Genomic DNA, 57,671 nt, shown 5'->3' on the forward strand with positions numbered 1-57,671 from the left:
TGAAACAGACTATCAAACATTAGTCTCAGAAGGAACTGTCGAATATTTAATTGAATTTCAGCTGAAAGACTCAGCCGCTGTTAATGCTTTTGAAACTGCGTATGTTGACGCTGGTTTAGAAGCAAATGGTCCCACCTTAACCAAGGCGTTATTTAAATTAATCAATGGGTTATCTGATGGGATTATGATTGCCATCATTCTTTTAGTGGGGGTGCTAATCGTATTGATTGCATTCATGTGCATTCGTTTCACGTTGTTGACCAAGATTGAAGAAGATTATCGAGAAATTGGTACGATGAAAGCAATTGGTTTACGAATAGCTGATATCAAAAAAATATATCTTGCAAAATATGCAATCCTCTCTGTGATAGGTTGTTTAATTGGACTAGCTTTAGCTTTTATATTTAGTCAACCGCTTTTGGAAAATATTCGTCTTTATCTTGGAGAAAGTAGTTACGCAAGTTGGAGTGTACCATCAGCAAGTGTCAGTAGTTTATTTGTGTTTTTTATGGTAATCGGTTACATTCAGTTTTTATTAAGGCGGTTTCGCAAATTATCTGCTGCTTCAGCAATACGAACAGGTAGTCCTGAAGAAAAGGCAGTCACCTCTCGCTACTTGTCATTAAGTAAAAATAAGTTTTTATCAACCAATCTTTTTTTAGGAATAAAAGATGTATTGTCTCGAAAGAAACTTTATGCAACCATGTTGATTGTTCTTTTTTTAGCTAGCTTTGCGATGATTCTTCCTTGGAATACCTATCAGACAATTGCGGATTCTTCTTTTTCTAAATATTTAGGATTTGGCGAAATGGACTTGATGGTTAGTATGTATCAATCAGACACACTGATTGAAAGAGAGCAACAGATTAACCATGCTCTCAAAAAGAATAACCAAATTAAGAAATTCGTACAAGTAACTTCAAAATCCTTTAAGGTAAAGCAAGCAGATGGTTCAGAGGAGAAATTGGTTATTGAGCTTGGCGACCATGATACTTTCCCCATTGAATACAACTTTGGTGAAGCTCCTCAAAACGAAAATGAAATTGCTTTATCCTCATTAAACGCTGCTGAATTTGATAAAACGATTGGCGATTCTATCGAAATTGTTACCAATCAAGGAACACGTCAAATGATCGTTTCAGGAATCTATTCCAACATTTTTAATGGTGGAAAAACAGCAAAGGCAAGCTTTGAAGATTCGACATCGCCTACTCTATGGTTAAATTATTATATTCAATTGTATCAACAACAGGAAATACAAGACGTTATGACACAACTAACGAAAGAATTCTCTTTTGCAAAAGTTACTGATGCGCAAAATCATAAACAACAAGTATTTGGCTCCATAATTTCATCTATTCAAACTGCTGCAATGCTAGCTTTTTTAGTAGCCTTAATTATTACTGGTTTAGTTAGTCTGTTGTTTATGAGACTACTTATTGCCAAAGATCGAGCAGAAATTGCTATGCTAAAGGCTCTTGGCTTTACAAATCAGGATATTTCTAGACAATACATCACACGTAGTACGTTTGTTTTGATTATTAGTGTCGTTAGTGGAAGTATTTTAGCAAACACCCTCGGAGAAATGATTGTAGGTATGGCTATCTCTTCTTTCGGTGTTGATTCGTTTACATTTATTCATCATCCAATTGTTTATGGAGTTTTTCCATTGTTGCTGTTTATTAGTACATTTGTAGCAACAAAATTAGGAAGTCATCAGGCTAGTAATGTATCAATTTCAGAAAATTTGAAGGAGTAGACGATGAAAATAATTAATGGCCAACATATTTATAAATCATTCTATACTGATAATGAAAAAAATACTGTATTGCACGATGTTTCCGTTGCTATTTCACAAGGTGAATTTGTTTCGATTATGGGGCCTTCTGGATCTGGGAAATCTACCTTACTTTATGCGTTGAGCGGGATGGACACCATTGATAGTGGCGACGTTTTTTTCCGTGAACAATCATTGACTGCTTGTAGTGAAAATACGCGTGCAGACTTACGTCGTCAGAAAATGGGATTTGTTTTTCAACAACCGATATTTTTGAAAAATTTAACCATTATTGATAATGTTCTACTACCTGCCAGAAGAGATAATTCCAAAAACAAAGAGTTGGTAAGAAAAGCAGAAAAACTTTTAGATAAAGCACGAATTGGTCTGCTGGCAAAACGCATGATTCATCAAGTGTCTGGAGGTCAATTACAAAGAGCTGGTATTTGTCGGGCGTTAATCAATGATCCTATAATTATTTATGGGGATGAACCTACAGGCGCATTAAATTCTAAAGCTGCGGAAGAGATTATGGAGATATTTCTTCAAATCAATCAAGAAGGCACCACTATTTTACTGGTAACCCATGATGCAAAAATCGCTGCTCAAAGTGAACGTATTCTATTTATGCGTGATGGACAATTAATTGAACAGCTCCATTTAGGCAAATTTACCCACAACCAACTTGAAAAAAGAACAGAACAAGTAACCAAAAAACTGCTACAAATTGACATATGAAAAAATTTGGAAATTTAAATCAGATAGACTTCAAAGAGAAATCAATTTTTGAAGTCTATTTTTTTATGATATTCATTGAAAATTTGAACACTTTTAACTGAAATAATTAACTAATGGAAGGTGGATTTTTGTGTTTTATGACATAAATAGGTGATTTTTTTCATCGCTTTACGACGTTCAGGACAAAAAAAGCAACGTTTAAGCTATAAATAGTTTAATGACCAATTAATATGATAAACTGCCAATAACTAATCATTAAAATAGGGAAAGAAGAGAAGATAGATGGTAGAAATTAAAATTGGAAAATTTATCGAAGCAAAAGATCCAAATGAAGTCGACGTAAATGGGAAAATAGAAAAAATTTTACAAAATACCGTTATTATTGTAGATCAAGAATTTAATCGGTTTCTCGTTCGAAAAAAAGATTTGGAGCAGTCACAAGAAGTTTGAACAAACACTCATTAAAAAAATAAGCAAAAACTGGCACTGCATTCAATTAAAAAGCAACTTATCTACATTGTTCCCCATTCGTGACAGTCATTTTGCGAGTAATGGCTTAGATAACTTTGTTAGCTGAACAAGCATTTGATTTCAGCAATCCTGGAGCGTTAACTTTAAAAGTAGCCACTGTTGTTAATACCATAAGGAAATACGCTAAAAATACAAAATTAATCTCAGCAGTTCAATAAACTAGCTTAAAGGCTTTGTATCATAAGAAAAAAAGACGGAAATATCCGAACAAAATAGCATGAGTTACGCCAAATCAAGGTGAAATTGCGACGAGGACCAACTGGACCGCAAGAGCAATCTTCTACTGCTAGGATATGCTACTGTCAATCTTCTTATGTCACAGGCCTTTTTTGCGTAAGTTGCTTGCAGCAATGATTGTTTTAGCTTGCTAAGATTAAATGATTCAACTGCTGCTTATTGGAACAACTTACTTTTCAAATTAACTGATCTATATTTTAATAGTAACTATAAGGAGGGAAAAGAATGAAAACACTCGTTATCATTTCACATCCAGACATTTCAGATTCTAGTAGTCAAAAATATTTGAAAGACTCTTTTCCTCAATCTGAAGAACTGACATATCATCATTTAGAAGCAATTTATCCAGATGGAAAAATTGATATAAAACAAGAGCAACGTTTATTAAAGGAACATGATCGCATTATTCTCCAATTTCCGTTTTACTGGTATTCATCACCAGCTACATTAAAACAATGGTTGGATGATGTATTGACAGAAGGCTTTGCTTATGGACCTCGAGGTATTGCACTTAAAGGCAAAGAATTGGGTTTAGTTTTAATTATCGGTGCTGCAGAAAAGGAATATCAAGTGGGTGGCAGAGAAGGATTCACTATCAGTGCCTTAACGACCCCTTATCAAGCAATGGCAAAAAAGCTACAAATGACTTTTTTAAAACCATTTTTGATCTATCAATTCCAATATATGGATGAACAAGAGAAGATGCGTTTACTTATCGACTATCAACAATATCTAACCATCCATGATTTTGATTCTTTACGTGCCAAAGAACGTTGGTACTTAGAGCAAATATCTCAATTAAATGAGACGTACTTACCTGAAAATAGTAGGTTTGTTCTCGAACAAATAGAAGAATTTATCACAGACACACGGATGGAACTCGATGAAATACAAATGTATTTTGAGGGCACCATTTAGAGAGGAGTAACTATGGAACTGCAATGGATTAATGAACAATTAGAGCATTTATTTTCAGAGAGTCGTGATTATAAGCAAAAAGCCTTTCTGTTGGGATTAAAAGAATTGATTATAGAACAACAAAAAAGAAAAGAGCAGCTACAAAGCAGATTAGATGGTGAATTATGGTCACCTAAAGGATGGCAAGAGTAACTTTTCGTCCTTATTGGCTTAAAAAGTTACTCTAAGTTTGGCATCCGTTTGTTTCTATCAAACGGGTGCCATTAATTATTTTATAAATGTTTTTAAAATATCAAAACGACTACATACTCAAATGTTTATTTCAATTGTTTTACTGCATCTAAGAACGAGTAACTGTTGATCCATCTTTTAAAAAGAACGATACAGTTCCAGATGCTAGCACAATAAATACACCACCAACGATGAAAAGAAGAGGAACATCTAATTTTTCCACAATCCCTCCTGCCAGCATCACAACAAAAGGTTGTAAAACCGATGGCAGAAGAAACAGGCTCATGATTCTTCCCATATTTTCAATTAAAGCAACACGTTGCAATTTTGTGAGGAGTAGAATATTCAAAATACCAAACAAAACACCAGCTATCAATAAAATCCCTCCAAGTAGCCATATATTACTGATTAAGCCAAGCCAAGCAAAGGTAATTCCTAAACACAGTGCGACAGTTAACAATTCTTTTTTTACAGCTTTAAATTTAACGAAAAAAGTAGTAATTACTCCAACTACTACACCAATTCCGAATAAAGACAATATTAAATTAAATGTTTCAGTAGAGAGATTCCCTATGTTTTGCTGTGAGATGAGCGGTAATACAAATTGCTGTAAGCCAGTGACTGGTAGATTGACAATCGCACCTATTAGTAACAATAAAATCACTTGGATAGCGTTATCAGTTGGTTCGCCTGGACTTGAATGTACCTGACTGACAAGCAAATTATCTAGAATAGCCTTTCTTTCGATAAGAAGTTGAACAATTCCCAATAATAAAACAATTATTAATACAATACTTAGGTAAATAAACAAGGGTTGATTAAGGAATACGGACAGTGCTAAACTTGGAATAATTAGTAGAACAAGTTGATTAACCAAGTGAACCAAACTGTTCGCTCGAATTAAATTTTCTTGCGCTACCAATTTTGGGATGACAGAATATAATCCTGGAATGATTAGCGACCAAACAATTGCAAAGCCAATACTAATTAAATAAATGATCACCGGGCTATTCATTTCACGGCTAAAAAGGATTAAATTAAGAATAGCAAAAAGGCAAGCAAAGAGCGTTCCCCATTTTATTATCCGAATATTTCCCAGCCAATCAGTCAAAAAACCACTCAACAAAAGCATAACAAATTGAGTAGTAGCTAGATAAACCATAGCTCGCCCATAGATTAAAACCCATCCAGCTGCTGGAGCATTAGCATTGTTCTGCATCCCATTAATGAAATATGTGAAGAAAATTTGCATAAGTTGACTAAAAGTAAAAAATAAGAAAAACATCAATAGATAGAAATAAAATAGTTTGCGTTGTTTTGTCATAACAATCCCTCCTCTGATTAATTTTCCATAATTTAATTATAATGTATCTTTAATAATATAGTAATAAATAACTTTCTTTAATGACAGGATGTATGAGAAGAAGAGGGGGGCTGAAAAACGGCATACAGTTGCTTTTATCTATGACGTGAGCGTGGATTGTTAGCAGACTTGGTTTATCCCCCTCAATCAAGAAGTATGATTATGAAAACTTGAATATTAGATAGTACCTATCCACGGAGGGAAAATGGATATTCATCGAAAAAAACGATCCTCAAATTCAACTAGACTATATTATTGGAGCGAAGACAAAATAAGCGCAAGCTTTTTTAGTAAAAGAGTTGCGCTCATTTTCTATTAATTTTTTATAACTGGTAAAAAAATCTAAGTTGCTTTTTTACTAAAATCAATGCTTCGATATTTACGGTTGAGCGGTCTATCAACTAAGGTTCCATCAGTATCTTTAATTCCTCACCGTTCATAGCTAAATGAAAAGCCAGTTCCCAATCTTTAAGTGGCAAGATGGCAGTGACAATGGGAGACAAATCCATCGTTGTATCTAAAAGCCAGTGAATTGCTGATTTCCAGGAACTTGGCTTCTGTGTGCGTGAACCAACATAGCAGATTTCTTTATGAATGAGATCATCCATATTAATCTCATTCATTACTGTAGCAAAAAGACCCTCTTGAATAATAGTCCCTTTCTTTTTAACAATTTGCATCGCTTGATGAACAGCGTGAATACTGCCAGAACATTCAAAAATTTGATCTGCTCCGATTCCCTCAGTCCAGGACTGGACAAATGCTTCGATATCATCATCTTGAACAATCAATGTGTGGGCAACGCCTAATTCTTTAGCCAAAGCTAATCGTTTTTTATCTTGTGATGTTCCTACCAATAATACTTCGACATCTAGTGAAACTAAAATGGCAGAAAGCAGGGCACCTATCGGACCAGGACCAAAAACGACAATTTTTTCGTTGGGAGCAACGGTTGTTTTTTCTTTGACCGCATGAATACAGCAGGCAAGCGGTTCTAACATCGCAGCAATCTTATAGTCAATTTTTTCGGGAATCAGATGACACCGATTTTCTTTAACAAGAACAAATTCTGCAAAACTACCATCTACCTGTGTCCCTAGTCCTCTTCGATCCGAGCAGAGATTGTATTCTTGTTCTCTGCAATAGATGCAGTTTTCACAAGTTTCAAAAGTTGTTTCGCTAACAACAATGTCTCCTACTTTATATAATGAAGAGTCATGGCCTATCTCAACAACTTCCCCGATAAATTCATGACCTAACGTTAAAGGTACTTTTTTGTTATATTCTCCTTTAAATCCATGGATATCAGAACCACAGATTCCTGTGTAGATTACTCTGATTTTTAATTCACCATCTAAAGGAAATACTTCATTTACATCAACTAAAGCCATTTGGTTGTAGCCTTCCTCTAATTTACGTAAAGCTTTCATCGTTAAATTCCTTTCTGTTTTCTTGTTATCTATAGTTATTTTTTTCTTGTATTAGAGGTGGTATTGAATTATAGTAGTTAGTTTAGCATGACAGTTATTTTTCCACTATCACAATTTTTTTGAAAGCGATATCAAAGTGATTGGTCTTGTGAAAAGTCTGAATATAGCGATAATTAGAAATGTAGAGGTGGTTACATTGAATAGAAGAATCAATAAAATTTTATTAGATATACTTAGAGCAAAAAGTGAGACCTTACAAAGATATGCGGAGTTATTCAACGTTTCGGAACAAACGATTCGAAACGATATCAAAGAAATCAATTTTTATTTAGAGAAAAAGCATGCAACTAAATTAATTATTGATGAAACTGGATTCTTAAGAATGTTAGAAGAAGTAGATTTAAAAGCAGTTTTGAAAACGTATTCTAATTTCCAGAATTATCGTTTATCTCAAAATGAATGACGTACCATTCTAGCCTTAATTTTAGTGACTAGTAGCGACTATATCACTACCTATTATTTATCAGAATATGTTTTAGTTAGCCGTAATACATTAGTTAGTGACATCGAGGAGTTGAAAAAATGGTTTGAACAAAATCAATTGGCATTAAGTTCATTTACTGGAAAAGGCTACAAAGTAATTGGAGATGAAAAGGGTATTAGAGAGGCCATGATGAAACTGATTATATCTAATGGCCTGTTTGATCAAGAGTACGATTATGCATTAGGATTTGAAGATAACATTTTTCAAAATTTATTATTAGACATCATTGATAAAAAAGCACGCTATCAAGAGATTGGTAAGCTACTACTGGAAATTGAAAAGCAACACTATGTTCAGTTGTCAGACTTTGCATATCAGGAAGTTGTTTGTTACCTACTGATTATGATTGAAAGGCTGCAATTAGGTTTTTCCATCCAAACACCAGAGACTGATTTTGATGTGAAAGCAAGTTCCAAATATGATTTTGCTTTGAGTCTTGCCAAAGAATTAGAACAAAAATATAATCAGCAAATTTCAGAAAAAGAAATTGCATCGCTCGTTGCAATTTTGCGAAGTAAAAGCTACATCAAAAATAATGGTCGGAAAATTGATTCGATTGAAATTCAAATTTTACTTACCGAATTTATTTTTAATATTTCTAAAGAATTGAATATCAAGTATTACCTGAACAGTGAATTGTTTGATTTACTTGAAAACCATCTTAAATTACTAATTTACCGAGTTAAATCAAATATCAATGTTCATAATGTTCTATTCAAGGAAGTTTATCAATCCTATTCAGCTATTTTCCCATTAGTGAAAAAATACTTGAAGAAAATTGAAGAATATTTGCAGACATCCTTAACACTCGATGAAATTTCTTTTGTCGTTATGTACGTAATGGCTATTTTTGAAACAAATGATGTTGCTACCAAGAACAAATCTTTGAAAGTTCGAGTCGTTTGTAATTCAGGTCGGGGAACAGCGCAATTAATTAAAGCTAAACTAGCAGCAACTTTTCCGAACATTGATATTATTTCAATCGATTCAACGCATATGTTAAGAAAAAATAATCCAACGAATCAAGATTTAATCATTACAACGGTACCGCTTCAATTTCCTTATTCACCAGTGGTATTAATTAATCCAATTTTAACGGAGAAAGATATTATTAAAATTCAAAAAACGATTTACCAAATCAAACCAAGAGAAATTATTGACCAAGAAATCAGCAATCAAAACAGGGATATGTTTCAAACCTTGCTTTCTCTCATGGATAAATACGTAGAAAAAGAGGAGCAAGGTGAATTTTTGAAAGATATTGAATCATTGTATTCTCCAACAATCACTCAATTAGCGCTAGATGAAACCGAGGTAGATCGATTGTCTGACTTGCTTACGATGAAAAGAATTGCTTTCGATGTTGAAGTTAGTGACTGGCGTGAAGCCATTAATGAAGTAGGTAAACTACTAATGAAAAGTGATTTGATTGAAGAAAGATATATTGAAGGAATGATAAAAGTCATTGAAGAGAATGGTTCTTACATTGTTATTTCACCAGGAGTAGCAATTCCTCATGCGGATGCTGCCAATGGTGCAATCAAATTAGGTGCCAGTCTTATACGGTTAAAAGAACCTGTTCATTTTGGACATCCGGAAAATGATCCAGTGCGATATGTCATTGCATTTAGTATTCCGGAAGAAGTGTCAATTGGTAAGTGTTTGTATTATTTTACAGAAATCCTAGCCAATGAGGATTTTCTTTCCAAAATGGACCAGCAAGAGACTGCAAGTGGCGTACTGTTAGCAATGAAAAAAATGGAAAATAAAGTGATGGGGTTGACTTATGAAAAAAATATTGAACGATGAAACAAAAAAATATTTATACTATACATTTGATGAAACAGATCAAGAACAGTTATTGAAGCAGATGAGTGAAGTCTTGATTCAAAAGAACTTTGTCAAAGACAGCTATCAAGAGGCAGTAATCGAACGTGAAAAAGAATTTCCTACAGGCTTACCAACTAGCGGCATCCATATTGCTATTCCGCATACGGATTGTATTCATGTAGAAACAGAAGGATTTTTGGTAGGAGTATTAGAGAACCCTGTAGAATTTGAAATTATGGCTACTAATGGTGAATATGTGAATGTTGAGCTTGTTTTTATGCTTGCAATTAAAAAACCTGAAAATCAAGTCTTTATGTTACAAAAACTGATTGCTCTTTGCCAAGATGAAGAAAAGTTAGTTTTATTAAAAAATGGGGAAAAAATAGAAGAAATAGAAAAACTGTTAAGCACAATCATCTAAAAGGAGGAAAAATGTATGTTAGAAATAATTAAAGGTGCTGTCAATTATGTGTTGGACTTGGGTGCAGCAGCAATGTTGCCGTTGATCTTAACGATTTTTGGCTTGATTTTAGGTCAATCGATTAGTAAATCATTTCGGGCAGGTTTGACAGTTGGTATTGGGTTTACTGGGTTAAATTTGGTTATTGGGTTACTCTCTGATTCTATCGGAACTGCATCACAAGCAATGATTGAACGTTTAGGTCTATCCTTAGATATCTTAGATGTTGGTTGGCCGATTGCAGCAGCAATTACCTTTGCAACACCAATTGCTGTAATTTTAATTCCAATTATATTTATTTTTAATATTATATTATTGAGTTTGAATCAAACAAAAACAATGGATGTGGATTTATGGAATTACTGGCATTTGATTTTTCCGGGTGCAATGGTTTATTATGCGACAGATTCGATTGTCATTGCCATTGTTGCAACACTAGTCAATGCGTATATTGTTTTCAAACTTGCTGACTGGACAGCACCAGCTGTTGAAAAATTCTTTGGCTTACCAGGGATTTCACTACCACATGGTGAAACCGTCAATTTTGCACCAATCACATATGCATTAAATAAAGTTTGGGATAAAATTCCAGGTATCAATAAAATTAATATCAATGCAGGAACATTGAAAGATAAGTTAGGACTTTTTGGTGAACCAATGATGATTGGTTTGGTCTTAGGTATTGGAATGGGCTTTCTCGCTGGTTACGACTCTAAGGAAATTATCCAATTAGGAATTCAAATGTCAGCAGTTATGATCTTGATGCCAAGAATGGTAGCGCTTTTAATGGAAGGACTATCACCGATTGCAGACGCAGCAAAATCATTCATTCAAAAACGTTTCCCAGGAAAAAAAGTTTATATTGGTTTAGATGCAGCCGTAGTAACTGCTCATCCAGCAATTATTACAGTAGCTTTGCTTATGGTACCAATCACTATTTTATTAGCCGCTATCTTACCATTTAATCGCTTGTTACCATTTGCAGATTTGGCTGTTTTGCCATTTACAGTTATTTGGTCAGTAGCAGCTTCAAAAGGGAATATTTTCCGCGGATTACTTAATGCAATTGTTTCTCTTTGCCTCGTGTTATTTATTGCAACAAACTTAGGGGCATTAACAACAACATTGGCACATGCGGTAGGGTTTGCTTTCCCAGAAGGCGCAACAATGATTTCGGGTATTGATATGAGTTCACATATTACACTATGGATTATGTTGAAATTGATTGATCCAAGTAATGTTCCTGCATTTGCAGCAGGTGTAATTGCTTTACTACTTTATGGAGGTCTATGGTTCTGGACTCGCAATGATATCAAAAAACAATTTGAAACAAAAGAATAAAAACAATACATGACAGGAGACGGTTTATATGAATAAAAAACACATTTTAATTGCTTGCGGTACAGGGGTAGCAACATCAACAGTAGTCAGTATGAGAGTACAAGAAGAATTGGCAAAAAATAATATTCCAGCAACTGTAGAACAATGTAAAGTTTCAGAATTACCATCCAAAGTTGCTAATGCTGATTTAGTGGTAACAACAACTTCTTATGAAAGTGACAGTATTCCTGTTATTCGAGCATTGTCTTTCTTAACCGGAATTGGCATTGAAGAAGATGTTCAAAAAATTGTTGAAATTTTAAAATAAGGATGTGACAGGTGTGAAAGATGATGAAAATCAAGTAGTAGTGGTCACTGGTTCGGCTAAAGGAATTGGAAAATCAATTGCAATCGCCTTTGCTAAACAGGGATATCATCCAGTAATTGTAGACTTCGATGAGCAAACGGGAGAAGAAACTGCAGAGGAAATTAGCAAAAAATATCATGTTCCATCACTTTTTGTCAAAGCAGATGTATCGAAAGCGGAAGAGTTAATAAACGTAAGGAATCAAGTAATTGAGCGTTTTTCACGAATTGATGTGTTAGTCATTAATGCAGGGATTAGTTATCTTCGTACGATTGATAAAATTAGTACAGATGAATGGGAACGCGTAATCAACATCAACCTGCATGGTTCTTTTTATACAGTAAAAGCATTCTATGAAGACTTTTTAACAAACAAAGGAAAAATCATCTTTGTCACATCTGGATCAGCCATTACAGGGACTGGGGGAGGCGCTCATTACGCTTCTTCCAAAGCTGGTCAACATGGATTAATGCGAACTGTCTCTAAAGAATTAGGACCAAAAGGAGTTAATGTCAATGCGATTGCTCCTCGTGTAATTCAAACTGAAATATTAGACCATTTATATCCAGATGAAGAAAGTAGACAAGAATTACTCAAGAAGATTCCAATTAACCGTATCGGCCAACCAGAAGATATTGCTAATCTTGCAGTCTTTTTAGCGAGTCCAGAAAGTAGTTATATTCACGGACAAATTATTTTAGCCGATGGTGGAAGAACTTATTAAAAGGAGAGATATAATGAAAACGGTTTTAGTAGCGTCAGGAACATCAGACAATAAAAGAAAAGCCGCCGTTGAGTTCATTCAGAATTATTTAGCGGAAAAAGGCATAGAAGTAACTGTGATTGGGAAAAGCATATACGAGGTTACAACTGTTGAACCAGAAGTAGATGCAGTGGTAGCGATTGGACAATTGAGTATTCAACCGAATATTCCTGTAATTGATGGGACACCATTTATTACAAGTTTTGGCAGAGAAAACTGTTGTGACAGTTTGATAGCAGCTCTTTAAAATTGATTGATCTATAAAGGAGAGAAGGAAAACAAATGACAATTTCAATACCAAATAGTGCGGGTTTGACAGATGAACAATTGAAAAATATTTATCGAGTGATGTGGGAAATTCGTTTTTTTGATGAAAAAGTCGATCAACTATTTGCACAGGGCTTAATTCACGGTACAACGCATTTAGCAGTTGGACAAGAAGCTACTGCTGCAGGTAGCGGGGCAGTTCTGCGAAAAACGGATTGGATTACCGCAACGCACCGGGGACATGGACAAACGATAGCTAAAGGAACCGACGTTAATGCAATGATGGCTGAACTATTCGGACGCACAACTGGAACTAACAAAGGTAAAGGCGGTTCAATGCATATTGCCGACCTTGATACTGGTAATTTAGGTGCCAACGGAATTGTGGGAGGTGGCTTCCCAATTGCTGTTGGAGCTGGACTAACCGCTAAAATGAAAGGTTGGGATCGAGTTGCTTTGGCTTACGCTGGCGATGGCTCAACGAACGAGGGAAGTTTCCATGAAGCTGTTAATTTGGCAGCTATCTGGGATTTACCAGTGATTTTCTTTATTGAAAATAATCAGTATGGCATGAGCGGTTCTGTGAAAAAAATGACTCGTGTCAAGCAGTTATCAGATCGTGCACAAGCTTACGGAATAGAAGGGGTGACAATTGATGGTAATGACTTGATGACCGTTATCGAGACGACCTATCAAGCTGTGGAAAAAGCTCGCAAAGGTGGCGGCCCTACATTGATTGAAGCTCTGACTTATCGTTGGAAAGGGCATTCAAAATCAGATGCCAAAAAATATCGTACAAAAGAAGAAGAAGAAAATTGGCGCAAAGAGAAAGATCCGATTCGTCGAGCAAAAGATACATTTATTGCAGCAGGAGTATTTACTGAAGAAGAAGCGGATGAAATTCGTAAAAATGCAAAACAAACCATTGAAGATGCAGTAAAATTCGGCGAAGAAAGTCCTGTAGTAGCCGTTGAAACAATGTACGAAGATGTTTACGCAGCAGAGTAGGAGGAACAGCGACATGAGAGAAATTACGTATGCAGAAGCAGTCAGAGAAGCTCTTTCTGAAGCAATGCGCGAAAGTGAAGAAGTATTTATGTTAGGTGAAGACATCGGGGTTTATGGGGGCGCGTTTGGTGTTAGTCGTGGTATGGTTGAAGAGTTTGGTGAAGAACGTATACGCTCAACGCCAATCTCTGAATCAGCAATCGCTGGTACAGCAGTGGGGGCTGCTATGACTGGTATGCGGCCAATCTTTGAACTTCAATTCTCGGATTTCATTACAATTGCTTTGGATCAAATTGTTAATCAAGCGGCTAAAATTCGTTATATGTATGGCGGCAAAGCTAAAATTCCTTTAGTAATGAGGACTCCTGGTGGTTCTGGTACGGGTGCTGCTGCGCAACATTCTCAAAGTTTAGAAAACTGGACTGCCCACATTCCTGGCCTGAAAGTCATTCAACCAGCAACTGCCTATGATGCAAAAGGACTTTTACATGCGGCTATTGAAGATGATAATCCTGTCATGTTTTATGAGCATAAATTATGTTATCGAACAACTAGTGATGTTCCAGAAGGCAAATACGTCATTCCAATTGGAGTGGCTGACATCAAAAAAGTTGGTACTGACATTACAGTTGTGGCAACTGGAATTATGGTACATAAAGCTTTGGAAGCAGCTGAGATTTTATCTCAAGAGGATATCCATATTGAAGTTGTGGATCCACGAACATTGGTACCACTAGATAAAGACACAATTATCCAGTCAGTAGTTAAAACTGGTAAAGCTGTTATTGTAACTGAGGCAGTTAAGCGGAGTGGTTTCAGTGCTGAACTAGCCAGCGTAATTGTTGAAAATGAATCATTTGACTTTTTAGATGCACCAATTATACGTTTAGCTGGCGCCGAAATTCCAATGCCTTATCATCCTGAGTTAGAGAAAAAAGCCGTACCTCAAGTTGAAAACATTGTAGAGACCTGTCGTAGCTTAATGTCGCATAATTAGGAGGAGAAAGAATGGCACATGAAGTCTTAATGCCGAAGCTAAGTTCAACCATGTCGGAAGGAACGATTACTGTCTGGTTGAAAAATGAGGGGGATTCTGTTGAGATTGGCGAAGCAATTTTCGAAGTGATGACTGATAAAATTGCCATCGAAGTCGAAGCTTATGAAGAAGGCATTTTATTGAAACGCTATATCGGAGATGGTGAAAGTGCTCCTGTGAATGCGGTTATTGCCTATATTGGTGAGGCTGGTGAAGAGGTACCTGGAGAAATGCCAGAACCACAAGCGACAGATGAAGAAAGAATAGAACAATCGGAACAAACAATTTCAGAATCAGTTACAGAATCTGGATTAGAAAAATATAACAATGTAAGAGCAACTCCAGCTGCTAGACGGATTGCTCGTGAAAAAGGACTGGACTTATCAGTAATTCAAGGAACAGGTCCAAAAGGGCGAATTCAAGCTCTAGATGTTAAAAATTATCAAGTACCTGATAGCTTATCAATAACAGCAGATGTGGAAGTCAAAGCTACCGAAGGAGAATTAATTCCTTGGAGTAGTATGCGCCAAGCAATCGCTAATCAGATGGTTGCTAGCAAAACGACAATTCCTCATGTAACCATGACGGCTGAAGTAGATATGACTAAAGTCATTGAAATACGAAAACAACTATTACCGATGGTGGAAGAACAAGTTAATGAACGGTTATCGTATTTAGAAATTATTGCTAAAGCAACTATGGTTACTTTAAAAACGTATCCGATTTTCAATGCTCATGGTTTAGAAGAAGGAATTCAACTCCATAAACATATTAATTTAGGAATCGCAGTTGCAATTGAAGAGGGGCTAGTTGTTCCTGTAATTCGACAAGCTGAACAAATGGGATTGAGTGAACTGACAAAAGCGATTAAAGAGAAAACAGCTAAGGCTCGTAATCGGCAACTGTCTCCAGCGGAAATGAGCGATGGAACGTTCACAATCAGTTCGCTAGGACGCAGTAAAGTTAAAACTTTTAATCCAATCATTAATGCACCAGAAGTTGCGATTTTAGGAGTCGGTGGCATGTACGATTATTTAGTTCGAGATTCAGAAAGTGGAGAAATTAGCAATCAATCCAGAGTCAACCTGAGTCTATCTTTTGATCATCGAGTTGTAGATGGAGCACCCGCTGCTGCTTTCCTAAGTCAAATTGTTACACTCCTTGAAAATCCATTAGGCTTATTGTTATAGGAAAGTGAGGACAAAAAATGGGGAAGAAAACAGAAACATTGGTCATTGGTTCTGGACCTGGGGGATACGTAGCTGCAATTCGAGCAGCACAATTGGGAAAACAAGTTACGATTGTGGAAGGGAAACACATCGGTGGCGTTTGCCTAAATGTTGGTTGTATCCCGTCTAAAGCGTTGATTCATGCCGGTCATATTTACCAAGAATCCTTACATTCTAACTATCTGGGGATTAAAAATACTCAGACTGAAATAGACTTTACTGCAACACAAAAATGGAAAGACGAGAAAGTTGTTCGTACCTTGACTTCAGGAATCCGCATGTTATTGAAAAAAAATAATGTGAAAATTATTGAAGGAATGGCACATTTTATTTCGTCAAACCAAGTTGCTGTAGTAACGGATGTAGGAAAAGAAACAATCGATTTTCAACAAGCAATCATTGCGACTGGTAGTCAACCAATCGAGATACCTGGCTTTGCTTTCGGCGGACGAATAATCGACTCTACCGGGGGACTGTCTTTAGAAAAGGTGCCTAAAAAGTTGGTGATTATCGGTGGTGGAGTGATTGGTTCAGAATTAGGCGGAGCCTATGCTAACTTAGGAACAGATGTAACGATTCTAGAAGGTTCATCACAGTTATTGCCAACCTATGAAAAGGATTTGGTTCAAGTTGTAGAGGCATCTTTCAAGAAAAAAGGAATTAACGTGGTGACTAATGCAATCGCCCAATCAGCTGTTGAAGATGGAGAACAAGTGAAAGTCCAGTATACGGTTAACAATCAGAAAAGCTTTGTATCTGCAGATTATGTGATGGTCACAGTTGGTCGTAAAGCAAATACAGCCAATCTTGAATTAGATAAGGCAGGTCTTTTAGCAGATAAACGTGGTCTGATACCAGTGAATAATCAGTATCAAACTAAACAACCACACATTTATGCAATTGGGGATATAGTTGAAGGACCCGCACTTGCTCATAAAGCTAGTTATGAAGCTAAAGTTGCTGCGGAGGCGATTTGTGGCAAAAATGTCGTTAAAGATTATCGTGTCATACCAACAATTTGTTTTACAGATCCAGAAGTTGCCACTGTTGGTTGGACTTTAAAAGAAGCAAAAGAAGCAGGAAAGCAAGCTGATATGGCCGTTTTTCCCATGCAAGCGAACGGACGGGCATTGTCACTAAATGCAACGGAGGGATTCGTACGTTTAGTTTTTGAGAAAGAAACAGAATTAATTATGGGTGGGCAAATAGTGGGAGTGGGTGCTAGCGATTTGATTGCAGAACTTACTTTGGCAATCGAATCCTGCTTGACTTTGGAAGATGTTGCACTAACTATCCATGGTCACCCAACACTTTCAGAAACGATTATGGATGCAACTGAGATTGGATTAGGTTTACCAATCCATATGTAAATGAGTGGTGTAAAGGTTTAATAAAATCTAACCTGTAAAAAAGTACTAGGAATGAACGACTTTTCGTCATTTCTGGTGCTTTTTAGTAAGCGCCGTATACCAGAGTACCTAAAAACAAAGTCCACCTTCGATTATACTTTGAGTACAAAGAAAAATCGGAGGTGGTTTCTTTATGAAGGAAAATCGAGAAGTGGTTCAAATCGCTTTAGAAAAACAAACGTCCAACAAACGAATGACACCTGCAAAAGTTGCGGTAAGAATTAAGACTGACTCACAAGATGTTTTTGTGTACAATGGTGCGAGTCAATATCTCGTACAAACTGTCTTGAAAGAATTGATGCCTCATGTTTCTTGATTACAAACAAGTCAGCCATCTGTTCATCGTTTGTGGAAAGACAGATTTACGTAAAGGAATTGATGGACTCGCGTCCATTGTTCAACACGAATATCAGTTAGATGTGTACGACAATGCCCTTTTTCTTTTTTGCGGGGGGCGACAAGATCGTTTCAAAATGTTGTATTACGACAAAGATGGTTTTATTCTTTTGTATAAGCGATTGGATCAAGGGAAATTACGATGGCCAAGAACAAAAAAAGAAGTTCGTCGGCTCACACACCAACAGATTCGCTGGCTATTAGAGGGATTGAGTGTTGATCAGCCACGAGCGATTCGTGCAGGAAAACAAGGTGTATTCTAGTCGAAAGAAAGAAGATGGAAAGTGCAAGAAACGTTGATTTCATGCGATTTACATCTTCTTTTTTTAGTATGTTCATGGTATAATAATAACATCAAAAACAAACAGAAAGTGGTGTTTATCGTTGTCAAATCAATCAAATGAAACTGATAAAAATAACGAAACAACCACGCAATTAGTCACCATGCTTCAAGAACAAATGACCATCAATCAAAAGCAACTTCAAGTAAACGAAGCACTCACACAAGAAGTGAAATTACTTCGAGAACAAATTGCTTACTTAACCAATAAACTGTATGGAAAATCCAAAGAATCGTTGCCGGAATCCTTGTCAGGGCAGTTAAGCTTGGATTTATTTGGCGAGCCTGTGGCTCCACCTTCCATTCAAGAAGAGGAAATTTCTGTCCAACCACATAAACGGAGAAAAGGGACAAAGGCAAAAAAGTTGAATGACTTCCCGACAAGGGAAGTCCATTGCGAACTAACTGAAGAAGAACGACACTGTCAACAGTGCGGAACAACCATGAGTGACATGGGTATAAAAAAAGCCCGCGAAGAAATTGCTTTTCATCAAGCCCGCATTGAGAAATTACAATATGTGCAACATAGTTATTGTTGTAAAGCATGTGAACGTGTCGGAGACACTTCCTTGAAAAAAGCACCTGTTCCTAAACCGCTTCTTTCCAATAGTCTAGCCTCTCCGAGTCTTGTCGCAGAAACCATGTTTTTGAAATTTAGTCAAAAAGTACCTGCTTATCGCCAAGAAAAGTATTGGCAACAATTACATCTAGATATTTCTCGAGACAATATCACTAACTGGCATATACGCGTAGGACAAGATTTTCTTTTGATACTAGTGGAACGTTTGCATCAAGAACTGGTGAAGCGAACCATTGCTTATGCCGATGAAACGACCTACCGAGTGCTAGAGAGTCAAAAACAGAACAATTATTACTGGGTGTTCAGCACCTCTAAACAAGATGAAGATCCGATTGTCCTGTATCATCATAGTGAATCACGAGGGAAGGATGTCCCAAAAGATTTTTTGAAGAACTTTCAAGGATATCTCCACTGTGATGGCTATTCTGTTTACGATGGTTTAGAAAACGTCACCCCTGTTCGCTGCTTGGCACATGTCCGTAGGAAATTCCACGAAGCATTACCAAAAGAACTGGGAGAAACGCTCCATCCAGCTGCCTACGTTTTGGATGCATTCAAAGAATGCTTTAAAAAAGAGAAAGCTTGGAAGGATCTTTTACCGGACGAGCGATTGGAAAAATGCTGGAAAGAATTACGGCCGTTACTCAATCAACTTTACGCCTATGTGGAGACGATTCCTGCCGTTCCTAAATCGAAGTTGGAACAAGCGATTGAATACATGTGTAAACATCGAGAATCAGTGGAACACGTCTTTGAGGATGGTCGCTTAGAATTAACGAACAACCAAAGTGAACGTTTCATCAAAGAACTGGTCATCGGTCGAAAAAATTACCTCTTTTCGTCAAGTTTAGCCGGTGCTCAAACTTCAGGTTATATTCTAAGTGTGATGAAAACAGCAGAATGGAACAAGTTAAATCCAACCCGATACCTTCAATACTTATTTGAAGAATTGCCCAATCTGCCGGTATTAACAGCGGATCACTTAGAAGACTATCTCCCTTGGTCGAAAACGGTCCAAGAAAAATGTAAATAATTGAAAAAGACGACTTTGCCTGATTGTATGATAACAATCGGGCTAAAAGTCGTCCAGGTACTCCACTATTCGGCGCTTACGCTTTTTAAGGTAAAATAAAAGAAAGTACAGCGCTATCCTGATACTTCCGAATTTCATCCTCGCAAGGCCCAAAAAATATACATAGACCCTAACATAAATCAACAAACTTTAGTAAAAGGAAACATGAGCCTTAACTTGTATTCAATATTAATGATGCTGAACGGATAATTAGCTCTGATTAAAGAGAGGAGTGCTATATTATGAGTGATAGAGATAAACAAAGGAAATTTGACCAGCAGTCGAATATAAAAAACAGCGATTTTGATCGTCATAATACCAATATGACTCGGCAAACCAATCCTATTGGTAAAGGTCAAAATTTGCTACCAACGGATAATAACTATCAAAAAGTAGAGACGAAAGATTTAATTTCTCGAGTTGTGAGTGTAATTATTGCAATCGGTGTTTATCTTTTAATAATGTTTTTGGGAAAAGTATTCCTACCAAAAGATATTTATATGAGTATGGCTTTTTTCATATTTGATTTAGCCTTTTCTATAATTGCAGCATATTTATTTTTTAAATTTAGAACAAAAGAATAAATGAAGCCTTTTTTGCCCATCAATTCTAAACAATTGTAAAATTAAATTAGGTAACTAAAAAAGAAAAAGCGGACAAAAATCACCGAATATCAGAGGGTGATTTTTGTCCGCTATACAGCTTTTTGTATCATTTTTTATAGTTAGTCAAGCTTAGTTTTCTTTGTCACTCTTGTTTTTGTAAGACAATCACTAGCACAATCTTCACAATGCCCATTGCCCTTAAGTTGTTTATAAATAATCCAAGCGGCAAGTCCAAAAATAAGTATCGATAAAAGTAGAGTAGCCATTATTTCCCTTCTTTCAAAATAGGTGTTAAGAGTGGTTGTGTATACTTCTTAGGTTTACGTACCAAACTATAAATCATGCTCATTAAAACCAAAAATGCAATAGCTGTACTAAACGAAATCGGTGCATGCTCTAAAATGACATGACCAAATTGGTAGAGAACAAAGCTGACAAAATAAGCTAATCCACATTGGTAGCCAATAGCAATCCATGTCCATTTACTATTAGCCATTTCACGGTGAATGGCACCAATTGCCGCAAAACAAGGGGCACACAAGAGGTTAAATAGTAAGAAAGAATAGGCGGAAAGTGCCGTAAAGTCATTGTGTAAGAGCGACCAAATTTCATTTCCGTTTTCTGAAATTGCGTTTAAATTACCGTATAGAATACCAAAAGTACCAATAACATTTTCTTTTGCAACTAATCCAGTGATTGTTGCGACTGCTCCTTGCCAATTTCCCCATCCTAATGGCGCAAACAGGGGCGCAATGAGTCGACCGAATGCTATCAACATGCTTTGGCTCTCTTGAACAGGCTGCAAAGCGAAACTATAGTGGGACGTAAACCAAATAAAAATACAAGAAACAAAAATGATTGTTCCAGCTTTTTTAACAAATGAACTACCACGAGCAAATGTTTGCTGGAAAACATTTTTGAACTGTGGAAAATGGTAAGTGGGTAATTCCATGATAAAGGGAGCAGGATCTCCAGCAAATAAAAAAGTTTTCTTTAAAGCAATTCCTGATAAAACAATGGCAGTTACTCCAATAAAGTAAGCAGAAGGTGCAACCCAACTACTATGAGGAAAAAAAGCACCTGCAATCAAAGCAATAATAGGCAACTTAGCTGAGCAAGGCATAAATGTGGTAATCATAATTGTTAAACGACGATCTTTTTCGTTTTCAATGGTTCGACTTGCCATGACTCCAGGGACACCACACCCCGTGGCAATTAACATTGGGATAAAAGATTTTCCTGATAACCCAAATTTTCGAAAAATTCGATCCATTACAAAAGCAATACGTGACATATACCCACAATCTTCTAGGATAGATAAGCAGAAAAATAAAACTAAAATTTGTGGAAGAAAACCTAATACAGCTCCAACACCAGCTAAAATGCCATCTAATATTAATGCTTGAAGCCATGGTGCAACAGCCCAAGAAACTAAAAGATTTTGAGTGTATTGAGGGAGGATATTACCAAATAATTCTTCGTTGACCCAGTCTGTACCGATAGTTCCGAGCGTTTGAATCGAAAGATAATAGATACTCCATAAAACAATAGCAAAAATCGGCAAGGCTAAAATACGATTGGTTACAACTCGATCAATTTTGTCACTAATATTTTCTTTGAATCCTTGTTCTTCAATCAGACATAAAGAAATTAGACGAGAGATAAATTCGTAGCGCTCATTAATTAAAATAGCGTCACTCGTATCATCAAAAATCATTTCAACAATATGGATGATTTCTGCGATTTCTTTTTTTTGGAAGGCATTTAATGATAGTTTTTCTTCAATAATTGGATCTTTTTCAAAGAGTTTGATGGCATACCATCGTGCCTGTTCTTTTGGAAGTCCGTCTAAGATATTTGTGATTTCATATAAGGCACTTTCAACTCGATCATCATAGGCAGGTGATAAACTGGCTTGTTCATGAGTGACAGATAAGCCTTTTTCAATTAAAGTATCCATTCCATTTTTTTTCAAAGCACTCATGCCGATTACAGGAACTCCTAAACTATAAGATAGTTTTTCTAAGTTCAAATTTCGTCCACTTCTTTTGACAATATCCATCATATTGATTCCGATAATAACTGGAAGTCCTAGTTCTAAAAGTTGCGTAGTCAAATATAAGTTACGTTCTAAATTACTGCCATCAACAATGTTTAGAATGACATTTGGTCGTTGTTCAGATAAATAATCTCTAGTAATAATTTCTTCTGGTGTATAAGGAGAAAGGGAATAGGTACCCGGTAGATCTTCTAAGATAATCTGTTTGTTTTTGCGATAGTAACCGGATTTTCGTTCGATGGTCACACCTGGCCAATTTCCTACTCGTTGTGAGGAACCAGTTAAATAGTTAAAGACAGATGTTTTTCCGCTATTCGGATTTCCAGCAAGAGCAAAATGATAAGTATTCATAACTCAATCCCCCTTTGATACTAAAATCATAGCAGCTTCATCTTTTCTTAATGTCAGTTCATAATTTCGAAGTGTCACTTCTATGGGATCGCCAAGAGGTGCCACTTTTTTTATTACAATCGGGATATTCTTTGTAACACCCATGTCCATTAAGCGGCGGCGGATAGCACCTATACCATATATACTGACAACTGTACCAGATTCTCCAACCTCTAATTGATCTAAAGCTGTCCAGTTCTGATTTGAACTGATTGTATCTACCCAAATATTTTCTAATAATTCTCTAGAAACAGCTAGTCGCGTATTCCTCAATAAAATAATTCCTGCTTGTTTATCTAATTTAATGAGAGCAATTTTATTTGATGTGCTAATTCCTAATTGCTGCAAATAATTTTTTGTTTTTGAGTCACCTGTGATTTTTTGAACTTGAAAAATCATATTCAAAGGCTGATTTATTAGTTGATTCACAGAAATTTCCTCCTTTTTAAGTCATATTATATGAAAATGAGAATCATTATCATAAGATTACGACTATTTTATGAGAGATGTCAAGAGCTAAAGTGAAAAAACTCACAAAATGTTTTTTATTTTATCAATAATGTATCTGCTTTTATGAAATTCAAAAAAGTCAGTTTAAAGATTGAATCTTTTTGTTAATGCTGTTGAAATTATTACAAAATATGGAACTAAGGGTTGATTATTAGTCAAAAAATGGTAATATGGATTCATATTAGTTTTTGCTAATATGAAAGAGGTGATTTTATGAACGACTACACATTACAATTGAAATTACTTCATGGTTTTTCCAACAAAACGAGGTATCAAATTTTACAAGTGTTGAAGAATGGGGAAGTAAATGTCACGGAATTGATTGAACAAGTAGATGGTTCCCAATCAAGTGTTTCTCAACATCTCGCCTGTTTACGCGATTGCGGTTTGATTCAAAAACGAACGGAAGGAAAGTATTATTTTTATTCCATTACGACGCCAAAAATTATTCAACTTATGGATTTTCTTGATGAAACGGTTCAAGATTTTCATTGGGATGGCGAAGTGATTGAATGTAAACACCATATGGCATAGAAGGAAGGAATGGTTATGAGTAAGGAAATGAAGACAAACTGTTGTGTAAAACAAGCACATCGAGAAAAAGAAGTGTGTTATCAAAATCAGATAAAAGTAGCGGCCGATTCCTGTTGTGAAGCCATTTCTTCATCCTCTGAATCAAATTGTTGTCATGAGAAAGAACAGCCTTCTTGTTGTAGTGAAAAACAAGTAGAAGTGGACGGCTGTTGCCATCATGATAAAGAATCAAAAGAAAACATAAAGCTTATCAAAAAAAACTACCAAGTTTCTGGAATGGATTGTGGCAGTTGCGCTTTAACAATTGAAAAAAGATTGAGGCAACTGCCCGGTATTGAAGAGGTACAAGTCAATTTTAGTACAGGAAAAATGAATATTGTTGTAAGTGATAATGAGATTCTGTACACCATTCCAAAACAAGTCGAAAAATTAGGCTATCAACTGGTTCAGACACCTTCAAAAAATGAACATACCTTAAAAGTGACTGGGATGGATTGTGGTGGTTGCGCGCAAACGATTGAGAAACATTTTTCTAAAATGAATGAAGTAGATAATGTTTCTGTAAGCTTTGCCAATGGTTCTATGGTGGTCGCACACACCAATTCTTTAGCAGAGATTCAAAAAGAACTAAAAAAGTTAGGGTATCAAGGGATTGTTGAGAAAGAACAAACAGCTATTGTTAAAAAAGGAAAGATTAATTCGGCCACTAAAAATTTGATTTTGTCAGGAATTCTTTTAATTTTGGGCTATGGTAGCTCAGTCTTTTCAATTAATCTTCCTGTTGCGCCATTCTTCTTTGCAGCATCTATGATGATTAGTGGTTGGCGACCGGCTAGAAGTGCTTTTTATGCAGTGAAAAGTAAGTCGTTGGATATGAATGTATTGATGGTTTCGGCAGCGATTGGCGCAGGGATTATTGGTGAATGGGGAGAAGGAGCGCTAGTTGTCTTCTTATTTGCGATTGGAAACTATTTACAAAATAAAGCTGTGGAACGTACACGCGGATCGATTCAAGGATTAATGGATTTAACACCTCAAACAGCTTTTGTAAAGAGTGGGACAACGTTTATTGAAATGGCGGTTGAGAATATTCTATTTGGTGATACTTTACTGGTAAAGGCTGGCGAAAGAATTCCATTGGATGGCTTGGTAACCAAAGGGAGTTCAATGGTGGATCAATCACCAATTACTGGAGAATCAATTCCTGTTTATAAAGAAGAACAAGCTGAAGTATTTGCGGGAACCATTAATCAAGAAGGCTCTCTAGAAATAAAAGTGACTCATTTGTCAGAAGATTCAACGATCGCTCGCATTATTCAAATGGTGGAAGACGCACAAGCTAATAAAGCTCCTTCTGAAGCGTTTGTTGATAAGTTTGCTAAAATTTATACACCGATTGTTTTTATTTTAGCTTTAGGGGTGATGATTTTACCAACCGTTGTTTTTCAAGCGGATTTTGCGACTTGGTTTTATCGAGGTTTAGAATTATTGGTGGTTGCCTGTCCTTGTGCCTTAATTATCTCTACACCTGTTTCGATTGTATCTGCCATTGGCAATGCCGCCAAAAATGGTGTCTTAATCAAAGGGGGCACTTTTTTAGAAAAAGCTGGCGAATTAACAGCGATTGCTTTTGATAAAACCGGCACGATTACAGAAGGCAAACCACAAGTGACAGAAGTATCTGTTTATGAAGGGACAAAAGAAACCTTCTTACAGATTTTAGCTTCTTTGGAAGGCCACACGACCCATCCAATCGGAAAAGCGATTGTTTCATATGTTGAAGAACAAGATCTGTCCATGATTGAATCCACTGACTTTCAAACAATTACAGGAAAAGGAATTGAGGCAACAATCAATGGGCAAAAATATTATGCGGGTTCCGCCAATCTTTTTGCCAAAAAGATGTTTAGCTCAACACATAAACAAGCAGCAGAAAATTTACAAAAAACTGGGCATACGATTGTTTTTCTGGGAACTGAATCACGCATTCTAGGTTTGGTTGGGGTGGCAGATAAGATTCGTCAAACATCAAAAGACGCTATCCGCCAATTATCTTCTGTCGGTATTCGAAAAACAGTCATGCTAACTGGTGATAATCAAGGCGCAGCACAAAAAATTGCTAACGAAGCTGGTGTTTCAGGTATCAAAGCGAATTTGTTGCCAGAAGATAAAGTCTCTGCGATTGAAGAATTAAAGCAACAAGAGGTTGTTGCCATGATTGGTGACGGAATCAATGATGCGCCTGCTTTAGCAGTAGCTGATTTGGGTATCGCAATGGGTGGTGCAGGGACCGATACTGCAATCGAAACAGCTGATATTGTGTTAATGGCTGACAATTTAGAAAAACTACCTTATACGATTGATTTGAGTAAACGTGCATTGAAAATTATTAAACAGAATATTATTTTTTCATTACTCATTAAATTGATTGCGCTAGTATTTATTTTTCCTGGATGGTTATCCCTATGGATTGCAGTATTAAGTGATTCTGGTGCAGCAGTTTTGGTCACATTCAATGCATTACGTTTAACAAGAAATAAAAAGTAATCTATTAAAGATACTTGTTTGAACTTTCGTATTTGCTAAATAGATAGATTAGAATATTGAATTTAAATGAATAGTATACTTAAAGCATTCGAAATATTGAATGCTTTTTAGTCTGTAAAAATTAAAGACGCACAAACTTTCAGTATGAACTGACATCTCGGTTGATCGACCAAAACCGTTCTTCTGATATTACGGAATATTGTGTTCAATGAGTGGATTGAACACATCCGCTTTTTGAACAATATTTTATAAAGCAGTGGACGATAGTCATCCGTTCTTTGATTATTCTGTAATACCTGAAGTTTTCTTGTGTGAATCGCGATGAAGTCAGTATAGAGTTTATTCATCGATTCAAAAAGTATCTCGATGAAAAGGCTCTTCCAATAATAGGTAAAACATTCAAGAAGAAACAATTCTTTTACTTGATTATTTAAACAATTAAATTTAAGCACAGGATTAAATTGTTAATAAATTAAAGACATTTCGAACCTTTGTGTAACGTAGCAATATTGTACCAGGCTTAGCTAGAAAATATTTTCATTGAGTTAGGATATGAAAAATGTATTAAACATTTAAAACGGAGCTTGATACAACGATTTTCTTTGGAAATTAAAGGATCAAAGAAACTTATATCAAAACATGATAAAATGAACAAGGGTGATAATATGAAACTAAATGAAGCAGATAAGCAAGTAGTCCAATATTTCTTAATAGTCTTAGTTAGTTCTGTTCCTTTTTATGCGCTCAACTTTCTTAACATTAAATTAGTTTTTGATCTTCCTATTAGCGCCTTAATGGTCTTGGTACCAACCATAAGTGCTTGTTATCTTACAAGATTTAAAGATAAGGAACTCTTCAATTTTCTAGATTTAAATAAAATAAAAAAGAAACAAAGCAAGTACTTAATCTTGTCCTTTCTCATCGTGCCTTTTTACTTAATAACAAGTCTTTTTATTATGCAAAAACCTAACGAATTGCCAAGTGCTAATTTAATTATGATTTTCTTTGGATTTGTTTTCTTTTTTATTGGAGCTATCTTTGAAGAAATTGGGTGGGTTAATTATGCAAGTAAAAAAATGATTAACAATAAGCACTCTGTTCTATTTACGGGGCTTTCGATTGGTTTAGTGTGGCAATTGTGGCACCTTGTCCCTTTCTTAATGCTGGGAACAAGTCTAGGTTGGATTTTCTTCCACTTTCTATCTGGGATAGGCTATCGACTTATCATCACTTATATATTTGTCAATACAAACCAAGCAATTTTTCCTGCAGTAATCCTTCATACGATGCTTAATTTTGTACCCGAACTTTTACCTGGAACTTATCAATCGTATAATCCACTAATTGTTAGTATCCTCGTTTGGGGGAGTATTATTTTGTTTTTCAAATGCCGTAATTTCAAACATTGATGTAGCAAAGCACTGAAATACTTCTTAATTCCATCTTAATAATCAATTCAATTAAAACCATAATAGGTAGATATTTCAAAAAAGAAGTATCTATTTTTTTATTTGAAAAAGGTGATACCACGATAACAGAAAATAAGGTCATTTAGAAATATTAGTAGTGCTTCAGAACATCTACAAATTTTTTACCAATAGATGGAATATTGATATTTTTACGTAATTAATAGGTGAGTTTGTTAAATTGGTGTTCTTTGAAAATTTCATAATACTACAGTAGGGGGAGAAACTTTATGAAGGACTGAATATTCATGCCCTAAACAAGTATTTGACTGAGATAAGAGACTGTAGACATTTTAATAGCTATGTATTGAGTCCGAGACAAGAGCTAAGGTGAGTTTTTATAATTTTTAAAATGAAAGACACAAAAATAGTTTTTTTAGATAGATATTTTGGTCTAGAATTTATACAAAAAAGAGAGTGAATGTGGTAACATTTGGCTATTGAATAATTTTTAACTAGCACAAGTTTACGAATGAGTGAATTAGTGGCTTTAAAAGAAACTGACGTCGATTTTATGACTGGGAAGCTATAATGAACAAAACTCTCGTATCTCACGATCTAAGGGGTGAGGAGTACGAAATAAATGCACCTAGAAATACCAGTTATAGAATCATTACTTTAGATAATTGAAGTGTAGAAGATCTTAGAAGAATGTAATATAACCTTAACAGGGATGAAGATTTACATAAAAGAGACTAGGGTGAACTTTATCTGGAATATACGATGAAAAGTGGTCGAAATATTGGTAAATCTCTTTATTGGAAGAATCATACTTCACAACCTACTAGATACACGCATAGTTCTTATCTTGTAGAACAAAGTGTACCGATACGAGCAACTATGCGGAGAGTGGGACACAAAATTAACAACTCTAGCGATGTCTAATCAAATAACAGAACAGATGCATCGTTTGCATCGTTTTTTAATTGATACGTTGAATAGTGTCCAAATCAAAAATAAGGGAGAATTTGAATGGAAGAGAATATTAGAAAAAACTATGATATCAACGGTTCAAGCGGTTTTGTAAAGGCGGAACACGAACGTATCCCCTGGAACCAATATTTTATGGCTCAATCGGTCTTATTAGCGCTACGTAGTACGTGTACACGTTTAGAGGTGGGAGCTACGCTAGTTAAAGACCGACGAATTATCGCTGGCGGCTATAATGGTTCGGTTAGCGGAGACCATCATTGTATTGATGAGGGTTGTTATATAGTAGATGGCCATTGTATTCGTACCATCCATGCCGAAATGAATGCACTGTTGCAGTGTGCTAAATTAGGGATTTCGACAGAAGGTGCTGAAATTTATGTTACGCATTTTCCATGTTTGCCGTGTACAAAAGCAATTTTGCAAGCTGGGGTAAAAAAAATCTATTATTTAAACGATTATCGCAATAACGAATACGCAATGGAATTGATTAAACATGTTGGTGTAGAAGTTGAACAAGTACAACTAGAACCCAAATATTTTGAGAAACTTTCATTTGGTGGATTACATGGTCACTAGCCAAAAGTATGCTTGGAAAAACCAATTAATATTTCCGTTATTATGCGTCATTAGCTTTCTATATGCATGGATATTAAATCAACCTTTCTTTTTAGTAGCGGGTTGTTATTTCCTAGGAATTATTTGCTGTAAAAAACAAGTAACATTAGTGTTACTCGCTGTTTTTTGCAGCTTTTTTGTATTATTGAGAGAGCAACAAACAAAATTACCTCCAGTTCCTTTTGAAAAAGAGTTAGTGAAAGACATTCAAGTCTTTCCGGATACGATTCAGTTAAATGGCGATTTGGTAAACTTTGAAGGAGTTGTTGTTCAAGGAAAAATTAAAGGCCAATATAAGGTCTCTAGCAAACAAGAAAAAGAACGTTGGCAAACTCGGAAAAATTGGTCAAAAATTATTAAAGTTCGCGGCTCTTTTCAAGCAATAGAACAACAACGAAATCAACATGGATTTGATGCACAATGGTTTTATTTCTCAACTAATCAATTAGGAACCTTTAAAATTGAAGAGATTCTTTCTGAAAAAGAAGCCTCTGGTCTTTCAGGATTACGTAAGATTCGAGCGGAGTGTATTGATTGGCTAGAAAAAAAATTTCCTGAAAAAATTTCTACTTATTTTCTAGCTTTATTGGTGGGATATAAAAGTCGTGATTTCCAAGAAATTCAAGATATTTATAGTAGCAGTGGAATTCTACATTTTTTTACTATTTCTGGCACACATGTGTATTTATTTTACGGTTGGTTTTTACGGCTCTTACGTCGAAGTCGATTAACATTTAGTGAATTTAGTTTGATTAGTTATTTGGGTGTTTTTTTCGCTATTTTTTTATTTGGACAAGAGGTAAGTGTTTTGCGTGCCTCTTTGTTATATTTAATAAATTTATTTTTCAAAGAAAAGCAAATTTATTTATCTAGTATGGATCGCTATAGTATCGTATTATTTTTATTGTTACTACTGGAGCCTAAAATATTATTACAATTTTCAGGTATCCTATCATTAGGAATGTCATGGTTTATTTTGATTCAAAATTACGAAGATAATCGTTTTATTTCTCAACTATGGCGTTCTCAAGTAGTTTCTATATTAGCTGCGCCAATTTTTATGTATTTTTTCTTTGAGCTACCTTTATTGGGGGGCTTACTAACTACAATCTGTGCGCCTTTTTTTAACGTATTTTTACCATTGGCTTTATTGCTTTGTGGTCTGACTTTTCTTGGAGTACAAGCTGATGGATTGATAGATATGTTGCTTTTAGTCATTCAAGGCTTCGAAAGTTTATTGAGCTTAACAAAATCTATGGTTTGGGTAACTGGTCAACCAAGTCTGATTAAAGTTGCTGTAAGTTTAATTGCTAGTCTATTACTTTATTACCATCACAAGAAATGGTTGTTTGGTCTTCCTGTATTATTGTTAATACTGGCTCAACTTATATCGTTTGAGACTTCTGTTTCATTTGTGGATGTTAGTCAAGGGGATAGTACAGTTATTCAAAGCCCGTTTAAACAAGAAGTATACGTTATTGATACAGGAGGAAGACTGTCCTTTGAACAAGAAGAATGGCAACAACGAACATATCGTGCAGGAGCAGAGTATACCTTATTACCTTTCTTAAAAGGAGAAGGTGTGCGTCAAATTGATGGGTTATTTCTTACACATGGCGATGCAGATCATCTTGGAGACGCTGCAAAGGTTTTCGAGAAGATTTCAGTAAAATGGGTGTATGTCGGTAAAGGAAGTCTTCAGCATCCCAGCATTCAGCGTTTAGCCAAGCAACTACCCAAGAGGACTAAAATTCGAGAAGTAGAGATGAATGAAGTCATCGGAAAGCGTTTGCCGTTACAAGTATTAGCTCCTAAATACGGCAAAGGTGAAAACGAGGATTCACTCGTATTAACTACTACGATTCGAGGTATGCGTTTTTTAATGACAGGAGATTTAGGCAAAGATGGGGAACGAAAGCTCTTGAAAGACTATCCAAATTTAACTGTTGATGTAATGAAATTAGGTCATCATGGCAGTAAAACATCAACAGATAATCAATTTATTAAAAAAATTCAGTTGAAGCAAGGAATTATTTCGAGCGGTAAAAATAATCGTTTCAATCATCCACATCCAGAAGTACTGGAGACATTGGCTGAAAATCAGGTTCGTGTTTTTAGAACAGATCAATCGGGAATGATTCGCTATTTATGGGGAATAAAAGAACCAAAACCATATGTGTGGTTAGCGAAAGATTACTAGCATTTAAACGTGCTTCGTGGTAGGATATCCAATGAAAGATTGGAGAGAGAAATAGATGAATATGCAACAAGCCCTACAAGAAATTCGTTCGCAAAAATTCCAATCACTTTATGTTGTTTTAGGAACAGAAGATTTTTTGCAACAACAAATTCGAGAGGCATTTTTAGAGAGTTTGAATGTTGATCAAGACGACTTGAACTTTGCGCAATTTGACTTAGAACAAGATTCCTTAGACATAGTATTGGATGAGGTACAATCGACGCCTTTTTTTGGAGATTATCGTTTAGTTTTTGTGGATAATCCTTTTTTTCTAACTGCGGAGAAAAAGAGCAATGCGCCTGAACATAATATTGAAGGCTTATTGGACTATCTTAAAAATCCTAATGATACATCAATTACTGTTTTTTTTGCTACCTATGAAAAATTAGATGAAAGGAAAAAAATCACTAAACAACTAAAAAAAGTAGCAACTATAATTGATGTTCAGCCAATGAAAGAAGCTGATGTTCGTCGTTACTTACAACAGACATTGGATAATGATGGACTAGTAATGGAACGAGACGCATTTGAACTGTTTATTCGTTTAACCGATATGCGCTTATCAAAAGCAATGCAAGAACTAGAAAAACTGCGCTTATATGCAGGAGAACAAAAAAGAATCTCTAAGCTAGCCGTAGAACAACTGGTTCCTAAGTCGTTGGAGGATAATGTTTTTGACTTAACAAACTATGTGTTACAAGGAAAAACAGAAGCTGCCTTGCGACTGTACGATGATTTACACATTCAAGGAGAAGAGACGATTAAAATCAATGCGATTTTAATTAGTCAAATTCGTTTGTTGTTACAAACAGCAATTCTTATGAAAGTAGGATACCAACAAGGAAATATTGCCGAAACGTTAAAAGTCCATCCGTATCGCGTGAAATTAGCGATGCAGCAGGCTAGAAAGTTAAATCAAAAAGAATTGGCACACTTATATGACGAATTGATTGAAAATGACTATTTGATAAAAAGTGGACGCATGGATAAAGAGTTTTTATTCCAATTATTTGTTCTAAAAACGGCTCATCAACTACATGGCAAATAAAAAAAAGAGGAGAAGCGTTATGCTTGTCCTCTTTTTTTTAACTATTTAGCGATTTTTTTGCTTAGACGAGATTTGTCACGACCAGCTTTGTTTTTATGGATTAATCCTTTTGACTCAGCCATATCGATTGCTTTAACAGCATCTTTAAATAACGCATCTACGTTATCAGCACCAGCTTCAACAGCTTGATCAAATTTTTTGATTGCTGTACGCATTGTGCTCAATTGAGATGAATTTTTAGCGTTAGCAACTTCGCTTGTACGCACACGTTTGATTGCAGATTCAATGTTTGGCATTTGTTTCACCTCCGAATAAAAAGTTATTATACGAAAAACGTATAAATCAACACTAGTCATTATACATAAACAAAGAGGGCAATGCAATAATAAGTTGTAAAGAAATTTTACTTAACACAAAAAATAGTGAATTTTACATAGAATTTACGAAAATAATGGCTTTTTCTTTCAAAATTTACTTTTTTTATACAAAAGAAACCTTTCTTTAAAAAATTACTTCCATCCAATGTTAGTTTTATGCTATGATGACAACGAAAAACGAAATGGTGGTGTAAATTTTGAGCATTGCATTAATTATTACCGTTACACTTGTAATGGGTGTAATCTTTGTAAACGGATGGACAGATGCCCCGAATGCAATTGCAACTGCAGTTTCGACACGGGTTTTAAGACCGAATGTGGCGATTGGTATTGCAGTAGTAATGAACTTTTTAGGTGCATTAGTAATGACATTCTTTAATGCACAAGTAGCAGAAACAATTAGTAATATTGTTTCATTTGACTCTCAAGGAATTCAAGCAGCCCAAGTAGCGCTTGCAGCTTCGCTATTTTCTATAGTCGTTTGGGCAGTTGCTGCGTGGTATTTTGGTATTCCAACTAGTGAATCACATGCCCTAATTGCTGGGTTAACGGGTTCAGCAATGGCGTTAGGCGGTTTAAACGCTGTCAACGGACAAGAATGGATGAAAGTTCTAATTGGATTAGTCGTTTCAACTATTTTAGGTTTTGGAGGCGGTTATCTAATTACGAAATTACTTGTATTGATTTTCCGTGATGTACCAAGAAGAAAAGCAAATAAATTTTTCACATGGGGCCAAGCAAGTGCAGCAGCGGCAAATGCTTTTTTACACGGAGCACAAGATGGACAAAAATTTATGGGTGTATTTATGTTAGGATTATTTTATAATAATCTAGCTGAAAAAACAGGGAATGGATTTGTCATCCCTATTTGGGTGATGGCCTTATGTTCAATCACAATGGGAATTGGAACATCGGTAGGTGGTATGCGTATTATTAAATCAGTCGGAATGGACATGGTTAAATTAGAAACATACCAAGGCTTTTCTGCGGACTTAAGTGCCGCAATTTGTTTGTTCTTAGCTTCTATTTTTGGCATCCCTGTTTCAACAACACATACAAAAACAACTGCAATTATGGGTGTCGGTGCTTCTCGACGTTTATCAAGTGTCGATTGGCGAATCGTCAGAGAAATGGTTTTTGCGTGGGTAATGACTTTCCCAGGATGTGGAGTTATTGCGTATGTGATGGCGAAACTGTTTGTTGCAATTTTTTAAGGAGAGAAAAGCATGGCAAGAAAAAAACAATACAACTATTTTAATACGATGGAACTTTTAGCAGAAAATTCACATAAAGCGGCAGAAATTTTAGAAGCAATTGTGGACAATTATTCTGTTAGTACATTTGAAACAAAAGCAGAAGAAATTCATCGCTTAGAAAAAGAAAACGATCGTATGATTGATGAGTTGACCAATGAATTGTACGATGCATTTATCACACCAATTGACCGCGAAGATATTTTGATTATTTCTGAATGTTTAGATGACATTCTTGATGGTATCAATGGCATGACTTATTTATTTGAAAACCTAGTTATTACAGAAATGCGTCCTGAAACAGAACATTTTGCTAGTTTAGTAAAAAAAGCAGCTCGTGGTGTGCATACAGCAATGTTAGAATTTCCTAAATTTAAAAATTCTAAAACACTAAAGAATATGATTATCGAAGTAAATGATGTTGAGTCAGAAGGTGATCGCTTATTTAGTAACCTGAAGAAACAATTATTTAGCGAAGAAACAAATATCTTAGAAATCATAAAATGGAAAGAAATTTATGATCGTTTTGAATCTATCTTAAATGCAAGTGAAGAAGCTGTTGATATTATTGATGGCTTGATTATTAAAAACACATAAAAAAGAGATGCTATTAAAAAAGTCCTGATTTTCAAAAAAACTGTAGCGACCCCAAAAAGTTAGACCAAAAAATCTAACTTTTGGAGGTCGCTATTTCTATGGCAAAATATAGTTTTGAATTTAAATATAAACTCGTTCAAGAATACCTTGATGGAAAAGGGCTCTTTAACAACTGGTGTTGGTAAAAGTTTAGACAATCTTTAACAGTTCGAATAGCGTCTTTGGGTCAAGCAGCGAAAAACGCTGCTTGACCTTTTTCTTTGGTTTTGATTGGCAACGTGCGATAGTATTTCCCACGTTGGATAAAGATTCGAATCTTAAAATTGATGAAATTTCGAAAACCATAAGCCACTCGTTTGATGACTTTAATATGATTATTCGTTGCTTCCACCGGTCCATTTGAATAAGACAAAGTCAAAGCAAGGATGATTTCTTTTCGATATTTTTTATACGTACGAATCGTTTTTTGATAGCCTTCAGACAGGTGTTTGTAGCTTTGTGTCAGTAATTCTTCAAAACCTTCAATGGCTTCTTTTTGTTTTTCTTTTTCCTCAGAATAACGTAACACACGTAAGAATGCTTGATAGGTCTCATATCCTCGATTTAACTCTGGATCGTAAGTAAGGAGACGATCCACAATCTCTGTCTGCGTTAAATAATCCTTAAAAGAAGGACGCCAATACCGATGGCTCCAGTCTAACTCACTCTGTCTTTTCTGAAGTAGTTTCCAATATTTTTTTAACTGTCGGTAGCGTTTATCAGTATCGGGAAAGGACTTCATAACAGTGATTCGCTGGTTTTGAAACGTTCTTCCAATCAACTGAACAATATGAAAACGATCAATTAACACCTGTGCATTTGGAAAGAGTTCTTTTGTCAAAGTGATATAGGGTGAATAAAAATCGGTCACAACAATGTTTACTGCCTGTCTTTCTTCTAAGGAATAGCGGTAGAAATAGGTTTCTAGCCGAACTTTCCGTCGATCCTCTAACACATCAAGTAGTCGCCGGTTTTCTCCATCCACGAGAATACAACTCATAGCTCCTTCGGCAAACGCTCCTGATTTAAATTCATCCAAGCAAAGCACCGTAGGCAATGCTTGTTTTTCCGGCAATGTTGGTTGGTAGAAGTCCCGAAGAACACGCAAAACCGTCATAGGAGCGACACCGATTTGTTTGGCAATATAGGTCATAGAGACGGAGTCTTCCAACATGGTCGCAATTTTCAATTTCACTCGTTGAGCAATGGAACAGTTCGGTTGCGTCAAGGTCGAGGAAGCGACAAAGGTTTGATTACAAGCTTTGCATTTAAATCGTTGTTTCTTTAGACGAAGATAGGTTTTGTATTCAGATACTTTGTTTACCTGAGTCATAACCGTTTTAAATCCCCATTTAATGATCGTCTTTTCATTACTTTCTCCGCATTTTTCACAATTATCAGGTGTATAAGAAAGTCTACCATCAAATACGTGACAAATTTCTCCTTTGATTCGTTCTTTTGTATAATTTCCAAGCTGCTTTTCTGTTTCGTTTTCATAAAAAGTAATATTAAAATCTAGAATATCTAAAACTTCTCTGATAAAATGAGAGATGGACATCTTGATTCCTCCTTAGATTGGTTTTCGTCGACTTTATTCTAACGGATTTCAAGATGTCTGTTTAGTTATACATACAAAAAAAGTGCTGGCAATTTCTACCAACACTAAAAAGTATAGAGCCTGGAAAAGGAGGTTATCTATATTTATCAAAAAAATATGACATAACTGATACTTATCAACTACGAAAGTGGGTGAATACGTATAAAGAATTTGGAGAAGAAGGACTTTGTAGAAAACGTCAAAATAAAAAATATTCTGTTCAATTTAAGTTAAATGCGATAGAGTTGTATCAAACGAGTGAAATGTCCTATCGTGAGGTAGCTAATGCTCTAGGCATTAATAATCCTCCACTGATCGCTTCTTGGGTACGTAAGTTTCGTGACAGTGATGTTCAGGGACTTTCAAACCCGAAAGGACGTCCTTCTAATATGGCTAAGAAAAAAGAAAATAGAAAGAATACAACGACAAAAATAACGACTGATGAATCTGAACGCATCAAAGTATTAGAGAAACAAATACGTTCACTACAAATAGAGAATGCCTTTTTAAAAGAATTGAGGAAGCTGCGAAAACAGGAAGCCCAACAAAGACACAAGAATCAATCGCACGAATCATCGACAGCCTCCGAGGATCATTCAAATTAGTTGAGCTTCTTGAAGTCTTGAAATTTCCTAAAGCAACCTATATGTACTGGCAGAAACGTTTTAACCGTGTAAATCCAGATCAAGAAATAGAAAATCAAATGTTGGAGATTCGTAAGGAACATAAGGATTACGGCTATCTTCGAATGACAAGAGAGCTAAAAAATAGAGGCTTCCACGTTAATAAAAAGAAAGTACAACGTTTGATAAAAAAATTAGGAATCGAAGTAACATCTTACACTAGAAAGTCACGAAAATATAGTTCTTACCGAGGTAAGGTCGGTACAATTGCGAAAAATCGTTTTCATCGACGTTTCTACACTACTATCTGTCATCAAAAAATTACTACTGATACAACAGAGTTTAAGTATTTTGAATCAGATACTAAAGGTGTTATTCGTCAGAAAAAGCTTTATTTAGATCCGTTTATGGATTTATACAACAGTGAAATTTTATCGTACAGAGTTTCAGAAAAGCCTAATGCACTCGCGATTATGGAAGGTTTAGAAGAAGCTATTCAAGTAACTAATGATTGTCCTTTTCGCAGAACTTTTCATTCAGATCAAGGATGGGCCTATCAAATGAAAATATACCGTAATAAGTTAAAGGAACACAAAATCTTTCAAAGTATGTCCCGTAAAGGAAATTGTTTAGATAACTCTCCAATGGAAAATTTTTTTAGTCTTTTAAAACAAGAAATTTTTCACGGTGAGATTTATCGTCGCTTTGATGAACTTAAAATAGCTATTGATCGTTATATTTACTACTACAATAATAAACGAATGAAAAAGAAATTAAACTGGAAAAGCCCTGTTCAATTTCGAAAAGCAGCATAGTTTATCACTTAATTATTCATTTTAGAACAGTAAAAAAGGAGTGGAATTCTCCACTCCTAAAAAGTCTAACTTTTTGGGGTCACAACAAACTGAAAATCAGGACTTTTTATGTTTCTCATTACATCATAAAGGCCCAATAGCCAATTAAGATAATACCAAGAACAATTCGATACCAACCAAATGCGGTGAAGTCATTTTTCTTGATATAATTCATTAAGAATTTAATGGCAATAATGGAAATGATAAATGAGACGATTGTACCAACAAGCAAGATGATGATTCCATTCATATCAAAAGAGTTCCCCTGAGTAATGAATTTAACGATTTTTAACAAGCTTGCACCAAACATCGTTGGAATTCCTAAGAAGAACGAGAACTCAGCTGAAACGAAGCGAGAGGCACCAATTAGAATACCTCCTAAAATGGTTGCACCAGAACGAGAAGTACCTGGAATTAATGCAAGGACTTGGAACATCCCAATAAGTAATGCAAATTGATAGGTAATCTGTGTTAAGTCAGTAATTTTGGGTGTTTTTGATTTATTACGTTTTTCAACAACGATAAAGGCAATACCGTATACAATTAGCATAATTGCAACTGGCAAGAAACTGTGAAAGTTTGCTTCCAACCAATCATCTAAAGGTAATCCAATAATTACAGATGGGATAATTGCAACAATTACCTTAAACCACAAGGACCAAGTGTCACGATTCTGTTCTGCTGTCTTAGACGGAGAAAATGGATTGAGTTTGTTGAAGTAAAGGACAACAACAGCTAAAATTGCGCCTAATTGAATAACAACATTAAACATTGTCATAAATGCTTCAGAAGCCTCAAGTTTGATAAACTCATCTGCTAAGATTAAATGCCCCGTGCTACTAATTGGCAACCATTCGGTAATTCCTTCGATAATTCCCAGGATAATTGCTTTAATAATATTTTCGAAAAACATTTTTTCATTCCTTTCATTTCATAATGACATTGATAAGTATACCGTTTCTTAAAAAGATTACCAACTTTTTTTCAAAAAAACAGCAAACAAAAAAATGTTCGCTGTTTTGGAGATTGATTTATCAATGTTTTACAAAATAAAAATTTATTAGCTTAATAAATTTTTAGAAATTTCGATTCCTTTTTCAATATACTCTGTAGAACCTATTTCTTCACAAATAAACTTGCCGTTTTCATATATCAGACGTGTAACTGAGCCGTTATCTAAATCCATGCGGACGTTGTTTTCTTCGCGAACTAAATTTAATAAGAAAGCAATTGTTAACCCATGAGAAACCACCAAAGCTTTGCCACCACCGTTTTTTTCGACCCGATGTGCAATATCTTCAAAACCATTTAAGATACGCGTGCTTAATTCTTCGTAAGTTTCTGCCCAATTAGCTGTGTCAGCATTGTATAATGCTTCGCAGATTTCTTTGAAGGTAGTTTCACGGTCAATCATTTCATCATAGTTTTTGAAGTTTAAAACGCGCGGAATAACCCCCCACATTTCGGCATCGTATGCCCCCTCTAATGAACCAAAACACCATTCACGAATCCGTTTGTCCACTCGGTATGGCAATACAGGACCATCTGGATGCTCACTTAAAATGAGACGCATTGTTTCAATAGCGCGACCGCTATCACTTGAAACAGCTTCTGAAAAATCAATATCCTGTAAACCAAGACCTAGATACTGAATTCGTTCCACACCCAGTTTAGTTAACGGTGTGTCACACCAACCTTGTACTCGTTGGAGAGTGTTGAACATTGTTTTCCCATGTCTAACGATGTAAAGCTCTGTTTTTGTCATAATTTTCGCTCCTATCTATTTTGAAAAAATGGATTTGTTTGTTTTTCATGTTCAATTGTAGTGGAATCACCATGACCAGGATAAACAGGTAATTCATTCGGTAAAGTAAACAGCTGAGTAGTAATACTGGTTAATAATTGTTCAAGGTTCCCAGTGTGTAAATCTGTCCGACCGATACTTCCACGAAATAGCGCATCTCCAGAAACAACAAAGTCATTAAAGACAAAACTAACACTGCCAATCGAATGGCCTGGGGTTGCTAGAACTTGAAAGGAAATATCACCAATAGTATATTCCTTTAATTCTAGTTCATATTCTGCTGGACGTGCAGTGATATTCTGTGCACCAGACAAATTTAAAACAGGATCTTGCAACCATTCGTTTTCTAAAGGGTTTACATAAACAGGGATTTGATATAAATCACGTAATTGATCTACTGCACCAATATGATCGTGGTGGGTATGTGTCAATAAAATAGCTAAGGGTTTTGCTGCTGTTTTGGTTATTTGTTCAGCAATAATTTCTGCATCGGCACCTGGATCGATGATTAAAAGGTTATCATTTTGCCAAACCAGGTAACAATTTTCTTCAATACGTCCTGTTACAATGCGTGTGATTTCCATAAAATGCCTCCTCAAATGAGTATTATCAATTTAAGTATAACGTAAATTCTAGCTTCTAACAAAAAAATATTCATGTTTAAAATTAAAAATTGCATCTAATCTGAGAAAGCCTCTATAATCTGATTAAAAGAAAGATCATAATTTAAAAATTGCATGAAAAAATAATAGAATTGAATTTTTTGAAACTACTCTTTGTTATACTACATATATCTATTAAATAAGTGAGGGGGATGACGTTTGAAAAAGCTTATTTTACTAGCATATTTAGGTTCCATCTGTTTGCTGGGAGCAGCCTGTCGATCATCTCCAGAAGTCATTAATTCAACAGAGACATTAGTTGTTGAAAGCATGCCTGCTCTAGAAGAAGAAACACCCAAAAATATTTTGCTCATGCAAGTAGATAATAATGGTTTTCCACAAAGTCAAGGTGTTTATGATTTTAGTCAAGGTACTTTAACTGTAGTGAAACAATACGCACCAACTACAAATGAAGAATTTCCAGAAACTGTTCATCAAGATTTTGAAAAAACCTTCTTACAGATTAATTGGGATAAAGATCCTTATGAAGTTTATGAAGAGACTTTTAAACAAGTAGAGTTACTTGTAAATAAAAAACAAATCCGTATACGTAATGGTGACTTTGAAAAAAATTTTTATTTTGAACAAGATGATAAAACTTCTGTTCGAGATGAAAATAATGTGATTTATACCGTTCAGTATGATATGACAAAATAAATGTAAAAGAAATTTCGTTTTTTACGAAATTTCTTTTACATTTTTTCTTCTTTTTTCGTTTGTATTATTGAAAGGGGAGAAAAGGATGATAGATGAATGGATAAATCAGTTAAAGGAAGAACAAATTTTATATCTTTTATCAATTCTTGCTGTAGCAATGGTTATTGATTTTTTTAGTGGCATAATTGCAGCAAAAATAAAGAAAGAAATTACATCCAAAGTTGGGATTAATGGCATTCTACGGAAAATAGCTAGTATGATACTCTTAGTTTTCTTTTTACCGGTAGCATTTATATTACCTGCTTTTACTGGAATTGCGATGTTGTATGTTTTATATATTGGTTATCTTTTTTTAGAGATACAATCTATTCTAGAAAACTATAAGAAAATGGGAATTGATACGAAACCATTTCAACATTTTTTAGATTTATTGAATGAGTTTATAAATAAAAAATAAAAAGTCTTTTTAAAGTTCATTTTGTTCGCTATACATTTTAAAGGAAATTGATATAATAAAAGTTCGAAGAAGGTGACAAGATGAATAGAGGCAAGATTTCTGTTCGTAAGCTGGTAGAGTTTATTTTAAGAAGAGGAAGCATCGACAATCGTAAAGTAAGTAATCATACAGCTCAAGAAGGGGCACGTATCCATCGGAAATTGCAAAAAGCTGCAGGAGATGCCTATCAAAAAGAAGTCTTTTTAAAGACTGAAGCTGTGGTAAATGGTGATAGTATCAAAGTGGAAGGTCGTGCGGATGGTCTCTTTTATCTAGAAGATAAGTGGATTATTGACGAAATAAAAACATCAGAAGTTCAATTTGAAGATTTGAGTGAAGACCAAATTGAATTATTTTTTTATCAAGGAATGGTTTATGCTTATCTTTATAGTAAGCAAGAAGAACTTGATACTATTTCTGTACAATTAACCTACTTCCAAACAACAGAAGAGTATATTACGCGTCAAAAAAGAGAGTATACATTTGAGTTTTTAAAAAGTTTTTTTGAAGACTTGTTAGCAGAATACCATAAATGGTTGCTGTTTCAAGAAGATTGGCGTCGTTTGAGGACAACTAGTCTCCAATCGCTAGCATTTCCTTATGATTCGTATCGAAAAGGGCAACGAGAATTAGCAGTAGCCGCTTATAAAACCTTACGTAACCAACAGCGTTTGTTTGTAGAAGCTCCTACTGGTACAGGAAAGACAATTTCAACACTTTTCCCAGCATTAAAAGCTTTAGGAGAAGAACGCGCAGACCGCATTTTTTACTTAACTGCTAAAACTATTACACGCCAAGTTGCCGAAGATGCGCTCAAAGCATTGGGGAATGTGGGTGCTGAAACGAAAAGTATCACTTTAACTGCTAAAGATAAAATTTGTTTTTTAGATGAGCGTAGATGCAATCCAGATGATTGTCCGTATGCAGATGGGTATTATAATCGAATCAATGAAGGCTTGTGGGATTTATTGCATCATGAAAATCAGTTTACACGTCCTGTTATTGAAGAATACGCTAAAAAACATCGTTTGTGTCCATTTGAATTGTCTTTAGATGTTAGTTTATTTTGTGATGTGGTTATTGGAGACTATAATTATTTGTTTGATCCAACTGTTTTCTTACGCCGGTTTTTCGAAGAACCAGAAGAAAAATACTATTTTTTAGTAGATGAGGCACATAATCTGGTCAATCGTTCGCGTGAAATGTACTCAGCAACACTCGCTCGTTCTGCTTTCAAACAGGTTAAAGAACAACTGTCAAAAGACTTTAAAAAGATTCATCGAATATTAAATAAGATTGATAAAGAATTTGCTGCACTGGAACAAATTGCCAAAGAAGATAATTGGACGTTTCATCATCAAACTTCACCAGCAGAAAGCTTATTAAATCATTTATTTAAATTTAGTGAGTTGCTTAAAGAATGGTTAGCAGCGCACCCGGAACATCCAGCACAAGAAAAAATATTAACTGTTTATTTTGATTGTTTACATTTTCTGAAAATAAGTGAATTCTATGATGATCATTATGAGACGACAATTGAAATAAGTAGGTATGATATGCGTATTCGACAATTTTGTATTGAACCTGCGCCTTTCCTAGAAAAAATGTTAGAAAAGGGGCAGGGAAGTATTTTATTTTCAGCAAGTTTTAGTCCTCTAAGTTATTATCAAGAAATGCTTGGTGGCGGAAGTGAAGCTTTACGTTATCGTTTAACAAGCCCTTTTCCTGTTGAAAATCAAAAAATCTGTTTGACAAATTACATTCAAACGACCTATAAACAACGACAAAATAGTCTAGCTAGCATCACGGAAGCAATCGCTATAATGACTCAAGAAAAAACAGGAAATTACCTTGTTTTTTTCCCATCCTATAAATATTTGGATGACACATATCAACTGTTCAAAGAATGTTTCCCAGATATTCAGACAATAGTCCAAGATACTGAAATGAATGAGGAGGAACGAGAACAATTTTTAGCAAAATTCGTTACTGATCCTACCGAAACACTAGTAGGTTTTTGTGTATTAGGTGGGATTTTTTCTGAAGGAATTGATTTAAAAGGAACACGTCTGATTGGTAGTGCGATTGTTGGTGTTGGCTTACCGCAAATTAATAATGAGCAAGAGTTAATCCGTGAGTACTTTGATGAACACACAGAATTAGGTTTTGAATATGCGTACCAGCTACCCGGAATGAATAAAGTGTTACAAGCAGCAGGACGTGTTATTCGAGATTTGACAGATGTAGGGGTAGTTTTATTACTTGACCAACGTTTTAATACCCCACGCTATCGACAATTATTTCCGCCACATTGGCAACCAACTGTTTGTTATCGTCCACAAGATTTAGTCAGTGAGCTTCGTACATTTTGGAAAAACACTAGCAATTAATTATCATTGCTGGTGTTTTTGTTGAGTGTCAACCAATATCTATCTCCCCATTTGCAAACCTCTTGAACAACAGTCGCAAGTTCTTTTCCAATTTTTGTTAACTCATAATCTACTTTCGGTGGAACAACTGGGTAAACCGTTCGTTGAATAAGTTGGTCTCTTTCTAATTCTCTGAGTTGGCGAATAAGCATCCGTTGATTAATATCCGGTAAAATTTTTGTTAATTCGCTAAGACGCAATGTACCATGTTCTAAAAAAGCCCAAACAATAGCGATTTTATATTTTCCTCCAACTGCATACATTGCTAAATCTTTTGTATTATAAAATTCTTTTTCATTATAGTGAAACATAGGAACTCTCCTTTAGTGACAAAATTGTCAGTATTAACGACTTGTATTATATGAGGTATACTAATTATTGTAAATACTAAACTGAAAGAGGGAATGAAGATGAAAAGTAAAGCTGCTGTTGCCTTTGCACCGGGAAAACCTTTAGAAATAGTCGAGATTGATGTCGAAGAACCAAAAGCCAAGGAAGTAATGGTAAAAATCTTGTATACATCAGTTTGCCATACGGATGCTTTTACTTTATCTGGAGATGATCCAGAAGGGGTTTTTCCAGCCGTTTTAGGTCATGAAGGAGCTGGTGTAGTCGTTGCTGTGGGCGACGAAGTAACCTCTGTAAAACCAGGCGACCATGTCATTCCATTATATACGGCTGAATGTGGTGAATGTAAGTTCTGTAAGTCGGGTAAAACAAATCTGTGCTCAGCTGTTCGTGAAACACAAGGAAAAGGTTTGATGCCAGATGGGACTACGCGATTTTCATACAAGGGTGAGCCAATCTATCATTATATGGGGACCAGTACATTCAGTGAGTACACTGTTGTAAATGAAATTAATGTGGTGAAAATTGATGAAGACGCACCTTTAGATAAGGTTGCTTTATTTGGATGTGGTGTAACAACCGGATTAGGGGCTGTTAAAAATACCGCAAAAGTAGAAGAAGGAGCCGTAACAGCAGTATTTGGGTTAGGTGCTATTGGCTTAGCAGTTATTCAAGGGTTGAAAAAAGCTAATGCGAAAAGAATTATTGCTATTGATTTAAACCCTAAGAAATGGGAACTAGCTAAAAAAATGGGGGCTACCGATTTTGTTAATCCTAAAGATTATGACCGCCCCATTCAAGAAATTTTAGTGGAAATGACGGATGGCGGTGTAGATTACAGCTTTGAATGTATTGGGAATGTTCAGGTGATGCGTGCTGCCTTAGAAGCATGTCACAAAGGTTGGGGCGAAAGTATTATTATTGGTGTCGCTGGTGCTGGACAAGAAATTAGCACACGTCCATTTCAATTAGTGACAGGCCGCGTTTGGCGAGGTTCTGCGTTTGGTGGAGTAAAAGGGCGTAGTGAGTTACCAACAATGGTGAAAGAATTCATGAATGGCGAAATTGATTTAGAATCCTTTATTTCTGGACATTTAGATTTTACCGAAATTAACAAAGCATTTGATTTATTACATGAAGGCGAATCAATTCGTACAATTTTAACTTATGGAGAGTGAGACTATGACAATTCAAACGGTTGAAACCCATAAAATTTTTGAGGGAAAACAAACGAAGTATCGCCATTTTTCTAATACATTGAACTGTGAGATGGTTTTTAGTTTATTTCTACCAAAAACATCCGATAATCAGCAAATTCCAATCGTTTGGTGGTTATCTGGTTTAACTTGTACCGATGATAATTTTAGTCAAAAAGGACAATTTCAACAGTATGCAAATCAATATAAGGTTGCAGTTGTTATTCCCGATACTTCTCCTAGAGGGCAAGATGTCGCAGATGATGACCATTGGGACTTAGGACAAGGCGCAAGCTTTTATCTTAATGCTACTCAAAAGCCATGGCAAGAACATTATAAAATGTATGATTATTTAACAAAGGAATTGCCATCAATTGTCTATGATTTGGTTCCCAATTTTTCTGGCCGTGAAAGTATCATGGGTCACTCCATGGGTGGGCATGGTGCTTTAGTAATTGGGCTGAAGAACCCACAACGTTTTGTTGCTATTTCGGCATTTGCACCCATTAGTAATCCAGTAAATACACCGTGGGGAAATAAGGCGTTCACAGCATATTTAGGTACAGATAAAAAAGAGTGGATGCATTGGGATGCAACGTCACTAATCGCTAACGGTGGTACGAATACCCCGATCTATATTACGCAAGGAACTGCAGATAACTTTTATGAAGTACAATTAAATGAGCAAGCCTTTTTAGAAGCCGTCGAAAAGAAAAAAATGAATGTTCGTTATCAAAAAGTAGATGGATACGATCATAGTTACTTCACAATTGCGACATTTATAGGTGAGCATTTTGCTTTTCATCATAAGTATTTAAAATAATCTAATAGTTAAAATTGAACTGTGACACAAGTTGTACAAAACAAAAATATCTGAACTAGAAAATAATTGCTAAAGCAGTATTTCTTACTTTCTATCGCTCGGATATCTTTGCTTTGACTTATGTCACAGTTCATTAGTTATCTGTAGTTGGTAAATTGAAGTTCAATTGATAGATCTAATTTGCGTAATAATTGAATAACTTCTTGCAAATCATCACGATTTTTTCCAGTAACACGGATTTGATCATCTTGAATTTGAGCTTTTACTTTTAATTTCGCATTTTTAATTGCTGTAGTTACTTTTTTTGCATTTTCTTTATCAATGCCACTAATTAATTCAGCATGTTGGCGTGACTTTGCTCCTAATGCGTGTTCTGTTTCTGAAAAGTGGATGTTTTTAATCGGTACGCCTCGTTTGACTAACTTTCCTAATAAAACATCTTTAATTTGTTCTAACTTAAAATCATCATCGCCTACGATTGTCAATTTTTGATTATCAAATGTAATATCCACAGTCGCTCCTTTAAAATCAAAGCGATTTTTCAATTCTTTCAAGGTCATTTGAACCGCATTTTTAACTTCTTCCATATTCATTTCCGAAACTACATCAAAACTAGCATCTTTTGCCATTATTTTCCTCCTTATAAAATGGATTAATAGTTCACAACTATTATCTGTAATTATATCAATTTTAGGGTAACTCTGTAATAGGTATTTAGATTTTCATAGTTGCTTATTGCCGACAACATTCCCTGCTATCAGCATAGACTGTAATCATACGAATTGCCATAGAATTCATTCCACTCCGTCCATTTTGTTTGACCCTAATTGAATAATAAGGTCTCCCAAAAGCATTCGCCGTTAATCCTCCATCGTCGTTATTATATCATCAATTAACATTGAATTCTCTTAAGGTAAGTTCATTTATTTACAAATACCAAGAAACACGGTATTATTTCTATAGAATCAACAGGGGGGATGTAAGATGAGCGAATCAAGAACAGAGCAAGAAATTGAAGAAATTAAAGATCGCATTTTAACTGCCTTAGAAACAGTTATTGACCCAGAACTAGGAATCGATATTGTTAATTTGGGCTTAATATATGAAATCGAATTTGATGGTGAAACCGGTGAAGCTATTATCAAAATGACTTTAACAACCATGGGCTGCCCATTAGCAGATGTATTGACCGAAAATATTCATGATGCATTAGAAGATGTACCTGAAGTGAAAAAAATCGAAGTAAAATTAGTCTGGTATCCAGCGTGGACGACCGATAAAATGAGTCGTTATGCACGGATTGCTTTGGGGATTCGATAAAAGTAATATAAATGAATTTTCGGATGATTTTGAATCATAATCTCAAAAGGAAATATCACTATTTATCAATAGTCCTAATGAATTAAAATAATTTTTTTAATGAAATTCTTTTATAAGTCACAGATTTAAATTTGTTGATATATAAGAGGATTTTATTTTTTTATATAAAATTAATAGTTTATAGTTTTAACAAAAGTAAAGATTTCTGAAAAATCAAGATGATTGACATAAGAAACAATTAAAAGATGGTATGCTATTATAGATTGATTTTTTAATTCCGTTTAAAAGCTTTAAAGCTGTAGGGGAAACAATTCACTCTAAAAACAAAATTGCTAAAATAAAAAATGAGATTTTTAGGATAAGTTAAAAATAAATATCTTTTTTTTCGTATATTATTATGAAAAAGTAAAATGGGAATACATACTATCTGTTGCTTTTAAACCAACAAAAAGCTACACTAATGAAAGAAAAAGAAAGGGGAATAAATACACGATGTTACAAACAAATTTTGTTGATTATAATTTTAAAAATCCATTGATGAATGCGTCAGGTGTTCATTGCATGACAGATAATGAATTGGATGAATTAGCTAATTCTACTGCAGGTGCTTTTATTACCAAAAGTTCCACACCTCAAGTCCGTGAAGGAAATCCATCCCCACGTTATTATGATGTTCCGTTAGGTAGTATCAATTCCATGGGATTGCCTAACTTAGGTTTACAATATTATTTGGACTATGCAATAGATCGTCAAGATAAATTTGAAGCACCGATATTCTTTTCAATTGCTGGAATGAGTGTGGCGGAAAATATTGAAATGTTAGAAATCATCCAAGCAAGTGACTTTAATGGTGTAACAGAATTAAATCTTTCTTGTCCAAATGTGCCAGGAAAACCACAAGTAGCCTACGATTTCCCGTTAACCGAAGAAATTCTAACCAAGGTTTTTTCTTTCTTTACAAAGCCTTTAGGTGTAAAATTACCACCGTATTTCGATTTAGCTCATTTTGATGAAATGGCTGCAATTTTAAATAAATTTCCACTAACTTATGTTAATTCAATCAACTCTATTGGCAACGGAATGTATATTGATACAGAAAATGAATCAGTAGTAATCAAACCTAAAGATGGTTTTGGGGGAATTGGCGGAGAGTACGTTAAACCAACTGCTTTAGCAAATGTACGTGCGTTTTATACACGTTTAAACCCAAGTATCAAAATCATTGGTACAGGTGGGATTCGTACAGGGCAAGATGCGTTTGAACATTTATTATGCGGTGCAACAATGGTACAAATTGGTACCGAACTTCATAAAGAAGGACCAGCTATTTTTGATCGCATTACTAAAGAACTAGAAGAAATTATGCAAGCGAAAGGCTACAAAACAATTGATGAATTTCGTGGCAAATTAAAATCTATTACTGACTAAGAGGCAAAATGATGAAGTTTAGACAGGCGACGTTGGAAGATCTTCCAGAATTAATGGAAATTGTTAATGATGCGATTCAAGTTCTTCGTCAACAAAAATCTCCTCAATGGCAAAATGGCTATGGACCTAATGAAGAAAAATTACGAAGAGATATTGAAGGTAATTCAATGTTTGTTTTAGAAGAAGCCAGTGTTTTAGCTATGGGTGCGCTAATTCCAGGTGTTGACCCCGTATATACTGCGATTGTAGATGGTGAATGGGAGGGGAATGCTCCATACGTTTCTATTCATCGTATCGCTGTAGCCAAGCAAGCATCTGGGCAAGGTTTGGCTAAATCATTGCTAAAGCATCTATTAGATGAGAGCCACAGACAGGGCATTAATGATGTACGAATAGACACACATGAGCTAAATATTGGGATGCAGAAAGCAATTTTGTCAACCAATTTTCATTATCGAGGAATTGTTTATTTTCCTATTCCTGATGGAAAAAGATACGCATATCAAAAATTGGTATAAAAAAGATAGGAAAATCCCTATTCTGGGGGATTTCCTTTTCTTTTTACGTACATACTAGTGAAATACTTTAAAAAACGAGGGATTTATTTTATAATAAGTCTAAATAAAATATAAACATTATGAAAGGAACACTAATGAAAAATAATTTAAAACTAAAACGTGCTCTAGCTACGTTTAGTATTGCATTGCTTTTAGTGTCAAACACTGCGCCAGTTTTGTCTGATGTCACAGAAACAATCAGTAGCAGTGAGAAAAACTCGAATATTGAGGAGAATACAGACGCAGTCGAAAACACAGAAAATGTGACAGAAATTATATCAGACAACTCTTCTGATGAAAAAAATTCTGAAGATACAAATATAGTTGAGGATTCAGATGAAGAAGTTAACCCAGAAGAACCAGAAAATTCAGGTGAAGAAACTAAACCAGAAGAACCAGGAAATTCAGGTGAAGGAATTAACCCAGGAGGATCAGAAAATTCAGGTGAAGAAACTAACCCAGGTGAATCAGGAAGCTCAGGTGAAGAAACTAAACCAGGAGAATCAGGGAATTCAGGTGAAGAGACTAAACCAGGAGAATCAGGGAATTCAGGTGAAGAGACTAAACCAGGAGAATCAGGGAATTCAGGTGAAGAGACTAAACCAGAAGAATCAGGGAATTCAGGTGAAGAAACTAAACCAGGAGGAACAGGGAATTCAGGTGAAGAAACTAAACCAGGAGGAACAGGGAATTCAGGTGAACAAATCAAACCAGAAGTTCCTAAAAAACCAGATAAACCCAAAGATAAACCCAAAGATAAACCCACAAATTCAGGTGATCACTCTAAAAAACAAAAAAATAACCAACAAAAAGTGACAGATAATGTTGTTGAGTCTAATCAAGTTTTGCCTAATACGCCATTATTTATTGGTCCAGCTACCTCTAATTCCGAAACTTCTTTAGATAATCGATTAGTAACAACAAATATCGCATCTTCTGATTTAAATGGTTATGAGTTGCCGCTATTAGACTCATTTAAAGATCAGCGCTCGGCAGCTCTGGTTGTAGAAGCATTATCACAATTACAAGCAGAATATAAACAAGACGCCAAGGGACCTAATGCTTTTGATAATCTTCATTTACCAATTTATGTTTATGATAAAGTACTTGGCAAAAGACTTGGAAATAGCTATGAAGATATCCGTCATTCAGGAACAGAAATAGCTGTTAAGGATGCAGTGCCAGGCGATATTTTCTTGTGGGAAACAAATGAAAAAGTAACTCAAGCAGCAATTTATCTTGGTCAAGATCGTTTTATTATGGCTGATGAAGAATTCAGTAAACAACAAGTAACATTACATTCTAACGAGGAAGACGAAAAAGCTGAAAAAGACAAAAAAGCAAGTGTACCTGGTGTAGGTGTCTTTAAACTTCAAACAGAAACAGAGTCAAAAAAAGATAAAGATAACTCTAGCGTTAATCAATCTTCCAACGTTTATAAAAAGCAACCAACGATGGCTATCCATTTTTCTGAAAACGAGCAATTAACTAATCATGGAAAGGAACTAATCAAAGGATATGCTGCTTCATTTGACTTTAGAGCCAATGCAGCTACGGAACGTTTCATTGAAACAATTGGTGAATCTGCTCGAGAACTTGGGCTCAAATATGATGTTTTTGCCTCGGTTATGATTGCACAAGCGATTTTGGAAAGTGGCTCTGGAACAAGTGGTTTATCAACTAGTCCATATTACAACTTATTTGGTGTAAAAGGCAGTCATAATGGTGCGTCAGTTACTCTTGCAACAAATGAAGACAATGGTAGTGGTCAATTATACCAAATTAATTCAGCGTTTCGTGTTTATCCAAGCTATAAAGAATCCTTAGAAGATTACGTGCAGTTGCTTCGTGGTGGGATTAGTGGCAATCCATCCTTTTATAAAAAAGTTTGGCGTTCTGAAGCTAAGAACTATTTACAAGCGACAACTGAATTAACAGGGAAATATGCTACAGATACTTTGTATAATAATAAGTTAAACTCAATTATTGCTGTTTATAATTTAACGCAATATGATGAAGCAAAAAACTCAATGGATTTAAACTTTAGCAATGCAACGATTCAAGACTTCTCTGGAATTCCAGAGTCTTATCGCCATTTAGTTAAATATCCTAAATATAATGGTGTGAATTACAATACATCTGGTTCTTACGGATCTGATCAATGTACTTGGTATGCATTTAATCGAGTGCATCAATTGGGTGGAACTGTCGGTGATTATATGGGAAATGGTGCTGATTGGGGAACTACTGGTCAAAGAAATGGCTATAAAGTTTCTTCCACACCAAAAGCTGGTGATGTGATTAGCTTTAAACAAGGTGTTGCAGGGTATCATCCATTATATGGACACGTAGCTTTTGTAGAAGCAGTTGATAAAGATAGTATTTTAATCTCTGAAGGCGACATTTCGTACTTAAATTATCGAATCATTCCAAATGAAATTGCTCTATCTAGTGGTGTAAGTTATATTACTCCTAAATAGTTCATTATTTTTGGATGAAAATTGTCGATAATGCTTGTCACTTAAAACAAGTCTTGATAAGATATGTACGAAAAGGACGGTGTCGTTTATGAAAAAACGTTTGAAAAAAAAGAAAGCTTACAAACAATACATTAAAAATATTTTTGAAGGCTATGAAGCAATGCTAGAAAACCCAGAGTTAGACGAATTAAAATTTAACTATTTAAAAGAAGAAACGATTTTAAAAAGAGACGAGAATCGTCAAATTCGCTTTACAACGCACGATACTATCTAAATAAACTATGACTATTTGCAAGCAAGACATCGGAATTACTCGATGTCTTTTTTGTTTATTACGAGTTAAATGAAATAAGAATTAAACTTGGTACATTATTTAGATTCCTAATTCAATACTAAAAAAAGAAATGAATGAAAAGGAATTACGAAGAAAACTTAAATAAAGAACAAAAAGAGAGGTTTTCATCCCCCCTTTTTGTAGTAAAAATGATAAACTATAATAGAGAAAAATTAGAGGAGGGCATTGTTATGTCTGAGGAAGTACTAGAAGAAACCAATCATCAAGAAACTTCTAATATGTATCAAGACTTTAATAAAGTTAAAAAAGTTGCTTCAAAGAATATTGTTTCGATGTTAAAAGACTTACATGATTTTGAAGCAGCTATCGAGGCTGAAAATATTCCCGAGATTTATCGAATTTACAAAGGGAAATTGCATAAAGAATTAAAAGAAACTTCGAATCAAAATCATGAAATTGATGAATTTTTATCTACAAAGCTACATGATAAATTTGTGGAACGTTTCCCATTTATGGAATATGTCGAAAAAATCTCGCCAACTATTTATTATTATAAACTTGGTACCTATTACCGTGAACGCGCAACGATTGCTTTTGATGCAAGTATTCCAGAAATTTTTGTGTTACCAAAAATTGATGATGAATGGCAATATTTCCGTCCAGAAAATCGTGAATTATTGGAAAATATTGAAAAACAAATTGATAATTTAGATGCTAAAATGATTGCAGCAGAAGAAGAAATTAAAAATTTAGAAAAAAAAGCACAAAGATTAGCTGCTAAAAAAGAAGAAATTTCAACTAGCAAAACTTTCTTTAATCGTGCAAAAACAGATGAAGAAATTGAGTTGTTAAACAAACAAATTGCTGAAATTAATAAGCAAAAATCTGAATGGTTACCGTTCATTCAAAATAAACATAAGTCCAATCAACAAAAAGAACAACTAATGAGTGCCTATGAAGAGACTCGCTTAAAACGCGCTGTTGTAACAAAAGAGTATCGACTTATTAATCAGTATTTTGGTTCAATGAAAAAAATGAATGAACAGATTCAGCAGTTTCTTGCCGATTATTTATCAACTAAGAAAGGAGAGCTAGATAAATGAGTAAATCAAAGAAAAAAATGACACGTAATACTCAGGTTGTCGATGAATCATCAAAAAAAGATAATTATTATCTTTTAAAAGAAAAAAATCATCAAGCAATTAGACGACTCATCTCAGAAAGAGAAGATGAACTTGCCGATTTGTATATGCGGAAGACTTTATTGGAAAGTAACTTTGTAGAATTATTAGATGCTTATTGTCAATTTGTTATTCCTAATGTGCCAATTTCTAAGACTGCAAAAACAAATTTACTAGCATACTTTTCTTATGAATTGCTAAAACCTTTAAAAAATATTGGATTAACCCAAACGGATAGAGAAAATGTTTGGAGAAGTAAGCATTTTGATGTTGCTTATGAGTTAGACGCAAAAAATGACCTAAAGTTAAGTTTCAAGATGGAAACCGTAGATACTCGTTTTGAAGCTGCGTATATGCCACTTATTCTAATTCATCCCAAAGAAATGACTGTTGAAGTTGATGAGAAGCAAGTATTGAAACTTATCCATCTGTGGCATAAAGACAGAATCTTCTCGCATAACCAATTATCCTTAATTAACTATGACTTAAATCAATTATTAGCATGGTTTAAGGAACTTGGCTTTGATATTGCGCCAAGTTTATTAGATAATACATGTGCGTTAAAACGAGAGTTCACTAGTGAGCTGATAGTCGATACCAAAGTATTGGATGATATTTTCATCATTAGCATGGAATCCACCGAGTATGATTTTGATAAAATAGAGGATAGCCATTATCAAGTGAAGCTAAACCAAAACCAAACTGTTGATATTTTTTCTGAGAAGGAAAGAACCAAATTATTTATTGACTCCAATAATCGTCGGCGCTCAATTTTGGATTTCTTTACCAACTATCCATTCTTAGTTCCTTTAATTGTTCGTAGTTAACTAGATAGATATCCGTACTATAGAGAGTCGGTCCTTGTGATATAGCAAGTATTCTAATCAAATATAGTTCGGATATTTTTTATTTTTATCAAGGAGTAGTTATGAAAAAATTAGAAGATATACGCTTATTTTGGGATGAATATGCGCAAGAATATGCGGAGATTCAAGATGAATCACAGGTGAGTATTCAAAAAGACTTATCTAGTTATTTTTTAGCTCAAAAAATCTTACCTGCTGCGACTTTTTTAGATTTAGCAGGTGGTATTGGCAAATATATTCCCGATATAATTAGACATGTGGAACACTATACACTAGTGGATTTATCCGAAAAAATGTTAGCAATTGCAAAAGCTACCTACAATTATTCTAACCTATATCTTATTCACAATGATCAAGAATCATTTCTAAAACAAAAATCGCAAAAAACGTACGATGTTGTTTTTTCGGCAATGAATCCAGCACTTACAACGAAAAATGAACTGGAAGAAATGCTGCGGGTTGCAAATAAGTATGTTTGTATTTTACGAGTGATTGAAGAAAGAGATCCTATGTTTTCTTTGTTAGAACAACCAGCAAAAGAATGGCAATGGATGGAAATGTACAAAGCGTGGTTAACGAAACCTTATCATACACATAGATTTACCTATACTTCTAAAGAAAAAATTTCGAAAGAATTCTTTATAGAATATTTTTCTTTAGATTTTCCACATGCTAAAATTCAAATGTTGGCAGATGATCTATTCAAAAATGAAAAAGAACGAATAAATAAGACGACGATTGTCTTTGAATTATTAATAATAGAAATATAAAGGAAGTTGCAATAAATGAAGAAAAAAATAACCAGTTTTTTAACTGTACTCATTGTAGTGCTTATCGGAGGTTGGCAATGGCTAAGTCCGAGCGAGTTTCTAGAAACCGATGAACCTAAACAAGAACAACACGAACAATCCACGACAGCTACAGTTACTGGTGAAACAGTTCAGTCAGTTGATGAGATTGACTTAGATAATCCACCACGATTTGAAAAAATCAGTGTGTCGTCTTTACGTAGTGTAGACGGGGACACCTTTGCTTTTTATACAAAAGATGGCGAAGAACATAAATTGCGTTTGTTAATGGTTGATACACCTGAAAGTGTTAAAAAAAATACATCTGTACAGCCATATGGGAAAGAAGCAAGTGAATTTACGAAAGAACAATTAACCAAGCAAGACATTTCTTTGGTTTTTGACAAGGGAGAAGTAGTCGATAATTATGGACGCTTTTTAGCATATGTGTATATTGGAGAAAACTCTTTGCAAGAACTCTTATTAGAAAATGGACTAGGAATTGTTCGTTATGTAAATGCAGGTGGAGATAGTTTTGTTGATGAACTATTAGTAGCCCAGCAAGAAGCGCAAGATGAAAAACGAGGTGTTTGGAGTAAAAAAAATTATGTCGTGCAGATGAAAAATGGCTATTATCGTTACAATGAAGTTGAATAGAGTTGAGGTGGTTCAATGAAATTAACTGAGTTGATGGACAAACATCAACAAGTACAAATGACAATTTTTCAACGAGTTCTAAAAAGCGATGGTGTGATACGTATCAAAGATTTAGAACGAGAATTGAATATATCCGTACCAACATTACAAAAAGAAATTAGAGCATTAGAGACTGCGCTAGAGTTGTTTGATGAAAGATCAAAACTTCTACGATTAGACAACGATTATTTAAGTATTCAATTAGCAAATGAATTTTCTGTAAAAAACTTCGTCTATTCATACTTAGAAGAAGCCTTAGACTATCAAATTTTATTATTTGTTTTTCAACACAAACGAGTGTCAATTACTAAAATGGCACTTGATCTACAAGTAAGTGAAGCATCTTTATTCCGGAGATTGAAGTCAATTAATCAACAATTGGAAGAGTTTGCTATTCAATTTCGTAATAAAAAAATAATCGGGGATGAATTACAAATTCGCATATTTTATTATTATCTTTTTTGGGCGAGTTTACCTTTTGAACAATTGCAAAAAAAGTTTCGTAATCCTACCATACAAAATTTGATTCAAGTTATTGAAAAACATTTCCACTTAACGTTTACGAAAGAACAATATTGGAAACTGTTAGTATGGCTAGGAATTATGCATAGTCGCTTTGATTATCGTGGAGAGCAGAAATATCGCTTGCATAAAGAAACCATACATGAGATTGAGCAAGATGTGTTTTATCAAGAGTTGAAAAATATTTTAGCACGTTATTTGAGTCGCTTTGCCTTTCAAGGATCAGATGAAGAATCGGTGTATCTATATTTCTTCTTTTTATCAGAAGATTTACTACCTTCAGATAAAAATTGGCTAGCGCAATCACCATTTATTGCTAAATTTCTAACGTTGAATAAAAAAATTTACCAAGTTTTAGTGGAAAATAGTGATGTATCTGCATTTGATGTCTTTTTACTTGAGTTACATATTAAGGTAACTTTCTCAAAAGGGTGGATTGATACAGAAGAAAATGACTTATTGCTACTGTCTGACTATGACTCTGCCAAAATGTCTGCCTGTATGTCAATTATTGAGGAAGAATTATCAAAAGATATTTCCAATTCACAATGGCAGATGTTGGATCAGGCATATGGATTAGTAGTCGATATCCATCAAAGAAGGCAACAGCAAGAGCTGTTAGTTGGTATCGCTTCAGATGATTCATTGCAATCAGAAGAAATGTATCAATTCATTCAACAACATTTAGCGAGTCTGCCATCTGTAAAAGTTAAAAAAGCAAAAGATCGTGTATATTCGTTACTAATTGCTTCAGAATATACTGATATATCTCAATATACGTATGAAGAACTATATATTTTTAGTGGGCGATTATCTTTATTTGAAATTAATCGATTAAAACTAGCGATTCAAGAATTGCTATGAACAGGAGTGGAGAAGTTTTGCGAGTGGTAATTATTGGCGGTTCTCATGCAGGAATTGCTGCAGCGAGACATTTGAAGAAAATCGATGAGACGATTGAAGTGGTTATCATCGAACGTTCCAACGTTTT

General features: G+C 35.0%; 55 protein-coding genes and 1 pseudogene (2 of these 56 only partly in view). 45 read left to right on the forward strand and 11 right to left on the reverse strand.

All coding sequences use genetic code 11. The features are described from left to right. The 5 genes from AC4BC5_RS13735 to AC4BC5_RS13755 all read left to right on the forward strand — a co-directional run. Positions 1–1,759: the 3' portion of an ABC transporter permease gene (locus tag AC4BC5_RS13735; RefSeq protein ID WP_490495924.1), read on the forward strand. The gene continues 557 nt to the left of window position 1, outside the view; 1,759 of the gene's 2,316 nt are visible here — the last part of the coding sequence; its start codon lies off the left edge, out of view; it ends in the stop codon at positions 1,757–1,759. 3 nt (positions 1,760–1,762) lie between these two features. Continuing rightward, positions 1,763–2,515 carry an ABC transporter ATP-binding protein gene (locus tag AC4BC5_RS13740; RefSeq protein WP_490495925.1) on the forward strand — a complete coding sequence of 251 codons (753 nt, stop codon included), beginning with the start codon at positions 1,763–1,765 and terminating at the stop codon, positions 2,513–2,515. A 282-nt stretch (positions 2,516–2,797) separates the two neighbouring features. Continuing rightward, positions 2,798–2,965, forward strand: coding sequence for a hypothetical protein (locus AC4BC5_RS13745; protein ID WP_490495926.1), 168 nt, complete (start codon positions 2,798–2,800; stop codon positions 2,963–2,965). Between the two features lie 543 nt (positions 2,966–3,508). Continuing rightward, positions 3,509–4,201: an NAD(P)H-dependent oxidoreductase gene (locus AC4BC5_RS13750; RefSeq protein WP_490495927.1), complete on the forward strand. Its 693-nt coding sequence runs from the start codon at positions 3,509–3,511 to the stop codon at positions 4,199–4,201. Between the two features lie 12 nt (positions 4,202–4,213). Then, the gene (locus AC4BC5_RS13755) at positions 4,214–4,393 is read left to right on the forward strand and encodes a hypothetical protein (protein WP_490495928.1); all 180 of its coding nucleotides are present in this window, start codon (positions 4,214–4,216) and stop codon (positions 4,391–4,393) included. A gap of 148 nt (positions 4,394–4,541) precedes the next feature. On the opposite strand, the gene AC4BC5_RS13760 is transcribed toward AC4BC5_RS13755, so the two are convergent. Further along, positions 4,542–5,756, reverse strand: coding sequence for an MFS transporter (locus AC4BC5_RS13760; protein WP_490495929.1), 1,215 nt, complete (start codon positions 5,754–5,756; stop codon positions 4,542–4,544). A 440-nt stretch (positions 5,757–6,196) separates the two neighbouring features. Beyond that, positions 6,197–7,225 carry a zinc-binding dehydrogenase gene (locus tag AC4BC5_RS13765; protein ID WP_490495930.1) on the reverse strand — a complete coding sequence of 343 codons (1,029 nt, stop codon included), beginning with the start codon at positions 7,223–7,225 and terminating at the stop codon, positions 6,197–6,199. Between the two features lie 196 nt (positions 7,226–7,421). On the opposite strand from AC4BC5_RS13765, the gene AC4BC5_RS13770 reads away from it, so the two are divergent. The 15 genes from AC4BC5_RS13770 to AC4BC5_RS13840 all read left to right on the forward strand — a co-directional run bounded on the left by AC4BC5_RS13770 (position 7,422) and on the right by AC4BC5_RS13840 (position 20,430). Further along, positions 7,422–7,688 carry a DeoR family transcriptional regulator gene (locus AC4BC5_RS13770; protein WP_490495931.1) on the forward strand — a complete coding sequence of 89 codons (267 nt, stop codon included), beginning with the start codon at positions 7,422–7,424 and terminating at the stop codon, positions 7,686–7,688. Between the two features lie 24 nt (positions 7,689–7,712). Beyond that, positions 7,713–9,578 carry a BglG family transcription antiterminator gene (locus AC4BC5_RS13775; RefSeq protein ID WP_490495932.1) on the forward strand — a complete coding sequence of 622 codons (1,866 nt, stop codon included), beginning with the start codon at positions 7,713–7,715 and terminating at the stop codon, positions 9,576–9,578. After that, positions 9,556–10,020: a PTS sugar transporter subunit IIA gene (locus AC4BC5_RS13780; protein WP_490495933.1), complete on the forward strand. Its 465-nt coding sequence runs from the start codon at positions 9,556–9,558 to the stop codon at positions 10,018–10,020. Before AC4BC5_RS13775 ends, AC4BC5_RS13780 begins: the two co-directional genes overlap by 23 nt. A 15-nt stretch (positions 10,021–10,035) precedes the next feature. Next, positions 10,036–11,400 carry a PTS galactitol transporter subunit IIC gene (locus AC4BC5_RS13785; protein ID WP_490495934.1) on the forward strand — a complete coding sequence of 455 codons (1,365 nt, stop codon included), beginning with the start codon at positions 10,036–10,038 and terminating at the stop codon, positions 11,398–11,400. A gap of 28 nt (positions 11,401–11,428) precedes the next feature. Then, complete coding sequence (locus AC4BC5_RS13790; RefSeq protein ID WP_490495935.1) at positions 11,429–11,707, forward strand: PTS sugar transporter subunit IIB; 279 nt, start codon at positions 11,429–11,431, stop codon at positions 11,705–11,707. Between the two features lie 13 nt (positions 11,708–11,720). After that, complete coding sequence (locus AC4BC5_RS13795) at positions 11,721–12,470, forward strand: SDR family NAD(P)-dependent oxidoreductase (RefSeq protein WP_490495937.1); 750 nt, start codon at positions 11,721–11,723, stop codon at positions 12,468–12,470. Positions 12,471–12,483: 13 nt separating this feature from the next. Continuing rightward, positions 12,484–12,756, forward strand: a complete 273-nt coding sequence (locus AC4BC5_RS13800) for a PTS sugar transporter subunit IIB (RefSeq protein ID WP_490495938.1) — start codon at positions 12,484–12,486, stop codon at positions 12,754–12,756. A 35-nt stretch (positions 12,757–12,791) separates the two neighbouring features. Next, positions 12,792–13,784: a thiamine pyrophosphate-dependent dehydrogenase E1 component subunit alpha gene (locus tag AC4BC5_RS13805; protein WP_490495939.1), complete on the forward strand. Its 993-nt coding sequence runs from the start codon at positions 12,792–12,794 to the stop codon at positions 13,782–13,784. Positions 13,785–13,797: 13 nt separating this feature from the next. Continuing rightward, positions 13,798–14,781, forward strand: coding sequence for an alpha-ketoacid dehydrogenase subunit beta (locus AC4BC5_RS13810; RefSeq protein ID WP_490495940.1), 984 nt, complete (start codon positions 13,798–13,800; stop codon positions 14,779–14,781). A gap of 11 nt (positions 14,782–14,792) precedes the next feature. Continuing rightward, positions 14,793–16,010: a dihydrolipoamide acetyltransferase family protein gene (locus tag AC4BC5_RS13815; RefSeq protein WP_490495941.1), complete on the forward strand. Its 1,218-nt coding sequence runs from the start codon at positions 14,793–14,795 to the stop codon at positions 16,008–16,010. A 17-nt stretch (positions 16,011–16,027) separates the two neighbouring features. After that, the gene (gene lpdA, locus AC4BC5_RS13820) at positions 16,028–17,419 is read left to right on the forward strand and encodes a dihydrolipoyl dehydrogenase (protein WP_490495942.1); all 1,392 of its coding nucleotides are present in this window, start codon (positions 16,028–16,030) and stop codon (positions 17,417–17,419) included. Positions 17,420–17,591: 172 nt separating this feature from the next. Beyond that, the gene (locus tag AC4BC5_RS13825; RefSeq protein ID WP_490495943.1) at positions 17,592–17,774 is read left to right on the forward strand and encodes a hypothetical protein; all 183 of its coding nucleotides are present in this window, start codon (positions 17,592–17,594) and stop codon (positions 17,772–17,774) included. Beyond that, a complete protein-coding gene (gene tnpB, locus AC4BC5_RS13830) occupies positions 17,764–18,117 on the forward strand; it encodes an IS66 family insertion sequence element accessory protein TnpB (RefSeq protein ID WP_490495944.1) in 354 nt (117 codons plus the stop codon). Before AC4BC5_RS13825 ends, tnpB begins: the two co-directional genes overlap by 11 nt. Positions 18,118–18,238: 121 nt before the next feature. Then, positions 18,239–19,807, forward strand: coding sequence for an IS66 family transposase (tnpC, locus tag AC4BC5_RS13835; protein WP_490495945.1), 1,569 nt, complete (start codon positions 18,239–18,241; stop codon positions 19,805–19,807). A gap of 281 nt (positions 19,808–20,088) precedes the next feature. Then, on the forward strand, positions 20,089–20,430 hold the full coding sequence (locus AC4BC5_RS13840; protein WP_490495946.1) for a hypothetical protein: 342 nt from the start codon (positions 20,089–20,091) through the stop codon (positions 20,428–20,430). 286 nt (positions 20,431–20,716) lie between these two features. Here AC4BC5_RS13840 and feoB read toward each other — a convergent pair whose 3' ends face one another. After that, on the reverse strand, positions 20,717–22,861 hold the full coding sequence (feoB, locus tag AC4BC5_RS13845) for a ferrous iron transport protein B (RefSeq protein ID WP_490495947.1): 2,145 nt from the start codon (positions 22,859–22,861) through the stop codon (positions 20,717–20,719). A 3-nt stretch (positions 22,862–22,864) separates the two neighbouring features. Further along, positions 22,865–23,299, reverse strand: coding sequence for a FeoA domain-containing protein (locus AC4BC5_RS13850; RefSeq protein ID WP_490497560.1), 435 nt, complete (start codon positions 23,297–23,299; stop codon positions 22,865–22,867). A 324-nt stretch (positions 23,300–23,623) separates the two neighbouring features. On the opposite strand from AC4BC5_RS13850, the gene AC4BC5_RS13855 reads away from it, so the two are divergent. From AC4BC5_RS13855 to holA, 6 genes are all read left to right on the forward strand, one after another. Beyond that, complete coding sequence (locus AC4BC5_RS13855) at positions 23,624–23,944, forward strand: ArsR/SmtB family transcription factor (protein ID WP_490495948.1); 321 nt, start codon at positions 23,624–23,626, stop codon at positions 23,942–23,944. A 15-nt stretch (positions 23,945–23,959) separates the two neighbouring features. Then, positions 23,960–26,491 carry a heavy metal translocating P-type ATPase gene (locus tag AC4BC5_RS13860; protein WP_490495949.1) on the forward strand — a complete coding sequence of 844 codons (2,532 nt, stop codon included), beginning with the start codon at positions 23,960–23,962 and terminating at the stop codon, positions 26,489–26,491. 665 nt (positions 26,492–27,156) lie between these two features. After that, positions 27,157–27,900: a CPBP family glutamic-type intramembrane protease gene (locus AC4BC5_RS13865; protein ID WP_490495950.1), complete on the forward strand. Its 744-nt coding sequence runs from the start codon at positions 27,157–27,159 to the stop codon at positions 27,898–27,900. Between the two features lie 1,029 nt (positions 27,901–28,929). After that, positions 28,930–29,466 (forward strand): ComE operon protein 2, encoded by a 537-nt coding sequence (locus AC4BC5_RS13870; protein WP_490495951.1) that lies wholly within the window; start codon positions 28,930–28,932, stop codon positions 29,464–29,466. Beyond that, a complete protein-coding gene (locus tag AC4BC5_RS13875; protein WP_490495952.1) occupies positions 29,456–31,705 on the forward strand; it encodes a DNA internalization-related competence protein ComEC/Rec2 in 2,250 nt (749 codons plus the stop codon). The genes AC4BC5_RS13870 and AC4BC5_RS13875 overlap by 11 nt, the downstream gene beginning before the upstream one ends. A gap of 55 nt (positions 31,706–31,760) precedes the next feature. Beyond that, positions 31,761–32,792 carry a DNA polymerase III subunit delta gene (holA, locus tag AC4BC5_RS13880; RefSeq protein WP_490495953.1) on the forward strand — a complete coding sequence of 344 codons (1,032 nt, stop codon included), beginning with the start codon at positions 31,761–31,763 and terminating at the stop codon, positions 32,790–32,792. 41 nt (positions 32,793–32,833) lie between these two features. On the opposite strand, the gene rpsT is transcribed toward holA, so the two are convergent. After that, positions 32,834–33,088, reverse strand: a complete 255-nt coding sequence (gene rpsT, locus AC4BC5_RS13885) for a 30S ribosomal protein S20 (protein WP_016175193.1) — start codon at positions 33,086–33,088, stop codon at positions 32,834–32,836. Between the two features lie 278 nt (positions 33,089–33,366). Here rpsT and AC4BC5_RS13890 point away from each other — a divergent pair, with 278 nt between their 5' ends. Both AC4BC5_RS13890 and AC4BC5_RS13895 read left to right on the forward strand, forming a co-directional pair. Then, a complete protein-coding gene (locus tag AC4BC5_RS13890; RefSeq protein ID WP_490495954.1) occupies positions 33,367–34,383 on the forward strand; it encodes an inorganic phosphate transporter in 1,017 nt (338 codons plus the stop codon). A 12-nt stretch (positions 34,384–34,395) separates the two neighbouring features. After that, on the forward strand, positions 34,396–35,019 hold the full coding sequence (locus tag AC4BC5_RS13895) for a DUF47 domain-containing protein (RefSeq protein WP_490495955.1): 624 nt from the start codon (positions 34,396–34,398) through the stop codon (positions 35,017–35,019). Positions 35,020–35,245: 226 nt separating this feature from the next. On the opposite strand, the gene AC4BC5_RS13900 is transcribed toward AC4BC5_RS13895, so the two are convergent. Further along, positions 35,246–36,616 carry an ISL3 family transposase gene (locus tag AC4BC5_RS13900; protein ID WP_490495081.1) on the reverse strand — a complete coding sequence of 457 codons (1,371 nt, stop codon included), beginning with the start codon at positions 36,614–36,616 and terminating at the stop codon, positions 35,246–35,248. A 71-nt stretch (positions 36,617–36,687) separates the two neighbouring features. Here AC4BC5_RS13900 and AC4BC5_RS13905 point away from each other — a divergent pair. Continuing rightward, a pseudogene (locus tag AC4BC5_RS13905) lies at positions 36,688–38,093 on the forward strand (IS3 family transposase). 118 nt (positions 38,094–38,211) lie between these two features. Here the strand turns inward: AC4BC5_RS13905 and AC4BC5_RS13910 are convergent. The 3 genes from AC4BC5_RS13910 to AC4BC5_RS13920 form a co-directional block, all read right to left on the reverse strand. Next, the gene (locus AC4BC5_RS13910) at positions 38,212–39,045 is read right to left on the reverse strand and encodes an undecaprenyl-diphosphate phosphatase (RefSeq protein ID WP_490495956.1); all 834 of its coding nucleotides are present in this window, start codon (positions 39,043–39,045) and stop codon (positions 38,212–38,214) included. Positions 39,046–39,192: 147 nt separating this feature from the next. Beyond that, entirely contained in the window at positions 39,193–39,897 is a 705-nt protein-coding gene (locus AC4BC5_RS13915) for a histidine phosphatase family protein (protein ID WP_490495957.1), read from the reverse strand. A gap of 11 nt (positions 39,898–39,908) precedes the next feature. Further along, the gene (locus AC4BC5_RS13920; RefSeq protein WP_490495958.1) at positions 39,909–40,520 is read right to left on the reverse strand and encodes an MBL fold metallo-hydrolase; all 612 of its coding nucleotides are present in this window, start codon (positions 40,518–40,520) and stop codon (positions 39,909–39,911) included. A 237-nt stretch (positions 40,521–40,757) separates the two neighbouring features. Between AC4BC5_RS13920 and AC4BC5_RS13925 the strand changes: the two genes are divergently transcribed. The 3 genes from AC4BC5_RS13925 to AC4BC5_RS13935 all read left to right on the forward strand — a co-directional run bounded on the left by AC4BC5_RS13925 (position 40,758) and on the right by AC4BC5_RS13935 (position 44,141). Beyond that, positions 40,758–41,255 (forward strand): hypothetical protein, encoded by a 498-nt coding sequence (locus tag AC4BC5_RS13925; protein WP_490495959.1) that lies wholly within the window; start codon positions 40,758–40,760, stop codon positions 41,253–41,255. 85 nt (positions 41,256–41,340) lie between these two features. Further along, on the forward strand, positions 41,341–41,712 hold the full coding sequence (locus AC4BC5_RS13930; protein ID WP_490495960.1) for a phage holin family protein: 372 nt from the start codon (positions 41,341–41,343) through the stop codon (positions 41,710–41,712). Positions 41,713–41,792: 80 nt separating this feature from the next. After that, a complete protein-coding gene (locus AC4BC5_RS13935) occupies positions 41,793–44,141 on the forward strand; it encodes an ATP-dependent DNA helicase (protein WP_490495961.1) in 2,349 nt (782 codons plus the stop codon). Here AC4BC5_RS13935 and AC4BC5_RS13940 read toward each other — a convergent pair. Further along, complete coding sequence (locus tag AC4BC5_RS13940) at positions 44,138–44,491, reverse strand: winged helix-turn-helix transcriptional regulator (RefSeq protein WP_490495962.1); 354 nt, start codon at positions 44,489–44,491, stop codon at positions 44,138–44,140. The two genes, AC4BC5_RS13935 and AC4BC5_RS13940, sit on opposite strands and share 4 nt — an antisense overlap. Before the next feature lie 99 nt (positions 44,492–44,590). Between AC4BC5_RS13940 and AC4BC5_RS13945 the strand changes: the two genes are divergently transcribed. Together AC4BC5_RS13945 and fghA are read left to right on the forward strand one after the other, a co-directional pair. After that, positions 44,591–45,706: an S-(hydroxymethyl)glutathione dehydrogenase/class III alcohol dehydrogenase gene (locus AC4BC5_RS13945; protein WP_490495963.1), complete on the forward strand. Its 1,116-nt coding sequence runs from the start codon at positions 44,591–44,593 to the stop codon at positions 45,704–45,706. Between the two features lie 4 nt (positions 45,707–45,710). Beyond that, positions 45,711–46,547: an S-formylglutathione hydrolase gene (gene fghA / locus AC4BC5_RS13950; protein ID WP_490495964.1), complete on the forward strand. Its 837-nt coding sequence runs from the start codon at positions 45,711–45,713 to the stop codon at positions 46,545–46,547. Positions 46,548–46,684: 137 nt separating this feature from the next. Here fghA and AC4BC5_RS13955 read toward each other — a convergent pair whose 3' ends face one another. Continuing rightward, positions 46,685–47,176, reverse strand: a complete 492-nt coding sequence (locus tag AC4BC5_RS13955) for a YajQ family cyclic di-GMP-binding protein (protein ID WP_490495965.1) — start codon at positions 47,174–47,176, stop codon at positions 46,685–46,687. Between the two features lie 355 nt (positions 47,177–47,531). On the opposite strand from AC4BC5_RS13955, the gene AC4BC5_RS13960 reads away from it, so the two are divergent. The 11 genes from AC4BC5_RS13960 to AC4BC5_RS14010 all read left to right on the forward strand — a co-directional run. Further along, the gene (locus tag AC4BC5_RS13960) at positions 47,532–47,867 is read left to right on the forward strand and encodes a metal-sulfur cluster assembly factor (protein WP_016175180.1); all 336 of its coding nucleotides are present in this window, start codon (positions 47,532–47,534) and stop codon (positions 47,865–47,867) included. Between the two features lie 492 nt (positions 47,868–48,359). Continuing rightward, positions 48,360–49,295 (forward strand): dihydroorotate oxidase, encoded by a 936-nt coding sequence (locus tag AC4BC5_RS13965; RefSeq protein ID WP_490495966.1) that lies wholly within the window; start codon positions 48,360–48,362, stop codon positions 49,293–49,295. Positions 49,296–49,303: 8 nt separating this feature from the next. After that, the gene (locus AC4BC5_RS13970; protein ID WP_490495967.1) at positions 49,304–49,813 is read left to right on the forward strand and encodes a GNAT family N-acetyltransferase; all 510 of its coding nucleotides are present in this window, start codon (positions 49,304–49,306) and stop codon (positions 49,811–49,813) included. A 134-nt stretch (positions 49,814–49,947) separates the two neighbouring features. Then, on the forward strand, positions 49,948–52,332 hold the full coding sequence (locus AC4BC5_RS13975) for a glucosaminidase domain-containing protein (RefSeq protein ID WP_490495968.1): 2,385 nt from the start codon (positions 49,948–49,950) through the stop codon (positions 52,330–52,332). 88 nt (positions 52,333–52,420) lie between these two features. Beyond that, complete coding sequence (locus AC4BC5_RS13980; protein WP_490495969.1) at positions 52,421–52,606, forward strand: hypothetical protein; 186 nt, start codon at positions 52,421–52,423, stop codon at positions 52,604–52,606. A 251-nt stretch (positions 52,607–52,857) separates the two neighbouring features. After that, the gene (locus AC4BC5_RS13985) at positions 52,858–53,730 is read left to right on the forward strand and encodes a viral A-type inclusion protein (RefSeq protein ID WP_490495970.1); all 873 of its coding nucleotides are present in this window, start codon (positions 52,858–52,860) and stop codon (positions 53,728–53,730) included. Continuing rightward, the gene (locus AC4BC5_RS13990; RefSeq protein WP_490495971.1) at positions 53,727–54,635 is read left to right on the forward strand and encodes a hypothetical protein; all 909 of its coding nucleotides are present in this window, start codon (positions 53,727–53,729) and stop codon (positions 54,633–54,635) included. The genes AC4BC5_RS13985 and AC4BC5_RS13990 overlap by 4 nt, the downstream gene beginning before the upstream one ends. 101 nt (positions 54,636–54,736) lie before the next feature. After that, entirely contained in the window at positions 54,737–55,444 is a 708-nt protein-coding gene (locus AC4BC5_RS13995) for a methyltransferase domain-containing protein (RefSeq protein ID WP_490495972.1), read from the forward strand. A 15-nt stretch (positions 55,445–55,459) separates the two neighbouring features. Beyond that, positions 55,460–56,119: a thermonuclease family protein gene (locus AC4BC5_RS14000; protein WP_490495973.1), complete on the forward strand. Its 660-nt coding sequence runs from the start codon at positions 55,460–55,462 to the stop codon at positions 56,117–56,119. 15 nt (positions 56,120–56,134) lie between these two features. After that, positions 56,135–57,544, forward strand: a complete 1,410-nt coding sequence (locus AC4BC5_RS14005) for an AcpB/EbpR/MafR family transcriptional regulator (protein WP_490495974.1) — start codon at positions 56,135–56,137, stop codon at positions 57,542–57,544. A gap of 23 nt (positions 57,545–57,567) precedes the next feature. Further along, on the forward strand, positions 57,568–57,671 hold the beginning of the coding sequence (locus AC4BC5_RS14010) for an FAD-dependent oxidoreductase (RefSeq protein WP_490497561.1). The gene runs 1,246 nt beyond the window's last position; the window shows 104 of its 1,350 coding nt (coding positions 1–104); its start codon is at positions 57,568–57,570; its stop codon lies off the right edge, out of view.

Source organism: Enterococcus sp. AMC2644, assembly GCF_058216475.1.

Excerpts from the sequence above, each read along its gene's own strand:
- AC4BC5_RS13740 (WP_490495925.1), top strand. The coding sequence starts at position 1,763 with ATGAAAATAATTAATGGCCAACATATTTATAAATCATTCTATACTGAT.
- AC4BC5_RS13745 (WP_490495926.1), top strand. The coding sequence starts at position 2,798 with ATGGTAGAAATTAAAATTGGAAAATTTATCGAAGCAAAAGATCCAAAT.
- AC4BC5_RS13750 (WP_490495927.1), top strand. The coding sequence starts at position 3,509 with ATGAAAACACTCGTTATCATTTCACATCCAGACATTTCAGATTCTAGT.
- AC4BC5_RS13755 (WP_490495928.1), top strand. The coding sequence starts at position 4,214 with ATGGAACTGCAATGGATTAATGAACAATTAGAGCATTTATTTTCAGAG.
- AC4BC5_RS13760 (WP_490495929.1), bottom strand. The coding sequence starts at position 5,756 with ATGACAAAACAACGCAAACTATTTTATTTCTATCTATTGATGTTTTTC.
- AC4BC5_RS13765 (WP_490495930.1), bottom strand. The coding sequence starts at position 7,225 with ATGAAAGCTTTACGTAAATTAGAGGAAGGCTACAACCAAATGGCTTTA.
- AC4BC5_RS13780 (WP_490495933.1), top strand. The coding sequence starts at position 9,556 with ATGAAAAAAATATTGAACGATGAAACAAAAAAATATTTATACTATACA.
- AC4BC5_RS13785 (WP_490495934.1), top strand. The coding sequence starts at position 10,036 with ATGTTAGAAATAATTAAAGGTGCTGTCAATTATGTGTTGGACTTGGGT.
- AC4BC5_RS13790 (WP_490495935.1), top strand. The coding sequence starts at position 11,429 with ATGAATAAAAAACACATTTTAATTGCTTGCGGTACAGGGGTAGCAACA.
- AC4BC5_RS13800 (WP_490495938.1), top strand. The coding sequence starts at position 12,484 with ATGAAAACGGTTTTAGTAGCGTCAGGAACATCAGACAATAAAAGAAAA.
- AC4BC5_RS13805 (WP_490495939.1), top strand. The coding sequence starts at position 12,792 with ATGACAATTTCAATACCAAATAGTGCGGGTTTGACAGATGAACAATTG.
- AC4BC5_RS13810 (WP_490495940.1), top strand. The coding sequence starts at position 13,798 with ATGAGAGAAATTACGTATGCAGAAGCAGTCAGAGAAGCTCTTTCTGAA.
- AC4BC5_RS13815 (WP_490495941.1), top strand. The coding sequence starts at position 14,793 with ATGGCACATGAAGTCTTAATGCCGAAGCTAAGTTCAACCATGTCGGAA.
- lpdA (WP_490495942.1), top strand. The coding sequence starts at position 16,028 with ATGGGGAAGAAAACAGAAACATTGGTCATTGGTTCTGGACCTGGGGGA.
- AC4BC5_RS13825 (WP_490495943.1), top strand. The coding sequence starts at position 17,592 with ATGAAGGAAAATCGAGAAGTGGTTCAAATCGCTTTAGAAAAACAAACG.
- tnpB (WP_490495944.1), top strand. The coding sequence starts at position 17,764 with ATGTTTCTTGATTACAAACAAGTCAGCCATCTGTTCATCGTTTGTGGA.
- AC4BC5_RS13840 (WP_490495946.1), top strand. The coding sequence starts at position 20,089 with ATGAGTGATAGAGATAAACAAAGGAAATTTGACCAGCAGTCGAATATA.
- feoB (WP_490495947.1), bottom strand. The coding sequence starts at position 22,861 with ATGAATACTTATCATTTTGCTCTTGCTGGAAATCCGAATAGCGGAAAA.
- AC4BC5_RS13850 (WP_490497560.1), bottom strand. The coding sequence starts at position 23,299 with ATGATTTTTCAAGTTCAAAAAATCACAGGTGACTCAAAAACAAAAAAT.
- AC4BC5_RS13855 (WP_490495948.1), top strand. The coding sequence starts at position 23,624 with ATGAACGACTACACATTACAATTGAAATTACTTCATGGTTTTTCCAAC.
- AC4BC5_RS13860 (WP_490495949.1), top strand. The coding sequence starts at position 23,960 with ATGAGTAAGGAAATGAAGACAAACTGTTGTGTAAAACAAGCACATCGA.
- AC4BC5_RS13865 (WP_490495950.1), top strand. The coding sequence starts at position 27,157 with ATGAAACTAAATGAAGCAGATAAGCAAGTAGTCCAATATTTCTTAATA.
- AC4BC5_RS13870 (WP_490495951.1), top strand. The coding sequence starts at position 28,930 with ATGGAAGAGAATATTAGAAAAAACTATGATATCAACGGTTCAAGCGGT.
- AC4BC5_RS13875 (WP_490495952.1), top strand. The coding sequence starts at position 29,456 with ATGGTCACTAGCCAAAAGTATGCTTGGAAAAACCAATTAATATTTCCG.
- holA (WP_490495953.1), top strand. The coding sequence starts at position 31,761 with ATGAATATGCAACAAGCCCTACAAGAAATTCGTTCGCAAAAATTCCAA.
- rpsT (WP_016175193.1), bottom strand. The coding sequence starts at position 33,088 with ATGCCAAACATTGAATCTGCAATCAAACGTGTGCGTACAAGCGAAGTT.
- AC4BC5_RS13895 (WP_490495955.1), top strand. The coding sequence starts at position 34,396 with ATGGCAAGAAAAAAACAATACAACTATTTTAATACGATGGAACTTTTA.
- AC4BC5_RS13900 (WP_490495081.1), bottom strand. The coding sequence starts at position 36,616 with ATGTCCATCTCTCATTTTATCAGAGAAGTTTTAGATATTCTAGATTTT.
- AC4BC5_RS13910 (WP_490495956.1), bottom strand. The coding sequence starts at position 39,045 with ATGTTTTTCGAAAATATTATTAAAGCAATTATCCTGGGAATTATCGAA.
- AC4BC5_RS13915 (WP_490495957.1), bottom strand. The coding sequence starts at position 39,897 with ATGACAAAAACAGAGCTTTACATCGTTAGACATGGGAAAACAATGTTC.
- AC4BC5_RS13920 (WP_490495958.1), bottom strand. The coding sequence starts at position 40,520 with ATGGAAATCACACGCATTGTAACAGGACGTATTGAAGAAAATTGTTAC.
- AC4BC5_RS13930 (WP_490495960.1), top strand. The coding sequence starts at position 41,341 with ATGATAGATGAATGGATAAATCAGTTAAAGGAAGAACAAATTTTATAT.
- AC4BC5_RS13935 (WP_490495961.1), top strand. The coding sequence starts at position 41,793 with ATGAATAGAGGCAAGATTTCTGTTCGTAAGCTGGTAGAGTTTATTTTA.
- AC4BC5_RS13940 (WP_490495962.1), bottom strand. The coding sequence starts at position 44,491 with ATGTTTCACTATAATGAAAAAGAATTTTATAATACAAAAGATTTAGCA.
- AC4BC5_RS13945 (WP_490495963.1), top strand. The coding sequence starts at position 44,591 with ATGAAAAGTAAAGCTGCTGTTGCCTTTGCACCGGGAAAACCTTTAGAA.
- fghA (WP_490495964.1), top strand. The coding sequence starts at position 45,711 with ATGACAATTCAAACGGTTGAAACCCATAAAATTTTTGAGGGAAAACAA.
- AC4BC5_RS13955 (WP_490495965.1), bottom strand. The coding sequence starts at position 47,176 with ATGGCAAAAGATGCTAGTTTTGATGTAGTTTCGGAAATGAATATGGAA.
- AC4BC5_RS13960 (WP_016175180.1), top strand. The coding sequence starts at position 47,532 with ATGAGCGAATCAAGAACAGAGCAAGAAATTGAAGAAATTAAAGATCGC.
- AC4BC5_RS13965 (WP_490495966.1), top strand. The coding sequence starts at position 48,360 with ATGTTACAAACAAATTTTGTTGATTATAATTTTAAAAATCCATTGATG.
- AC4BC5_RS13970 (WP_490495967.1), top strand. The coding sequence starts at position 49,304 with ATGATGAAGTTTAGACAGGCGACGTTGGAAGATCTTCCAGAATTAATG.
- AC4BC5_RS13975 (WP_490495968.1), top strand. The coding sequence starts at position 49,948 with ATGAAAAATAATTTAAAACTAAAACGTGCTCTAGCTACGTTTAGTATT.
- AC4BC5_RS13980 (WP_490495969.1), top strand. The coding sequence starts at position 52,421 with ATGAAAAAACGTTTGAAAAAAAAGAAAGCTTACAAACAATACATTAAA.
- AC4BC5_RS13985 (WP_490495970.1), top strand. The coding sequence starts at position 52,858 with ATGTCTGAGGAAGTACTAGAAGAAACCAATCATCAAGAAACTTCTAAT.
- AC4BC5_RS13990 (WP_490495971.1), top strand. The coding sequence starts at position 53,727 with ATGAGTAAATCAAAGAAAAAAATGACACGTAATACTCAGGTTGTCGAT.
- AC4BC5_RS13995 (WP_490495972.1), top strand. The coding sequence starts at position 54,737 with ATGAAAAAATTAGAAGATATACGCTTATTTTGGGATGAATATGCGCAA.
- AC4BC5_RS14000 (WP_490495973.1), top strand. The coding sequence starts at position 55,460 with ATGAAGAAAAAAATAACCAGTTTTTTAACTGTACTCATTGTAGTGCTT.
- AC4BC5_RS14005 (WP_490495974.1), top strand. The coding sequence starts at position 56,135 with ATGAAATTAACTGAGTTGATGGACAAACATCAACAAGTACAAATGACA.